Annotated in this window: 41 protein-coding genes (1 of these 41 cut by a window edge); 25 read left to right on the forward strand and 16 right to left on the reverse strand. The window is 47.8% G+C overall.

Translation table 11 applies throughout. The features are described 5' to 3' along the window. Positions 1 to 45: 45 nt before the first annotated feature. The gene (gene rpe, locus OU814_RS03795) at positions 46 to 741 is read right to left on the reverse strand and encodes a ribulose-phosphate 3-epimerase (protein ID WP_190653452.1); all 696 of its coding nucleotides are present in this window, start codon (positions 739 to 741) and stop codon (positions 46 to 48) included. Between the two features lie 127 nt (positions 742 to 868). Between rpe and OU814_RS03800 the strand changes: the two genes are divergently transcribed. Continuing rightward, on the forward strand, positions 869 to 2,470 hold the full coding sequence (locus tag OU814_RS03800; protein WP_268180582.1) for a S8 family serine peptidase: 1,602 nt from the start codon (positions 869 to 871) through the stop codon (positions 2,468 to 2,470). 131 nt (positions 2,471 to 2,601) lie between these two features. Then, positions 2,602 to 3,858 (forward strand): serpin family protein, encoded by a 1,257-nt coding sequence (locus tag OU814_RS03805; RefSeq protein WP_268180584.1) that lies wholly within the window; start codon positions 2,602 to 2,604, stop codon positions 3,856 to 3,858. 58 nt (positions 3,859 to 3,916) lie between these two features. On the opposite strand, the gene OU814_RS03810 is transcribed toward OU814_RS03805, so the two are convergent. Beyond that, the gene (locus tag OU814_RS03810; RefSeq protein ID WP_268180586.1) at positions 3,917 to 7,429 is read right to left on the reverse strand and encodes an NB-ARC domain-containing protein; all 3,513 of its coding nucleotides are present in this window, start codon (positions 7,427 to 7,429) and stop codon (positions 3,917 to 3,919) included. A gap of 273 nt (positions 7,430 to 7,702) precedes the next feature. Here OU814_RS03810 and OU814_RS03815 point away from each other — a divergent pair, with 273 nt between their 5' ends. The 9 genes from OU814_RS03815 to OU814_RS03855 all read left to right on the forward strand — a co-directional run bounded on the left by OU814_RS03815 (position 7,703) and on the right by OU814_RS03855 (position 18,198). Continuing rightward, positions 7,703 to 8,230 (forward strand): helix-turn-helix transcriptional regulator, encoded by a 528-nt coding sequence (locus OU814_RS03815; RefSeq protein WP_190653450.1) that lies wholly within the window; start codon positions 7,703 to 7,705, stop codon positions 8,228 to 8,230. A gap of 220 nt (positions 8,231 to 8,450) precedes the next feature. Then, positions 8,451 to 9,623: a DegT/DnrJ/EryC1/StrS family aminotransferase gene (locus tag OU814_RS03820; RefSeq protein ID WP_017290403.1), complete on the forward strand. Its 1,173-nt coding sequence runs from the start codon at positions 8,451 to 8,453 to the stop codon at positions 9,621 to 9,623. 46 nt (positions 9,624 to 9,669) lie between these two features. Continuing rightward, a complete protein-coding gene (crtB, locus tag OU814_RS03825; protein WP_017290402.1) occupies positions 9,670 to 10,545 on the forward strand; it encodes a cyanoexosortase B in 876 nt (291 codons plus the stop codon). Position 10,546: 1 nt separating this feature from the next. After that, complete coding sequence (locus tag OU814_RS03830; RefSeq protein ID WP_017290401.1) at positions 10,547 to 11,224, forward strand: cyanoexosortase B system-associated protein; 678 nt, start codon at positions 10,547 to 10,549, stop codon at positions 11,222 to 11,224. Positions 11,225 to 11,336: 112 nt separating this feature from the next. Next, a complete protein-coding gene (locus OU814_RS03835) occupies positions 11,337 to 12,557 on the forward strand; it encodes a polysaccharide biosynthesis/export family protein (RefSeq protein ID WP_268180590.1) in 1,221 nt (406 codons plus the stop codon). 34 nt (positions 12,558 to 12,591) lie between these two features. Then, a complete protein-coding gene (locus tag OU814_RS03840) occupies positions 12,592 to 14,769 on the forward strand; it encodes a GumC family protein (protein ID WP_268180592.1) in 2,178 nt (725 codons plus the stop codon). 135 nt (positions 14,770 to 14,904) lie between these two features. Beyond that, entirely contained in the window at positions 14,905 to 16,476 is a 1,572-nt protein-coding gene (locus OU814_RS03845; RefSeq protein WP_190653448.1) for a B12-binding domain-containing radical SAM protein, read from the forward strand. A gap of 4 nt (positions 16,477 to 16,480) precedes the next feature. Then, positions 16,481 to 17,131: a glutathione S-transferase family protein gene (locus OU814_RS03850; protein ID WP_268180594.1), complete on the forward strand. Its 651-nt coding sequence runs from the start codon at positions 16,481 to 16,483 to the stop codon at positions 17,129 to 17,131. Between the two features lie 683 nt (positions 17,132 to 17,814). After that, positions 17,815 to 18,198, forward strand: coding sequence for a hypothetical protein (locus OU814_RS03855; protein ID WP_144056269.1), 384 nt, complete (start codon positions 17,815 to 17,817; stop codon positions 18,196 to 18,198). 82 nt (positions 18,199 to 18,280) lie between these two features. On the opposite strand, the gene OU814_RS03860 is transcribed toward OU814_RS03855, so the two are convergent. Next, entirely contained in the window at positions 18,281 to 18,445 is a 165-nt protein-coding gene (locus OU814_RS03860) for a hypothetical protein (RefSeq protein ID WP_268180596.1), read from the reverse strand. A 126-nt stretch (positions 18,446 to 18,571) separates the two neighbouring features. Next, a complete protein-coding gene (recN, locus tag OU814_RS03865; RefSeq protein ID WP_268180598.1) occupies positions 18,572 to 20,395 on the reverse strand; it encodes a DNA repair protein RecN in 1,824 nt (607 codons plus the stop codon). Positions 20,396 to 20,682: 287 nt separating this feature from the next. On the opposite strand from recN, the gene OU814_RS03870 reads away from it, so the two are divergent. Both OU814_RS03870 and OU814_RS03875 read left to right on the forward strand, forming a co-directional pair. Beyond that, the gene (locus OU814_RS03870) at positions 20,683 to 22,647 is read left to right on the forward strand and encodes an ABC1 kinase family protein (protein WP_268180637.1); all 1,965 of its coding nucleotides are present in this window, start codon (positions 20,683 to 20,685) and stop codon (positions 22,645 to 22,647) included. Between the two features lie 246 nt (positions 22,648 to 22,893). Next, positions 22,894 to 24,780: an ABC-F family ATP-binding cassette domain-containing protein gene (locus tag OU814_RS03875; protein WP_268180639.1), complete on the forward strand. Its 1,887-nt coding sequence runs from the start codon at positions 22,894 to 22,896 to the stop codon at positions 24,778 to 24,780. Positions 24,781 to 24,832: 52 nt separating this feature from the next. Here OU814_RS03875 and OU814_RS03880 read toward each other — a convergent pair whose 3' ends face one another. From OU814_RS03880 to OU814_RS03905, 6 genes are all read right to left on the reverse strand, one after another. Then, positions 24,833 to 26,308, reverse strand: a complete 1,476-nt coding sequence (locus tag OU814_RS03880; protein WP_268180641.1) for a serine/threonine protein kinase — start codon at positions 26,306 to 26,308, stop codon at positions 24,833 to 24,835. Between the two features lie 55 nt (positions 26,309 to 26,363). Beyond that, positions 26,364 to 27,392 carry a serine/threonine protein kinase gene (locus tag OU814_RS03885; protein ID WP_268180643.1) on the reverse strand — a complete coding sequence of 343 codons (1,029 nt, stop codon included), beginning with the start codon at positions 27,390 to 27,392 and terminating at the stop codon, positions 26,364 to 26,366. A 50-nt stretch (positions 27,393 to 27,442) separates the two neighbouring features. Further along, positions 27,443 to 27,925, reverse strand: coding sequence for a toll/interleukin-1 receptor domain-containing protein (locus OU814_RS03890; RefSeq protein WP_268180645.1), 483 nt, complete (start codon positions 27,923 to 27,925; stop codon positions 27,443 to 27,445). Between the two features lie 61 nt (positions 27,926 to 27,986). Next, the gene (locus OU814_RS03895; protein WP_268180647.1) at positions 27,987 to 28,193 is read right to left on the reverse strand and encodes a hypothetical protein; all 207 of its coding nucleotides are present in this window, start codon (positions 28,191 to 28,193) and stop codon (positions 27,987 to 27,989) included. Between the two features lie 128 nt (positions 28,194 to 28,321). Next, a complete protein-coding gene (locus OU814_RS03900; RefSeq protein WP_017290391.1) occupies positions 28,322 to 29,944 on the reverse strand; it encodes a C39 family peptidase in 1,623 nt (540 codons plus the stop codon). Positions 29,945 to 30,115: 171 nt separating this feature from the next. Next, positions 30,116 to 30,553 (reverse strand): peroxiredoxin, encoded by a 438-nt coding sequence (locus tag OU814_RS03905; RefSeq protein ID WP_268180650.1) that lies wholly within the window; start codon positions 30,551 to 30,553, stop codon positions 30,116 to 30,118. 128 nt (positions 30,554 to 30,681) lie between these two features. Between OU814_RS03905 and psb32 the strand changes: the two genes are divergently transcribed. From psb32 to map, 3 genes are all read left to right on the forward strand, one after another. Continuing rightward, positions 30,682 to 31,365: a photosystem II repair protein Psb32 gene (psb32, locus tag OU814_RS03910; protein ID WP_026148916.1), complete on the forward strand. Its 684-nt coding sequence runs from the start codon at positions 30,682 to 30,684 to the stop codon at positions 31,363 to 31,365. Positions 31,366 to 31,581: 216 nt separating this feature from the next. Next, complete coding sequence (locus tag OU814_RS03915) at positions 31,582 to 31,983, forward strand: acyl-CoA thioesterase (RefSeq protein ID WP_268180653.1); 402 nt, start codon at positions 31,582 to 31,584, stop codon at positions 31,981 to 31,983. Positions 31,984 to 32,037: 54 nt separating this feature from the next. Next, positions 32,038 to 32,799 (forward strand): type I methionyl aminopeptidase, encoded by a 762-nt coding sequence (gene map, locus OU814_RS03920; protein WP_017290386.1) that lies wholly within the window; start codon positions 32,038 to 32,040, stop codon positions 32,797 to 32,799. A 37-nt stretch (positions 32,800 to 32,836) separates the two neighbouring features. Here map and OU814_RS03925 read toward each other — a convergent pair whose 3' ends face one another. After that, on the reverse strand, positions 32,837 to 33,208 hold the full coding sequence (locus OU814_RS03925) for a hypothetical protein (RefSeq protein WP_268180656.1): 372 nt from the start codon (positions 33,206 to 33,208) through the stop codon (positions 32,837 to 32,839). Between the two features lie 108 nt (positions 33,209 to 33,316). Here OU814_RS03925 and OU814_RS03930 point away from each other — a divergent pair, with 108 nt between their 5' ends. Next, positions 33,317 to 34,444, forward strand: a complete 1,128-nt coding sequence (locus OU814_RS03930) for an AI-2E family transporter (protein WP_190653440.1) — start codon at positions 33,317 to 33,319, stop codon at positions 34,442 to 34,444. A 51-nt stretch (positions 34,445 to 34,495) separates the two neighbouring features. Here the strand turns inward: OU814_RS03930 and OU814_RS03935 are convergent, their stop codons facing one another. Beyond that, on the reverse strand, positions 34,496 to 36,232 hold the full coding sequence (locus OU814_RS03935; RefSeq protein WP_268180658.1) for an EAL domain-containing response regulator: 1,737 nt from the start codon (positions 36,230 to 36,232) through the stop codon (positions 34,496 to 34,498). 937 nt (positions 36,233 to 37,169) lie between these two features. On the opposite strand from OU814_RS03935, the gene OU814_RS03940 reads away from it, so the two are divergent. From OU814_RS03940 to OU814_RS03965, 6 genes are all read left to right on the forward strand, one after another. Then, positions 37,170 to 38,543, forward strand: a complete 1,374-nt coding sequence (locus OU814_RS03940; RefSeq protein WP_199329726.1) for an AAA-like domain-containing protein — start codon at positions 37,170 to 37,172, stop codon at positions 38,541 to 38,543. Beyond that, a complete protein-coding gene (locus OU814_RS03945) occupies positions 38,540 to 42,088 on the forward strand; it encodes an AAA-like domain-containing protein (RefSeq protein ID WP_017290381.1) in 3,549 nt (1,182 codons plus the stop codon). Before OU814_RS03940 ends, OU814_RS03945 begins: the two co-directional genes overlap by 4 nt. 181 nt (positions 42,089 to 42,269) lie before the next feature. After that, a complete protein-coding gene (codB, locus tag OU814_RS03950; RefSeq protein ID WP_268180661.1) occupies positions 42,270 to 43,550 on the forward strand; it encodes a cytosine permease in 1,281 nt (426 codons plus the stop codon). 98 nt (positions 43,551 to 43,648) lie between these two features. Beyond that, positions 43,649 to 44,833 (forward strand): sensor histidine kinase, encoded by a 1,185-nt coding sequence (locus OU814_RS03955; RefSeq protein ID WP_017290379.1) that lies wholly within the window; start codon positions 43,649 to 43,651, stop codon positions 44,831 to 44,833. A gap of 63 nt (positions 44,834 to 44,896) precedes the next feature. Further along, positions 44,897 to 46,924: a response regulator gene (locus OU814_RS03960; RefSeq protein WP_017290378.1), complete on the forward strand. Its 2,028-nt coding sequence runs from the start codon at positions 44,897 to 44,899 to the stop codon at positions 46,922 to 46,924. 37 nt (positions 46,925 to 46,961) lie between these two features. After that, positions 46,962 to 48,320 (forward strand): anthranilate synthase component I, encoded by a 1,359-nt coding sequence (locus tag OU814_RS03965; RefSeq protein WP_017290377.1) that lies wholly within the window; start codon positions 46,962 to 46,964, stop codon positions 48,318 to 48,320. A gap of 54 nt (positions 48,321 to 48,374) precedes the next feature. Here the strand turns inward: OU814_RS03965 and OU814_RS03970 are convergent, their stop codons facing one another. The 3 genes from OU814_RS03970 to OU814_RS03980 all read right to left on the reverse strand — a co-directional run bounded on the left by OU814_RS03970 (position 48,375) and on the right by OU814_RS03980 (position 54,470). Further along, entirely contained in the window at positions 48,375 to 52,052 is a 3,678-nt protein-coding gene (locus OU814_RS03970) for an ATP-binding protein (protein WP_268180665.1), read from the reverse strand. A gap of 330 nt (positions 52,053 to 52,382) precedes the next feature. Beyond that, positions 52,383 to 53,366 carry a response regulator gene (locus OU814_RS03975; RefSeq protein ID WP_036046576.1) on the reverse strand — a complete coding sequence of 328 codons (984 nt, stop codon included), beginning with the start codon at positions 53,364 to 53,366 and terminating at the stop codon, positions 52,383 to 52,385. 258 nt (positions 53,367 to 53,624) lie between these two features. Then, the gene (locus tag OU814_RS03980) at positions 53,625 to 54,470 is read right to left on the reverse strand and encodes a CheR family methyltransferase (protein WP_268180667.1); all 846 of its coding nucleotides are present in this window, start codon (positions 54,468 to 54,470) and stop codon (positions 53,625 to 53,627) included. Between the two features lie 464 nt (positions 54,471 to 54,934). On the opposite strand from OU814_RS03980, the gene OU814_RS03985 reads away from it, so the two are divergent. After that, a complete protein-coding gene (locus OU814_RS03985) occupies positions 54,935 to 55,366 on the forward strand; it encodes a response regulator (protein ID WP_071596241.1) in 432 nt (143 codons plus the stop codon). A gap of 44 nt (positions 55,367 to 55,410) precedes the next feature. On the opposite strand, the gene malQ is transcribed toward OU814_RS03985, so the two are convergent. Then, positions 55,411 to 56,886, reverse strand: coding sequence for a 4-alpha-glucanotransferase (gene malQ / locus OU814_RS03990; RefSeq protein WP_268180670.1), 1,476 nt, complete (start codon positions 56,884 to 56,886; stop codon positions 55,411 to 55,413). Between the two features lie 153 nt (positions 56,887 to 57,039). Here malQ and treS point away from each other — a divergent pair, with 153 nt between their 5' ends. Beyond that, positions 57,040 to 57,671 carry the start of a maltose alpha-D-glucosyltransferase gene (gene treS / locus OU814_RS03995; RefSeq protein WP_268180672.1) on the forward strand. It continues 2,587 nt past the right edge of the window, so 632 of the gene's 3,219 nt are visible here — the first part of the coding sequence; the start codon lies at positions 57,040 to 57,042; its stop codon lies beyond the right edge, outside the window.

The following is a 57,671-nucleotide window of genomic DNA, read 5'->3' on the forward strand; positions in this document are numbered from 1 at the left end:
CGATCGCGTAATGCGCGATCGGCTTTTTCTGATCTCTTCAGACAACTAGACTTTTGCAAGTTCAGGCGAGGGGCGCTTGCTGTTGCGGATGCCTTCGATCGCGGCTGCATAATCGGGGGCGTTAAATACGGCTGAACCAGCAACGATCGCATTTGCGCCTGCTTCGATCACTTGCCAGGTGTTGTTGCCTTTCAGACCGCCATCGACTTCGATCCAGGGATCGAGTCCGCGCTCATCACACATCTGACGCAATTTGCGAATTTTCGGCAATACGCCAGGAATAAAGCTCTGACCGCCAAATCCTGGGTTGACACTCATGATCAACACGAGGTCACACAGTTCCAACACATAGTCAATTAGCTCCAAGGGGCTACCCGGGTTCAGAACAACACCCGCTTTTTTGCCATATTCCTTGATCTGTCCGAGCGTGCGGTGCAAGTGAGGCGAAGCGTTGTGCTCGGCGTGAACATAAATGTGATCCGCACCTGCTTTTGCAAAATCGCCGACGTACTTTTCAGGCTCTACAATCATCAAGTGAACATCGAGCGGCTTTTGAGTCACGGGGCGAATTGCTTCCACGATCAAGGGACCGATCGTGATGTTCGGGACAAAACGTCCGTCCATGACATCAACGTGAATCCAATCGGCTCCGGCTGCGTCAACGGCGCGAATCTCATCGCCCAACCGACTAAAATCAGCAGAGAGAATCGATGGTGCAACTACGATCGGTTTATTGGACATGACGGTTGGTTCCCCTTGAAAAGCTTGAGAATGTGTGATCAGTTTAACAAATTGTGAAGGTTTTCTCTCAGAATTTGGTCAGGGTTTGCACAAATTTTTAGGAATAAATACTTATTAGGGTTGAAAGATGAAGTGGATGGTTGGATTCGGCGGAGTTTTGATCGCGATCGCGGCACAGGCAACCCCTGTTTCAGAAAGCTCGATCGGGAAAGAAGGAATTGACGCACTCCGATTGCAGCAAGCTCCTTATGGCTTGACGGGAAAGAAAATCGCGATCGGACAAGTCGAAATCGGTCGTCCGCCGCAATTCGGCATCGATAAAGCAGGGGCGAATAACCAAGTAATTGATTTATCTCGCACTTTTTTCCGCAATCAACCCGCGAAGACGAACACCAATTTAGATACACATGCCGCCCAAGTTGCGAGTGTCATGGTTGGAAATAGCAAGGCTGTTTTAGGAGTAGCTCCCAATGCGCGACTCTTTTCTTCTGCTGCTGCCACTCCACAGCGCAGCGGACAATCAGAGGAATGTCTGTCTGCTCAACATATTGCTTTACAGAATGGGGGGGATGTCCGTGCCGTTAATTTCAGTTTTGGAGAAGCACTCCAGCAAGACCCACGCCCGAATGCGCGATTAGACGGCAATGCGCTCTTAACTCAATGTATTGATTGGCTCTCACAGACCCATAATTCGCTGTTTATTGTGGCAGGAAATCAGGGCAAAGGGGGAATTCCGATTCCGACGGATAACTTTAATGGCATGACTGTTTCATTCACCCGCCGAGTCGGAGAAGAATATACCAAGATCGATTTTTCCAATATTGGCGATACGCATCCTCGACTCTTGAAGCGCAATGATGGAATTGAAACGAGTTTGGGAGGTCGGCGATCGCTGTCTCTCACGGCTCCCGGTAGTAAAATCAATGTCGCAAATCTCAAAGGTGAACAGACGAGCGCAATCGGGTCAAGTTTTGCGGCTCCTCATGTGACGGGAACGGTGGCATTGTTGCAGGAATTTAGCGATCGACAACTCCGACAAAGTTGCAAAGGCGGGTGTAAATTGCCTTGGACATTAGATGCCCGACGGCATGAAGTCATGAAAGCCGTGTTGATGAATTCGGCAGACAAAATTAAAGACAAAGGGGACGGTCGCGCTTTAGGAATGACGCGGACGATCGTTGAAAAAAATAATCAAACCTGGATTGATTCTGATGCGTATAAAAATCCGAAAATTCCTCTGAATATCCAGATGGGTGCAGGACAACTGAATGCGTTTCGCGCCTATCAGCAGTTTAGTGCAGGGCAATGGACACCGAATAAGCCTGTACCTGCGATTGGCTGGAATTACGGCAAGATTGAAGCCGGAAAAGCTGCACAAGATTACATGATCGATCGACCGTTACTTCAAGGCAGCTATGTTGCAGCAACGCTCGCTTGGGATCGATTAGTGGAATTGAACGATAAGAACCGCAATAAAGTTTATGACTTAGGGGAAACGTTTCGCGATCGAGGATTGAATAACTTAGACATCTACTTAATGCGCGCAGAAGACAACGATATTCAGAAAAGTATCTGGTCATCAGTCAGCAGCATTGATAGTGTCGAGCACATTTTTTTCCCCGTTCCGAGTAATGGGCGGTACAAGATTCGCGTTGTTTTCCGTCAAAAAGCCAATGAACCTATTCAATCTTATGCGTTGGCATGGTGGACTGTTCCGTCGCAAAAATAGTAACGGTACCTCTACGCAATTCATTGAGCAGCTAATGTATCAATTAATAACGTGGCGATTTGTACACGATTGAGGTCAAACTATTCGGGATTCAGTCGCTTGAGTTCCGAATTTTCGTGGAGTGATTAACTATGAGAATATCTCAATGGATTGGCTATTCATGCGCTGTAATTCTTGCAATGACTGCGCTATCTTGTTCGACATCAGCAAATTCGCAGAATCCAAAGCAAGCCCTACCAAAACAGCAAGTTCCACCGTCGCTTGAAGCTCCTTCTGTGAATCCAAAATTAGTTGCAGCGAATACGAAGTTTGGATTCAAGTTATTTTCTGAAATTCTTAAAAAAGACAGTCAAAAGAATGTCTTTGTCTCACCTTCTAGCGTTGCGATCGCGCTTTCGATGACCTACAACGGTGCAAACGGCAACACGAAGCAAGCGATGGCAAATGCGCTGCAATTCCAGGGAATGACGCTGGAAGAACTCAATAATTCGCAGCGGAATTTGATGGCAAATTTGACCCAAGTTGATCCGAAAGTGAAATTGTCGATCGCAAATTCGCTCTGGGCAAAAGAAGGCGTTGCATTTAATCTCAACTTCTTACAGCAAAATGAGAAATTCTATGACGCTAAAGTCAAAACTTTAGATTTTAAACGACCCACTGCATCTGATGAAATTAACGGTTGGGTCAAAGAAAATACGAATGGAAAAATTGAGAAAATTGTCGATCGCATTACTCCTGAGCATGTGATGTTTTTGATCAATGCCATTTATTTCAAAGGGGCATGGTCGAATGAATTTGATCAGAAAAATACAGAAAATCGTCCATTTTCCCTAACAAATGGCACGAAGAAACAAGTTCCGCTGATGAAGCGGCAAGGAGAATATCGCTACTCAGAAACCGACCAATTTCAAGCGATTAGTTTGCCGTATGGCAATGGGCGAATGAGCATGTATGTGTTTTTGCCAAAGTCAAATCTGACTGCATTTCAAAAGAGTTTGACGGCTGAGAATTGGCAAACCTGGATGAAGCAATTTTCCAGCCGTGAAGGTCAGATTCAACTGCCTCGATTCAAGATGGATTATGAGGTGGATCTAAAAACGGCGTTGTCCGCTTTAGGAATGGGCGTTGCGTTTCAAGATGCTGCAGATTTCTCGAATTTAAGTAAAGCCACAACGAAAATCGATGAGGTTAAACATAAGACGTTCGTTGAGGTCAATGAAGAAGGAACGGAAGCGGCGGCAGTCACCTCAGTAGGAGTTGTTGCGACTTCGGCTCAAATTCAAGAAGAGCCGTTCAAAATGATTGTCGATCGACCATTCTTCTGCGCGATTCGAGACAATCAAACGGGTGAAATTTTGTTCATGGGTTCGATCGTGAATCCAGAATAATGTTGTATGCTCAGCACTCCAAACTCTTTAGTATTTTAGAGTTCTGAGCATACGATCGCTACTCAACTGCACCCAGAGCTTTCAACGTTGTCTTTTGTGCATTCGTTACCCCGCTCACCTGAGTAATCTTCATGCCATCGTAAGGCTGTGGTTTTTGCAGGACTTTAATACAGTCTCCCGATTCTACATTCCATAAACGCACCGTTTGATCTTCGCTGCCACTGGCAAGAATCGAACCGTCATTATTGAATTTAACTGACCAAATACGATCGCGATGTCCTCTCAAAATTCGACATTCGCCCGTTTTGAGATGCCAAACTTTCACAAGCTGATCAATTCCACCACTCGCAACCCGATCGCCGTTTGGAGAAAATGCCACTGAAGCAATCCGCTCATCGGCTGGCAAGACCATCACACATTCTCCAGATTTGATGTCCCAAATTCTCACAGTTCCATCTTCACTGCCACTGACTAACTGTTTGCCGTCGGCTCGAAACGCGATCGACATTACTCGATTCGTATGTCCTTGCAAGGTTTTGATGCATTGCCCAGTCTGAGGATTCCAGAGATGAATATTGTGATTTTCTTCTCCGCTGGCAAGGAACTGTCCATCTGAACTGTAATCGATCGCCCAAATTCGACTCTGAGCCGCAAGAATCTGTAAACACTCACCTGTTCTAGGATTCCATACTCGAATGGTTTGATCAAAGCTGCCACTCGCAACCGTTTCTCCATCCGGGCTAAAGGCAACTGACCAAACCCAGTTCGTGTGCCCGCGTAAAACTTTTAGGCATTGATTCGTCGATCGATTCCACACCCGAACCGTGTGATCAAAACTGCCGCTCGCAAGTAGTCGATCGTCAGGACTAAAAGCAATTGTCCAGACCCAATTCTCGTGACCGTAAAAACTATTGAGACAAGTTCCAGTCGAACTATCCCACAAATTAACCGTGTGATCAGTGCTAGTACTCGCCAATAGAGAATCATCAAAGCTAAATGCAACGGATAAAACGAAGTTCGTATAGCCTTGCAGCGTCTTGCAACATTCTCCAGTTTGCGTATGCCAAAGTCGAACAGACTGATCTGCGCTCCCACTCGCAATCATGTTGCCACAAGGGCTAAATGTTGCAGAGCGAACTACGCCTCGATGCTGTTGTAATGTTTTGAGGCACTTTCCAGTCGCCGCATCCCAGAGCTTAATCGTCTCATCAAAGCTACTGCTGAGAATTGCCTGACCATCCGGGCTAAAAGTAACGCATCTCACTTGTTCTAAATGCCCTGAAAGTGTCTTTATACAGTGAGTGGTTTCAATATCCCAAAGCTTGATTGTGGCATCTTCACTCCCAGTAACAAGCATCAAGCCATCAGGACTAAACGCAACACTGCGGACAGTATTCGTATGTCCTTCAAATGTTTTCAAACAGGCTCCAGTTTCCACATCCCAAAGCTTCATGGTGCGATCGTCACTAGCGCTGGCTAGGAATTTTCCATCCGGGCTAAAAGTAACTTTGCAAATCCAGTGCTGGTGACCTTCGAGTGTTCGGATCGGCTGACCCATGTGCAAATCCCAAAGGCGAATCGTGCGGTCGGCACTACTACTCGCAATCATGCGATCGTCAGGAGAAATCGCGATCGAAATTGCCCAGTCTTGATGATCGCTGAACGTCCGCAAGCATTCACCCGTTTTTGCATGCCAAACTTTCACCGTATTGTCGCCACTTGCTGAAACGAGCCATTGACTATCTGACGTGAAAGCAACTTCACACACCCAATGCTGGTGTCCTTCACACGTGAGTAATTTCTGCCAATCCGAAACCCGCCAAAGATGAATCGCTCCAGCCGTATCACTTGCCGCCAAAATCTCGCCATCTGGACTAAAAGCAACCGACCAAACATTCCCCAACACTTCTGAGAACACAGACTTTCTCAAATCAGCTTGAGTAAAATTGACGCGATGTAAATCTACACCTTGTAGATAGGCTTGCCAAACTGCTAGCTCTGAAAAGTCATAGCCTGTTAGATCCGTTTTCAAACAGCACAGCATATTGAGAATATTTCCGGCTGCATATCCCGGCGCGCAGCCTACTTGCTCTCGGAGCTTACCGAGCATTCGTTTGAGCTTTGCTTCGACATCCGTTTGACAGTGAAATGGAGCCAATAATCGATCGAGTAAAGGCTGTAGGATCATGCGAATTTGACGATCGCGAATATGATCTTCCACATTCGCCTTCATCAACGCATGAGACATCAACAGTTGAACATTCTCGGTACAAAGCTCTTGAAAAATGCGATCGCTCAATCGCTCAATCACATATTCCATCACCACAGGCTGCAAGGTAAATTTCGAGCCTTGCTTTTCGACGATCGGGCGACGCGCTAAAGAAGCTAAAGCCTCAATTAAGTAACGCTTCGGAATCGCTGGAACAATATCCTCTGCTAGCTCAGATAAAGCAGTTCCATCGCGATTGATCGCAATCCAATACATAATGTGCTGCTCAAGCTGCGATAAGCGATCGAACTGTTCATCTAGCAAATCTGAAATTCCACCAAATACAGACGTTCCTTCAGTCAGAAATTCTGCCACACTGCCATCAAAGAGATCTTGAATGGTCGATGCCGCGATTTTTAGCGCGAGTGGATTACCACCATAGAGATTGTTCAATCGCGCAAAAATTGCAAAATCGACTCTCAACTGTTTCGGTTTCAGCAGTTCTTCTGCTTCTGACGTATCCAATCCGTCTAGGCGAAACGATCGCACAAACTGACCTTCTAATGCTGCGACTTCTTTCGGCTTTTCGCGACTCGTCAAAACGAGACAGCTTTGATGTACCGTTTCCCCAATCCGACGAAATAACTCTCCGTAAGATTCATACCCACTAGGGTAATGTCCAGTTCGATCTCCTCCCTCTAAAATAGATTCAACATTATCGAGGATCAACAGACAGCGCGACGATCGCAAATAGTACATCAGCCGTCCTAATTTCCCATCGACGGTATCGGGGATCTCAGTTTCCTGTTGGCGTGATAGAAATGGAATCCAGTCTGACAAGATGACATCTAAAGGGGGCGCATCTTGCAGCGATCGCCAAATTACCGCCTCAAACTTCCCTTGTACCTGCTGGGCTAACTTGACCGAGAGAGCCGTTTTGCCGATTCCGCCCATACCGAGAATCGTCACAAATCGACATTGCTCTGCTGTCAACATGTGATCGAGTGCGCTAAGTTCTTGTGTCCGCCCACAAAAGCTAGACACATCCACTGCCTCACCCCAATCGACGAGCGATGATTCGATCACGGTTGGGATCGCTGGAATTTTTGCCTCTACCCATTGCCGGAGCACGACCCGAAAATTACTTTTCGTGACACGTTGTCCTAAGCGATCGGACAAGATTTGCCACAATTGTGAGCCAACGAGCTTCACATAATCCGGATCATAATCTTCAGTGGTTGCAATCTGTTCATAGGTCAGCCCTTCCCAGGCAGATCGAAACACTATCTCTTGTAAATGCGTCAAGCGATCCTGCTCGAACACCTGATCCAACACGCTGAGTGCATTCTCGATCGTAATCACGGTAGTTCACCCTTTCTGATTATTCTCGCTATGAGCGATATTGACAGCTTCAAGCGAAGTCAGGGAAATTACGGACACCTTAATTTTCCGCTAAGTTGCCGTGTCACGAAATAACGTTTTATAACCCTAAACTCCTAACTTTTTCTCACAGTCAAACGCGTTTAAATTGCGTACCTTCAGATTAGGCAAGGGTGAGTCGGGTGCATAAAACCAAAACATCAACCGTATTCAGCCTTATCAACAGTTCATTTGCCCCTGAAGATGATGAACATTATGGCTAACACTACCCCCAATGATTTCTTATTGTCTGTGCTTGAAGGCTTAGTTGATGGCATTTTAATTCTGAATCCGCAAGGTGAAGTCATATTCGCAAATACACCTGCAACGGAACTCTGTTATCAGCTCAATCCGACTGAGCAGTATCCCACTGAGGTCTGGCGTTCCTGCGAAGCGTTGATCGATAGCCGCCAGTGGTATGGCGATCGCCCTTTAGTCATCGAGTCCGAACTCAAAACCGAGGACAATCACACCTACCGTATCCAGGTTCAATGGCTCGAACTTGAGCAAGCCTGTCTCCTCGTGCGGCTCGAAGACCAACAGCGATCGCTGCAAAGTTTGGCTGTCACCGAGGCAAAGAAATTCGGTTTAACACCGCGCGAAGCCGAAGTCTGGTTTCTAAAACGCTGTAATCTTTCGCGCAAAGAAATCGCATCACGTCTCTTTATTACGATCGATACTGTGAAAAAACATTTAGGTAATATCCAATCCAAACGCCAAGCCCATCAAGAAGGCTGGTGTTAGCGAACTTACTGAAACCGCCATTTTTAAAATTGGGTACTCTGAGCCAGTTGACGTTTGTGACCGTCCGGTTTGAAGCCTAAGAGCTTCAAAGTGGGGAGTAGGGAGTGGGGAGATCGAAAACGTTACTCCCCCACTCCCCACTCCCTACTCCATCACAAACCATTCTCCAACTTCCCTGAGTTTCCACTCGGCTTGCTCATCTTTCGTGGCGGCTTCAAGTATGCAGAGCGTCTCTCCTTCCATTCCTTTTGTCGATCTCGCACCTCTCCATCAACCGATTCAATCCCAGATTGAACAGGCAATTCAGGGCGTACTTCAACGTGGCGATTATGTCATGGGACAGTCTGTCCTGGAATTCGAGCAAGCATTTTCTAAAGCCTGTAGCGTGAGTCATGGTGTCGGTGTCGCTTGTGGCACAGATGCGATCGCGCTCGGTCTGCAAGCCTGTGGAATTGCTCAAGGCGATGAAGTGCTTTTGCCTGCCAATACTTTCGTTGCCACACTCATTGGGGTATTGCGTTGCGGAGCAACCCCCGTTTTAGTCGATTGCGATCCGAAAACGGCGCTGATCGATCTCGCTGCCGCAGAACGAGCGATTACGCCTCGAACTCGAGCAATTGTGCCTGTGCATCTCTATGGACAAATGGTTTCGCCTAGCCTTTTGCGAGATTTAGCACATACTTATGAACTGATTATTTTTGAGGACGCAGCCCAAGCTCATTTGGCAGAACGCGAAGGCGTGCGGGCCGGAGCGATTGGGTTAGCAGCAGCTTTTAGCTTCTATCCGAGCAAGAATTTAGGCGCATTGGGTGATGGCGGCATGGTCGTGACTAAAGATGAAGCGATCGCGCACAAAGTCCGCACCTTAAGAAACTATGGCGCGCCGCGCAAGTACTTTCACACCGAATTTGGCACGAATAGCCGACTTGACTCAATTCAAGCGGCAATTTTGAATGTGAAACTTCCTCATTTGAAAAGCTGGAATCGCGATCGCGCTCAAATCGCAGAACAATATAACGCACTTTTGAAACCCTTACTTTCACGCGGTTTGATGCCAATTTCTAACCTGAGTGGGAAAGGGCATGTCTATCATTTATACGTGATGCGAGTCATGCAAGACCAAGCAGAATCGATCGATCGAGAAACTCTGCAAAATCGCCTCGAAGCACAAGGAATTCAGACTGGAATTCACTATCCTCTCCCTTGCCATTTGCAGCCTGCATTCAAGCATCTGGGCTATCGAGAAGGAGCGTTTCCAGTTGCCGAAAATCTATGCAAAGAAATTCTTTCACTCCCGATGTACCCAGGTATGAGTGAAGCTCAGGTAATTCAAGTTGTCGGTGCGATCGAAGAAAGTCTCGCTACTCCTGCTGCTGTAAAAATGTCAGCTTGAACCTGATATTGACACCCCGATCCTGCTCTATTAGCTGCTCAAAATCATGCAAATCCGGCGTTCATCTTTCCTCGATCGATACTGGAGCGAATTCGTTCTCCTCGGACTTCTCGCCGTTTTATATGTCCCGCTTCTGATCCATTGGTACAACGGCTGGATTAAGAAATCGATCAGCATCGAACACGAATACTTCAGCCACGGCTTAATCGGACTCCCATTTGCTGCCTATATTGCTTGGTATAACCGCAAACGCTGGGTACGGCTCTCCGATGAAGTCGGGTCAGCTCGCTTTGTCAGTCTCGGCTTCATGATGTTGGCAGGCGTACTTTATCTTTCAGGATTGCCTGATCCGGTCAATCTTTCATTTCCGATTTTACTGACCGGAATTTGCTTGTGGCTCAAAGGTCTTCCAGGTCTGAAACTGCAATCGTTCGCCCTACTGCTCGTTTTTCTCGCAACGCCAAACGAGATTCCTTACTTACTTGCCCCGTACACCCTACCGCTGCAAAGTTTCATTGCTGGAACTGCAGGTTTTATCCTGAATCAGTTGGGAATGGATGTGACGGTTCAAAACATTTACATCTTCGTCAATCAGCGCTTAGTTGAAGTCGCACCCTATTGCGCTGGACTCAAAATGTTATTCACCAGTTTTTATGTCAGCTTGATGCTGTTGTACTGGACAAACAATTTACGATCGCGCAATTTCTGCATCACCTTCATCAGCCTCGCGCTGCTGACCAGCGTCATTGCAAACATTATCCGCAATACTATCCTCACCTTTTTCCACGGAACCGGACAAGATGCCGCTTTCAAATGGCTACATGACGGTTGGGGTGGAGATGTCTACTCAGCTGCAATGTTGGGCTTACTAGTACTGCTTATTAGTCCGCTCGAAAACCTGTTCAATCGCCCTGAATCCTAAAATGCTCACCTCACTCTCTAAATCGCTACGAGTCAATTTATCGAAAGTCGTGCTCTTGCTGATTGTGAGTGGATTAGTGCTTTTAGGCGCACTCCCCGGATATCTCTCGGGCGGCAAATGGCGTTGGACAGCTCCACCCGAGGTAAAAGTCTTATCGGAATTGCGATCGCTCAAAAAAGAGGGACTGAACATTTCAGGCTGGCAAACGATCGAGAAAAAAAACGTCCAAATCGGTGATCACAAATGGATGTACCAAGAACTCCAAGACGCATCACAAACGAAAGCCTCAGTTCTGTTTTATCCGCAAGCTCGATCGATTGACCAGCCCCAAGTTGAATGGACAGACCTAGAAGGCTCTCAAGGGTGGAAAACTGATTCCTATCGTCAGATTCAGATCGATTCCATCACAGTCGAATTTCATCGCGCCTGGACGCAAAATCAAACTTATGCCGTGATGCGGTGGTATGCCTGGGCGAACGGCGGACATCCTGCACCGATGCAGTGGTTTATCAGCGATCGACTGGCTCAATGGCAAAATCAGCGAGCCGCTTGGGTAGCCGTGAGCGTGATTTTACCAATTGAACCCTTAGAAGACATCGAACCGCATCGCAGCAGACTCGAACCCCTGGTGCAAACCGTACAATCCACCTTGACGAATCAAGTTCTGCGTTCAAATTAGCCAATCTGGGCATACTAAGCGCGGAAATCTCGGATGCCATCTGAGGTTAGCTCAATACAATGTAGCGATCGTAGTGAGCCAAATTCCCCGCTCTGACTGGATAGCTTGCCCCATGCGTTTAGTTGAACTCCATTTCTTTAAGTCCGCTCCGCGTGGATGGATTACGTCTCTTCTCATGGCAGGAGTGTACACGCTCACGCCAACACTCTCAATCTGGCTCAACACCCAACGGGCATCGGCTCAAGCTTCTGCACCTTTACCGACCGCACAAGCTCGCCCCACTCCTCTAGAACTGATCGAACAAGCGCGGCAGAAATTGCGCGATACTCCTGCAACACCGACCGCGCCTGCTACATCAACCGCACCCACTGTTCCACCGATCAAATCCTTCAATCTCTATCGCTTAGGAGCAGGAGATACGATCGCAGTGCAAGTGCAACGATTTGCCGATTTGAATTTTCAAGCGGCGATCGACCAAGAAGGCAATATTACGGCTCCACTCCTCGGTAAAATCTCGCTGCAAGGTTTAACGATCTCCGAAGCGCAAGAAAAAATTCGCCAAGCTGTGAATCGAATCGTCATCGATCCAGTTGTATTCGTCTCCCTAATCGGACAGCGCCCCGTTCTCGTCACCGTGACAGGCGAAATTGCTAAACCCGGACTCTACACGTTGCAACTCCCTAGAACTTCAGCCGCGCTTCTGCTTGCCGGAGGTGCAACGGGACGAGCGGATCTTAGAGAAGTACAAGTCAAACGAGTTTTAGCAGATGGATCAGTCTTAGAAGAAAAACTAGATTTAGTCACACCGCTGCAAGATGGAACGCCATTGCCCGATCTGAAATTGCAAGATGGGGATGTCATGGTAATTCCGAAGCTTTCTGAGCAAGATCAAAATTACGATCGACTCTTAATGGGTCGATCAACGTTAGTCAAACCTCAAATTACCGTGCGCTTTCTCAGCTATGCCAGCAATGGGCTAGGAACACTGACGTTACCCAATGGTAGTACATTTCTCGATGCGCTCACTTCAGTCAGACCCGGTCCTGATAATGCAAATCTGCGCCGGGTTGCTTTGATTCGATTTGACCCGATTCAGAAGAAAGCCGTCACTCGCAACATTGATGCACGGAGCATTTTGCAGGGCAACATGGGAGAAAACATTGCCCTCGAAGACAATGACGTCATTGTGGTAGGACGGAATCTGATTGGCAGAATCACCTACGCACTCAACACCTTTACACAGCCATTCCGAGATGTTTTGGGCTTCTTATTGTTCTTCAGAGAACTGCAAAACGGAGCGGAGAACTTGTTTGGTCCAACTGGACGAGAGTAAATCATCTACCCCTATTTTCTAGTGAAGGCTTCTTATGGTTCCACCGATCGTGAAACGTTATCTACTCGCGGTTAATCGCTACAAATGGGTGATTCCGGCAGGGTGTGTCGTGGGTTTAGGAGCCAGTGGAGTGGTTGCAGTTCAGCCTGAACCGCCCATTGGCTATCTAGGAGAAGCGCAACTCGTCGGCAATGCACCTCCGATTACGTTTTCCACGATCGGCGCACAGGTTCGCCAACCGGTCGAAAGTTTTACAAAAGAATCTTTACTCACAGATGCAGTTCTAGAAGCAGTCGCTAAAGAAATTGGGATTGAGCCAAAAAGCCTTGTCAAAGGGTTAACCATCAAAATCACAGGGGGAGGTGATCCCAAAGATGCAGCTGCGGCAAAAGCGGAAGTCAATCTAACTTTTGCAGATAGCAATCCACAACGCGCTGGAGACATTCTGAGCTTATTGTCTCGAAAATTGATTGAACAAAGTCGATTGAATAATTCAGCGAGATTGCGAGCGATTATTGCTGAGATTGAACAACGCCTACCTAAAGTAAAGCAGGAACTTTTCCAAGCTGAACGAACCTTAGAACAATACGATCGCATCGAAGGTCCGCAGCTTTTTGCGGCGCAGGATGGCAATATTGTGAAATCAATCAGTGGTAGCCAACAGCAGCAACAGCAGCTTCGATTACAGCTAGAAGGGATTAATGCTCAAATTGCCAGTCTTGAGCAAAAGCTAGGACTCAGTGCCGATCAAGCCTATGTGTCTTCCGCTTTGAGTGCTGATCCAATCATTGCAAGTCTCCGAGCACAACTTCAACAAATCGAATCACAAATGGCGGTCTTACTTAAAGATCTCCGTCCTGAACATCCGCAGGTCGAAACATTGAGGAAACAACAGCAAGCGTATGAGGAAGAGATTCGGAAACGAGCGGTTGAAGTTATCGGGGGCAACGGAAATGCTGCTCCCTTTATCGCCAATGTGCGGCAAGATAGCAGCCTCGATCCGGCACGGCAGCAGCTCGCAAACACCTTGGTGAATCTGAAAACGCAGCAAGAATCCATTCAGCAGCAGATTGTTTCTAGTGTGCGATCGGAGCAAGAACTGCGACAACAGTTTTCGAGCATTCCCAATAAGCAACTGGCGCGAACTCGGCTTGAAGATCAAGTCAAACTGAGAAAGAATCTCCACGATCAAATGCAGCAAAAGCTGGTTGATGCGAAAGCGGCTGAAGTCGAAATTGTTAGTAGTTTAGGCATGAGTAAGCCGCCCAGTGTCGCTCCAACCGGGGTCAAAGCTCCAAAAAGTATTCCCATGACGCTAGCAGTCGGGGCAATCGTGGGCTTAGTCGCAGGAGCAGGACTGATCTTCTTACTCGATACTCTCGAAGGCACAATTTACACGGCAGAAGATTTAAGAGAAGCAATTCGTCAGCGAGATGTCACAATTCTTGGAGTTTTGCCACAGGTGAAGTCTTTTATTCCAAATGCTTCGCCAATCTTGATCAAGCCCGATTCACCTTATGCGGAATATTATGAGCGATTCCGGAGTAATCTTCGCTTGACCGAGACGAAGAACTTGCGAGTGCTGATGATGATTAGTATTGTGGACGGCGAAGGTAAGACTGTGACCGCTTACAATTTGGCGATCGCATCGGCTCGTGCTGGAAAACGCACCTTATTGATTGAAACTGATCTGCGTTCTCCCTCATCGGCTCAGGGGGTGAATCTCACGGCTGATCCAGATAGTCAGATCGAACCCTTGCGATATTTTGGACAAATTAGCGACTGTATTCGGCTTGCCCCCGATGTCGAAAACCTTTACATTGTCGCGAGTCCAGGTCCACAAGCGTCTGCGGCTTCCTTGCTGGAGTCGAGCGAACTCCGCCGCTTACTCGAAGATGCGAGAGCGCGCTTTGATCTTGTCGTTCTGGATTCTCCTTGTCTGAGTAAGTGTAACGATGCATTTATTTTGGAGCCTTATACAGATGGCATGATTTTAGTGACTCGTCCGGGGGTCACTCAGCAGAGCTTGCTAGAAGAAGCGATCGATCAACTCACCGAAAATGCAAATCTGCGACTACTCGGTGCAGTCACCAATGGCATTGATGTACAATTGCCTCGCGCTGCAGAAGATGCGCTGATGAACGATGCGCAAGAGTGGTTATTCACGACCAATTCTCAATCTGAAAATCAGGTCATCAGCAATCGAAATTAATTTTTGTCAGAAAACTTAACCGAATTACGGGATCTTAATTACGAAATACGAAGTCTCGAAAGCCAGCTAGAAGATCACGTTAAGCTTGCGAAAGCTTGCCGTTGAGTTCATAGTATAGGTTTATCGGGATTAACTATGCGTGTTTTGTTGCTCTATCCAGTCTTTCCACAAAGTTTTTGGTCGTTTGAAAAAGCGTTACAGCTTGTCGGACGCAAAGCAATGTTACCGCCGCTTGGATTGATTACGGTGGCTGCAATTTTACCGCAAGAATGGGAGTTTAAATTAGTCGATCGCAATCTCCGCGAAGCAACGGAAGCGGAATGGGATTGGGCAGATCTCGTGATCATGTCTGCCATGATTGTTCAGAAAGGCGATCTTTTAGATCAAATCCGAGAAGCAAAACGTCGCGGGAAGAAGGTCGCTGTCGGCGGCCCTTATGCAACGGCGTTACCGAATGAAGTCGCCGAGGCAGATTACTTAATTTTGGATGAGGGTGAGATCACCTTGCCGATGTTTATCGAAGCTGTGCAGAAAGGCGAGACACACGGGATTTATCGTGCAGGTGGAGATCGACCCGATGTTAGCACTACACCGATTCCCAGATTTGATCTACTAGATTTTGATGCTTACGATAATATGTCGGTGCAGTTCTCACGAGGCTGTCCGTTCCAGTGTGAATTCTGTGACATCATTGTGCTTTATGGGCGCAAACCTCGAACCAAAAGTCCTGAACAACTGCTAGCAGAACTCGATCGCTTATACGAATTGGGCTGGCGACGATCGATTTTTATGGTCGATGATAATTTCATTGGCAACAAGCGCAATGTTAAATTGCTTTTAAAGGCATTGAAAGAATGGATGATCGAACATCAACATCCTTTTAGTTTGAGTACTGAAGCTTCAGTTGATTTAGCACAAGATCCAGAACTGATGGAGATGATGGTCGAGTGTAACTTTAACAGTGTGTTTTTGGGGATTGAAACCCCGGATGAGTCTAGCTTAACCTTAACGAATAAGCATCAAAATACACGCGATTCTCTGTCTGATGCAGTCGATGCGATCGCTCGGAAAGGATTGCGGGTGATGGCAGGTTTCATTATTGGTTTTGATGGTGAAACATCGGGTGCGGGAGATCGCATTGTGCGATTTGTAGAACAAACCACAATTCCGATCGCAATTTTCTCAATGTTGCAAGCTTTACCTGATACGGCTTTGTGGCATCGCTTGAAGAAGGAAGGGCGCTTGGTTGAAGATGTCGCGAACATTAATCAGACAACACTGATGAACTTTGTTCCGACTCGTCCGCTCGAAGAAGTCACGCGCGAATACATTGATGGATTTTGGCGATTGTACGATCCGGTGAACTATCTCGATCGAGCGTATCGGCATTTCATGAAATTAGGCGCGCCGAGACATCGATCGAAGCTGAGAAAAGTAACCTGGAAAGTAGTTCAAGCTTTTCTTACGATTTGCTGGCGACAAGGGGTCGTTCGAGAAACCCGCTGGATATTCTGGCATCATCTGTTTAGCATTTTGAGAAACAATCCCAAAGTAGTCGAACATTACCTAGCAGTTTGTGCTTTGAATGAGCATTTCTATGAGTATCGGCAAGAGGTCAGAACTAAAATCGAAGCTCAGCTTGCTGACTATCTAGCTCGACAAAGATTAGAATCCTCGATCGAATCCGTCAACGCCCCAGTTGTCTAAAGTTATGGCTTTTCTTACTTTAATCATTGGCAATAAAAACTATTCATCTTGGTCATTGCGTCCGTGGCTTGCTTTGAAACAGTTTGGCTTTTCCTTTGATGAAGTTCGGATTCCACTTTATACACCGGAAGCTTCTGAGCAAATTCGCCAGTACTGCCCAAATGGAAATGGAAAAGTTCCCATTTTGATTCACGAATCTCGAACGGTTTGGGATTCAATGGCGATTTTCGAGTATCTGAGCGAGATGTTTCCTGAGCGATCGTGGTGGGCAGGCGATCGCTCTGCTCGTGCAATGGCGCGATCGATTTGTGCAGAGATGCATGCTGGATTTCTGCCGCTCCGAACTCAAATGTCGATGAATTGCCGAGAGCATTTTCCGAACTATGAGATTCAGGCGGAAGTTCAGAAAGATATCGATCGCATTACAACCATTTGGAAGTATTGCCGGGAAACATATGGAGCAGGAGGAGCGTTTTTGTTTGGCAGGTTTACGATCGCGGATGCGGTTTATGCGCCTGTTGTGTTGAGATTTCGGACGTATGATGTGAAGCTTGATGCGGTTTGTCAGGCTTATGCAGATGCGATTTTGGCACTTCCAGCAATGCAGGAATGGTTAGAAGCAGCAAATGCCGAGACGGAAACGATTCAGTTTTAGCGCGTGCTACCTTGTGTGCAGGTGATTCGCTTCCTAAGTCCCCCAACTTTGGGGGATTTTGAGTTTTAGACCTTGATAATCGATCAGCATTTCTGTTGAAGTTTAAGTGCTGCCCTACGATCGACGTGCTGATTTTGTCCGTTTTGTTTTCTTCAGGTGCTCTATTGAAGACGGAACGGCTTAACCTGTTTGCAAACTTGCAACTTGCTCTCACGGCGAATTCGCAAACGCGATCGTAGCTGTCTCGGTTATCGCATTCTCAGCGAATCCATCTGACGACTTGCACGCTGTTCTAGCTCCTGACGGCGTTGTGCTCAATTCAGTGCCGTAACTTTCAGGATTCGGTTGGAAATGAGGAGAAGGAAACGGCTGCAAGATATCGATCTCCCTGATCGCTGCTTAAAAAGATTTCGGATATCGCAACTGACTGCACTGCATAAAAGTCAGAAGTCCACCGTGTAGGTTGTTGGGTAGCAACATCAGACGAGACAGGATCTATTCAAGGCTCAATCCTTTGTTAGCTGAAACCTTTTTTAGGTAGGTTTTCTCGTCCTAGGTCACTACCCAGTTATCAACAATATCTAGTTCCAAAAGGAGAAATATTCATGGCTATCTGCAACACGCAATTCAGAGTTGATCCGCTGCACAACGCTACTCATCGCCGTGTACTAGCCGCGCTTACTATGGCACTAGCTGTCTCGTTCGGCGCTACCGTGCCGTTCGGCGCTACGTCGCCAGCTACCGCAGCCGGGGTCAAATGCCAAGCCACTGTGAAAGTAACAAATAAGAAGGGAGCCTCAATCAAAGTGCTTCGATTGCTGTACAAAGTCGGTGGCAACACAGTCTACACGGAAGGACTGCTTAACAAAGTCTTGACACCGAACGAAACTGAGACTTGGTCAAGCCAAACACTGAACAATGCAGCGACTGGCGTTGTCGTCACCTCCACTGCGATCGAGTACAGGGACGACACGGGTAGAGGTTACGGGTCTCCGCGCACCTCGGAATGGTTTCCGCACAGTTTCACTTGTGCCCCAAATCATAACTATGTCCACGCGATTCAGTAGAAGTAATTCAGATTGAGTGAGCGCGATCGAGGTTTTCTCGATTGAGTGAGCGCGATCGAGGTTTTCTCGATCGCTTTTTTGCCTACTCAGATTCAGCTTGCTTCTTTTCCTGTCGTTTGCGCTTTGCCCATTCCGCTTTGTATTTGCGGCGTTTTTCAGACTGCTCGAAATTGGTGCGTTTTTTCCATTCCTGCTGTCGATTTTCATGCACACGCGGTCTGCCGCGCTTGGGCTTCTCCTCACTCATTACGACCTCCGATGGTTATATCTCGACACAATCGCGCCAGTCTTGCCACAGTAGTAATCGCGCTTCTGTCTAAGATTGACCAAATAGAAGCCAGTCTCGCCATGATCGATCTGAAACAATATCAATCTACGATCGACGTGCCGATTTTGCCCGTTTTGCCTTCGCCTTCGGTTGCTCTGCTGGGGGCAAACCAGCTTGACCTGCTTGCAAACTTGCAGCTTGCTCTAGTAACGAATCTGCAAACGCGATCGCGGCTGCTTCAGTGGTTGCATTCTCAGTCGAACCCACTTGACCACTGGCAAGCTGAGCTAGTTCCTGACGGCGTTGTTCTCGATCAAGGGGAGTTACTTTTACGATCGTTCGCAAATCTGCGCCCTTACCATTCTGTGACTTGTGCAGTTCAACCACTTGCTTCGCAACATTGAAATGCTGGTCAGCCATTGCTGCGACAATTGGCTGGTGCGTCACACAGAGAACTTGGTGATGGCGACCGAGATGATAGAGCTTTTCAGCGATCGCTTGCGCCACCCGTCCCGATACACCCACATCAATCTCGTCAAAGACTAACGTTTCCGCAGAATCGACTTGAGAGAAACAGGCTTGAAGTGCTAGTAAAAAGCGGCTCATTTCTCCACCGGAAGCAATTTCTGTTAGAGGCTGCAACGGTTCGCCAGGATTCGGACTGAAGAGATAAGTAATACGATCGCTTCCGGCAGAAGTCGGAGCAATAGGCGTAATTCCAACTTGAAACTGCACCTTTTCCATCGCTAACGGCTTCAATTCGGCAACTAATCGCGCTTCTAATCCTTGTGCGGTCGATTTGCGCAATTGAGTCAGATGCTCAGATGCTTCGATCAATGCAGCTTTGCGAGTTTCAGTGAGTTCAGCGAGTTCTTCGATCGATTGTCCTGCCCCAGTTAGTTCTTCCAGCTCGGATTGGAGGGATTGCTGTAGTGCGATCGCGTCGGTTAAAGTTGGTCCATATTTACGACAAATTTGCTTGAGTTCGAGGACGCGATCTTCTACTTCTTGCAGCCGTTGTGGATCGGTTTCGAGATCATCGCCGTAAGCATTCATTTGCTGTCCCGCTTCTTCAACGAGAGCAAGCGCCGAAGTGACAATCTCCAAAATCGGCTGAATTTGCTCGTCATATCGAGCCATATCTGTCAGCAAATTTTCTGCTTTTCCGAGCAAATCTGCACAAGCATCTTCGCCATTTTCATTCTGATAAAGCGCTTGATAAACCTGATAGCTTTGCTGCTGCAATTCGACACTATGGCTCAAACGCTTCCGTTCTTGCTCTAATTGATCCAATTCATCAGGATCAATTAGATTCGCTGCATTCAACTCCCGCAACTGATACTCAAACAGATCAAGCTGTTGGAGACGCTGCTGTTCTGAATGGCGACGTTTCTCTAATGCTTGAGCCGCTTGCTGATAGGTTGTAAATGCCTGACTGACAACTTCACGCGCCTTGAGCAGAGCAACGCCCCCATAACTATCGAGCCAATCTCGCTGAAGGCTAGGCTGACCTAATTGCACCGTTTGCCCTTGCGCGGTAATTTCGACTAAGCGATCGCGCAATCCCTCCATCTGTTGCTTGTTGACCAATACCCCGTTAATTCTCGATCGATTCCGCTGACTACTGCCCAGAGCCACAATCTCGCGACTACAGACTGCAATATCCTCATCGAGTAAATCAATCTGTTCCTGCTCAAACCAGGATTTGAGGAGATCATTGACGCGGAACGTTGCCTCGATCGAGGCTCTTTCCTCTCCCGTTCGGACAGCCCGACCTGTGACCTTGCCACCTAGTGCGGCATCGATCGCGTCTAAAATAATCGATTTCCCTGCGCCCGTTTCGCCAGTCAAAACGTGCAGTCCTGACCCAAAGGTAAGGTCAAGATGGTCAATCAGTGCAAAGTTTTCGATCCGCAGAGACAATAGCATGAAGGCTCACAAAAGATGATCCACACCCTTTAATGTTAGCGGGGACGGCTAGGAGTACAAGAGAGATTTGATCTCGATAATAGTAAATCCGTTCTGATGAAGCGTCAAGAGAATGAGGCAGAAAATTCAAGGTCTCGCCCTTTTTCGGGATTTCTCTGCTGTTTTGATACGGTAATCTGGCGATCAAACTTCTCCCAATCCTTGGAACAAGATGATTTACTGAGAATATTAACTCTCGCAAAGCTTCTTGTTACAATAGTTTACATTGCCGTATCCGGTGCCGATCGATGAATGGAACTCCCACACGCCCCGCAATCTCTACTGAAGCTCAGATCCCGGATGCTCTGCCGTTTATTCGGACAGAGAACGGCATGATTACGTCAGAACTCGCGCTGATCCCAAATCAGGCGGATATGACAACTTTGCGATATGACCCAGATTTAATCGCAGCCTATTACCGAACTCGCACGCTCAAGGTTTGGCAACGGACGGCTGGAATTTTCTTGCCCTTTTTATTTTTTGCGACTCGGTTATGGTGGGATCGCGTCACGGGCCAAAGTGTGGCACATCAGGAACAACAGGCAGTACATCTGCGAGAGATGTTGACCAAACTGGGTCCTGCCTTTATCAAAATCGGTCAAGCGCTTTCGACACGACCCGATCTGGTGCCCCCGATTTATTTAGAAGAATTAACAAAGCTTCAGGATCAGTTGCCGCCATTTCCGAATGAAGTCGCCTTTCAATTTATTCAAGAAGAATTAGGCAAAACTCCTGATCAGATTTATGCAGAACTTAGCCCGATGCCGATCGCGGCTGCGTCTTTGGGTCAGGTTTACAAAGGCAAGCTGAAAACGGGAGAAACGGTTGCAGTCAAGGTTCAGCGTCCCGGTTTGGCGCAAAGTATTGCCTTGGATATGTTTATCCTGCGCCGCTTGTCAGCATGGGCGATGAAGAATATTAAGCGCATACGGAGTAATTTAGTCGCGATCGCTGATGAGCTAGCGACCCGCATCTTCGAGGAGATGGACTACACCCAAGAAGGTCACAACGCTGAACGGTTTGAAGAACTTTACGGACATCTGCCTGAAATCTATGTGCCTAAGATCTATTGGGAGTACACCGGGCGGCGCGTACTCACGATGGAGTGGATCACAGGGACAAAATTGACTCAGCTAGAAGCGATTCGTGAACAAGGAATCGATGCAACGCACCTCATCGATGTTGGGGTGCAATGTTCACTCAGACAGCTTCTAGAGCACGGATTCTTTCACGCTGATCCTCATCCAGGGAATTTGCTAGCGATGCCGGATGGACGCTTAGCTTATCTGGATTTCGGCATGATGAGCCAGGTAGAACCCTATCAGCGATATGGATTAATTGAAGCGATCGTGCATTTAGTCAATCGCGATTTTGAAGGGTTAGCCAACGATTACGTGAATCTAGGCTTTCTATCGCCGACGATGGATCTCACGCCGATCATTCCAGCATTTGCAGAAGTGTTTAACGAAGCATTAGGTGCTTCCGTTGCTGAAATTAATATCAAGAGTATTACGGATAAGTTATCGGCATTGATGTACGAATATCCGTTTCAAGTGCCTGCCTTCTTTGCCTTGATTATTCGATCGCTGGTCACTCTAGAAGGGATTGCCATCAACGTTGATCCCGACTTCAAGGTACTGAGTAAGGCTTATCCTTACGTTTCTAAACGATTGCTTACCGATCCGGCTCCAGAATTACGAGCATCTTTGCGCGATTTGTTGTTCAAAGATGGCAGCTTCCGCTGGAATCGCTTAGAGAATTTGCTGAGAAATGCCAAAGATAATTCTGATTACAACCTGGATCAGGCATTGGATCAAGCGACGGAATTTTTGTTTAGCGATCGTGGTGAATTTATCCGCGTCAATTTAGTCAATGAAATCGTCAAGAGTTTAGATTCGCTGTCTCAAGCGGCTTGGCAGAATTTGACGTATGGTTTCCGGGAGCGAGTTGGCTTAGCCGTAGAACGTCCTGCTTTAGCGCCTGAGAATCAAGCCACTTTAGACCACCTCAAAAAAGTCTGGGAAATTTTGAGACAGAGCCGTGGTTTTGATCAAACTAAGATGCTGGCTTTGATTCCGCGCTTGTTAACAAAACCGGAAACTCAGAAAATGGGGCAGCAAATTGTCGGAGATTTCACGCAGCGCATGGCAGCTCGATTGATTCGAGAAGTTTTGCTCAAAGATGAAAGAGCCGCTGTTCGAGCCATGAATTAAATCCAGATCCGTTTCTGCGCCTTGCGAATGGAATTCGCGGCAATGTAAACAAAGCCCGTCGTTGCAGACTAAGAGCACTCAAAATCTCTTGAACTTGCGGAGGCGGGTTTTGTCTGTGTAGCTGCTGTTTCAACCGCTAAGCGAAAGATGCTCACCCCGTCGCCTTTGCAGAATTCATGCTGAGCGCAGCAGAGTTTTTGGCTTCCGGAGGTTAGAATCAAACTTCAGTCCTAGATCAAACCCCCTATGCCCGTACTCGCGCTCAGATCCGTTAAAAAAGACTTCGGCATCAAAGAAATTGTTCGAGATGCGAATTTCACCCTAGAAGCTGGTGAAAAGGTCGGTTTGATCGGAACCAATGGATCAGGCAAATCGACTTTGCTGAAGATGGTCGCTGGAATGGAATCGATCGATAGTGGTCAATTGACCACCAGTTCTGGCAGTCGGATGATTTATTTACCGCAGCAGCCCGACCTCGACCCAGAACGCACCGTCTTAGAACAAGTATTTGCCGACAGCGGTGAGCAGATGGCATTGGTGAAAGAATATGAGCATCTCTCTGAACAATTAGCGCATGGCAATCAAGATGCAGTGATGGCGCGATTGTCTCAGGTCACTCAAAAAATGGATGCCATCAATGCTTGGGAACTCGAGACAAAAGCAAAGATCGTTCTGTCTAAGCTAGGCATTCAAGATTTAGAAGCCAAGATTGAAAAGCTCTCAGGTGGATACCGTAAGCGAGTCGCCTTAGCAACTGCATTGCTCGCAGAACCTGATGTGTTATTGATGGACGAGCCGACGAACCATTTAGATGCGTTGTCGATCGAGTGGTTACAAAGCTATCTCAGTCGCTATCGTGGTGCATTGTTGCTTGTGACTCACGATCGCTATTTTCTCGATCAAGTGACGAATCGAATTATCGAACTCGATCGCGGTGATCTCTTCAGCTATAGCGGCAATTACTCGTACTATTTAGAGAAAAAAGCAGCCCAAGAAGCATCTGAAGCGAGTTCACAACGCAAGCACCAAGGGGTATTGCGCCGAGAATTAGAATGGCTCAAACGGGGAGCAAAAGCGCGCAGTACCAAGCAGAAAGCTCGAATCGATCGCGTCCATGAGATGCAAGAAACTGAGTTTAAGCAAGTTCAAACTAAAGTGCAGATTTCAACCGCAGGGCGACGAATCGGCAAAAAAGTTGTTGAACTCGAAAAAGTAACCAAGGGATTCGGCGATCGCACTTTGATCAAAGAGTTCACCTACAATTTCAACCCAGAAGATCGCGTTGGCATTATTGGCGGAAATGGCGCGGGGAAATCGACTTTACTGAATTTGATTACAGGCAGACTCGAACCCGATTCAGGTACGATCGAGACGGGCAGCACGATTCATTTCGGCTACTTCGATCAACATTCGGATGATCTGCTCGTTAATGAAAATCAGCGGGTGATCGAATATCTCAAAGACGTAGCCGAGTTAGTCAAAACGGCAGACGGTGAAGTGATTACTGCGTCTCAAATGTTGGAGCGGTTTCTTTTCTCGCCCAATCAACAATATGCGCCGATTAATAAGCTCTCCGGTGGAGAAAGACGGCGTTTATTTTTACTGCGCGTTTTAATGAGTGCGCCGAATGTTTTGATTCTGGACGAGCCGACGAATGATTTAGATGTGCAGACGTTAGGCGTTTTAGAAGAATACTTAGAAGATTTCAACGGCTGTGTAATTGTGGTTTCGCACGATCGCTATTTTCTCGATCGCACTGTAGATAAGATTTTTGCGCTCGAATCCGGTGGAACCGTTCGAGAATATCCCGGCAATTACTCTGTGTACTTGGATTTCAAGAAAGACGAAGAAGTACCCATTGAGAAACCACAAGTCGAGAAAAAATCTGAGCCAAAGCCTGCTTCAAACAAGCCTCGGAAGCTCTCTTTCAAAGAGAAGCGCGAACTCGAAGCTTTAGAGGCGCAAATTCCGCAGATGGAAGAGGAAAAATCCACGATCGAGCAAAAGCTCTATCACAATCCACCCTCCGGATTTAGTGAAGTCCAGAAACTTTCTGAGCGATTAGCTGAACTTGAAGAGCAGATTGAAACATCAACCATTCGCTGGATGGAACTTTCAGAGATCGAAGATTAGCAAGGAGTAAAGCTCGATCGCGTCTACCCCTTCAAGCTTTGGAGATGACAATCTAAAACGGGAACTTGGCACCGGAGAGATTTAGCCACCAACCAAGACCAACACCTAATGCCAAGCCTAAGATCGAGATGGTTCCGATGATTAATATTCTGGATTTGCGATCGCAATTGTCTAAAAAACCTTCTGAAGCTCTTACGCCCATCAGTATCAGAAAGAATTGCACAAATGCTAGTAATCCTAGTCCTAGTCTACTCCAGATACCGAGAATTATAGAATAGTCTGAGATTGCGCCTCCCAATAAAGCGCCGATTAAACAGAAACTAATCCAAGCCCAAGCCCTACCAGCCCAAGCCCCAACCACAGCCACAGCCCAGGGCCCAACCACAGCCACAGCCCAAGCCCAAGCACTAGTCCCAGCCCAAACCTCAATCCCAGCCACAGCCACAGCCACGGCCCCAGCCCCAACCCCAGCGCCAGCGCCAGCCCAAGCCCTAGCCCCAGCCCAAGCTACAGCCCCAGCCCCAGCCATGGTCACAGCCACAGCCATAGCCCCATCCCCAGCTGAAACTGATAAAGTACTCCATCCCAGTAGAATACCGATTGGCAAATATCCCAGTGCAACATAGCCTAGTCCAATCCATGGGAAAGAGGGTTGCCGTATCTGGGCAGGTTGTTTCGGCTGCGCGTTGCCTGACGGAACGACTGAAGTGAGTTTTGGCATCTGTGGAGGTTGAAGTAGATTTAGCCATGCCTGCATTGAAGTCGGGCGATCTTGTGGTTCTAGTGCCATACCCTTCAGGATCGCTTGATTCAGCCAAGTGCTCAGATCCGCACGATGCTGCTTTGGCTCTTTTAGCGCATCGCCGTAGAGTTTTCGACTCATAGCTGATTCTGGCTTGCTCCCAGTCACTGCAAAATAAAGCGTCGCAGCCAGACTATAGATGTCTAACGTCGGCTGAGGTGCGCCACCCCGTCCTTGTTCATAGGGCGCATAATCATTCAGGGTCGTTGTTACTGTCTGAGTACTAGGCTGCAATGTCTTCGCAGAACCAAAGTCAATCAGCACTGGATCGCCAGCTTGCCTCAGCATAATGTTGCCAGGATGAACATCACAGTGAATTAAACCCGCCTGATGGACAAATTGCAGCGCCGTTGCTAATTGCCGAAAACATTGCACTGCCTCACCTTCAGGAAGCTGTTCTCGTCTGCGAATCAACTGGTTCAGCGTTTCCCCCTGTACATATGTCATCACCAAACAAGGCATTCCCTGTTCCTGAAAAAACTCAATCACCTGCACCACATTAGGATGGGAAATCTTAGCAAGTGCCTGCCCTTCGGATTTGAAGCGACTAATAAACTTTTCGTACTCCTGATCCCGCTGAAAGATCCGATTCGGAGTTTTAATCACTACCTGCCGCCGCAAAGAGGAATCTTCAGCAAGATAGGTCAGCCCAAATCCACCTCCGCCCAGTTGCCGGATAATCCGATACCTTCCAGATTGCAATAACTGTCCTTCTGCCCAAGTCATCGTCTCACATTACCCAAATGGCTCAAACTGCTTAAATCCCTGTCCACATTGTCACTCACCGAGTCGATTTAGCCGAGGGTTGCACCGTAGGTTTTTCTGGAGGAGTCGGTGGGGGATCAGGCTTATTCAACGCTAGCCACGCTGGAATGCCCATCCCTAAAGCAACGATCACTGCCAATGCCGCCCAAATCGCCTGCCACTTCTCCCAATTAGTCGCCTCTTTTACAGGGGATTCTCTCTGCTTCTCTACTCCCAACAGTTTCAACCAATCGGATATCGACTGCGACCTCCGCTCCGGTAAAAGCTCCATCCCTTTCAAAATCGCCTTCGTCGTCCTCCCTGAAATCTCTGGATTCATCACTTGAGGTGAGATCAACGCCTCCCCTCGAACCTTACGCGCTTCAGCACTCACAGGCACTTCCCCCGTCAGCAATTCATAGAGCGTCGCTGCCAACGAATACACATCGGTATAGTCACCAACTGCCTGTCCACGCGAGTAAAGCTCGATCGGTGAAAAACCATCCATTCGCTCAAGTTCTCGTGTGCGCGATTGTTCCGTCTCACAAGCCACTGCCAACCCAAAATCCGCCAGTACCGCTTCCGCCTTGCTACCCCGAATCCGCAAAAAGATATTCGCAGGGCGTACATCCCGATGGATCAGCTTTTGCCCATGTGCCACCGTCAGCGCTTCACCAATTTGCTGCACATACTCTAAAGCCGTAGATTCCAAGAGTATCCGTTGCGCGCGATCGCCCAAGCTATTGCCATCCACATATTCCATCGGCAAACAAATCACCGTCCCTTCTTTGAAGGGCATCTCCACAGTGACAATATGCGGCGTGCTACTGCACTTTGCTAACTTCACCGCTTCTTGCCAAAACATCGTCTCCAAGCGATCTCGCTCTGTTGACGTTAACCCTGCCATCACGTGCGGATTCAAAATCTTGATGACCCATCGTTCCCCATTCGATCGCTGAGCCAGATAGGCAATACAAAATCGCCCACGTCCTAATTCGCGTTCAATTGTATATTCACCCTTCTGCAACTTTTGCCCAAGAGATAAGTATTGAAGCACGTTGGTCATCTCCGGAGAAGGGTCAGCGATCGCCAAATCGCTCCTCGATCGCTGACCTATTACTTTTTTGCTTGCAGCAACTCAACTGCGCGGCGAATCCCCTGCACCACATTTAGAAATGCTTCATCTTGGTTGCTCCAAGTTGTGATGGGTTTTGCATCTTTGGGTAAAGCAGCAAGCTTACTGAAAGGCGTATCCTTCCAATCCACAGGCTTTAAGAAAATCGGAATCACTCTCGCAGTGCCTTCCTCATGTCGCTGCATTGCTCGCTGCATTTCAATGTCATAGCAATATTCAGAAGCCATAAACCGAGGCGAAATCAGCAGCAAAATTACCCCAGCCGTTTCTAGCTTTGCTTTGATGTCAGCATCCCATTCAGTCCCAGCTTCGATCGCTCGATCATTCCAAGCCGAGATCCTGCCCTGTCGTTTCAAGTTCGAGAGATGGACATCGAGTTCTTCTCGCAGGTCTTCATCTTTGTGCGAGTAAGAAACAAAAACAGCGATCGGGGGCGGAGATTGGGCATCTGAAGAAGCAGTCATGGGCAGAGGGGCAGCAGGAAATCAATTTCTTTGATAACACAGAAGTCGATCGCTGACTACTTCAGGATTTCTGCTTGAGTTGAATATCTTGAAGATCATCAGGGTCAAGATACTGTCCCACAAAACCACAATCGAGACAGACACACGCCTTTACTGAATATCCCAAAAACATCGTGCGACCCATGGGCACAAAGGTATGTCGATGGACTCCTAAGCTTCCATTTACCAGCTTTTTACTTTGACAACTGAGACAGTGACGCTGATCCATTGTTCACCAATGCTCCTAAACAATATGACTCTTCATACTCTCCAGTTTTAGCCGCGCATCTCCATATATCCGTTCTCTTTTGAAATGAAAATGCGCGACCTTGCAAAGTAGTCCTCTAAACAATCCTCCTATCTCCGTCGAATAAAATGCGCCCAAACTTCTCCATCAGGGCCACACACTCGATTCGTGTAGCCATAGGGATAAAGTAACTTACGCCCCTCAGTATTCGAGTAACCTGTCAAAGCATCACCCCAAGGATCATTCACAATGAATCCATCGGGTGTGTACCCAATGACAGTCACAATATGACCGTAGGACGTGAACATTCCACATAAGACAACGGGGCGACCATTGATCAATTCTTCCCTAATGTCTCGGAATGTCCATCTCGTACTAAAGATCCCGTCATATCCATAGGCATTAATCAAATTCGTCAGCGTATTGTGATTGATCTGGGAACCTTGTCCGTCTTTGTTAAAGCACCATTGCAAAAGCTCATCTTCTAGCTGGCTCCCCCAGCGCGCACGAGTTCCCAGATAGTACATGCACATCGCGATCGAGGTGACATTACAAGTAGACCAGTAGAAACGCGGATTGTCTCGCTGTGAAAAGTACGGCACATTTAACTCTACTGTTCCAGGGATCGGGTTAAACGATCGATTACCGCGACTCATTCGCACAAAGTCTGGAAACAGATAGCCTGTATTGCCAAATCCTGGAAGCTCCTCATTCAGCGAAACTTTGATGTGCCCACCCTCGATCATGTAGCTCGAGACACTGTAGAACTGATTCGCATTGAAGGTCGCTCTCTCATCGGGTTGAAGTTGTGACGACTCGACAGGACGTTTCTTGATGATCGTATCGCGCAACGCAGTCACCGTCAGAGAACTCGAATCATAAGGAATTTCCTTTCCGTTGCGTTTGATCTGAGCATATTGCCAGAAGATAAACCCTCGATTGCCAAACCCTGGAATCGGATCTTTCAACGTCACTCTGAAATGTCCCTGCGTAAACGCATAGCCTATGATTTGGAACACTTGACCTTCTAGCACCTGGGTTCTCTGATTCGCAGCTAACGCCGACGAATCAGCCGCAGAAGTTTTTAAGAAGGTTGTTTGACGAATTAAAAGCTGCGCAGCCAAGGGAATATCTGGGACATCATCGAGCGAAAATCTGAAAATCTGCGATCCCTTGCTCAGTTGGACATGATCTTCATAGAAATAACCGAAATTGCCGATCGGTGCGATCGCACTTGCGAGATCTAACTTCAAATGTCCATCAATAAATCCATAGCGATTGACCGTGTAAGTCTGTCCCGCTTTGACTAAAATTTTCTGCTGATTGTTCAACCGGGACGAATCATCGGTCGAGACTTTGAAAAACGTATCTCGAAGCACTTTCACAGTCAAAGCTTGTCCAACCGTCAGCGGATCGCGACTAACGGTAATGTAAAACACTCGATTTTCAACCAGTTTATTACTACCATCGAAACCTTTTAGCCTCAACCAGCGTGCGCCTGGTGTTGAAAATCCCCTCGGCATCGAAACTTGCCAAGTTCCATTATTCAGCGTCACGCCTAAATTGAATTTATCCTCTGCCATGACGGTGATACGCCGGATGCGCCGGGCATCATAACTGCCTTTAAGCACAACAGGTTTATTCACTAAAACTTCTTGTGGTCCGGCATAAGTTGGAGGTGCACTGCCGCCCCCGGATGTAAGCGATTCTGTCGCGATCGTGCTGTCAGTCATGTGGATATCCCTGAATTAGTTCCGACCAGTTCGCCTCTTAATATACTCATGCTTTTTGAAAGCGAAAAAAATCTGACCATCGATAAATCTTTCGATCGTCAGATTCTTCTTAAAATTGGTGGAATGAGGGAATAGGAGCATGGGGAGCAAGCACTTCACTCCCCACTCTCCTTAAGCCCCTATCGCCTGCAAAATATCCGTCGCATGCGTATCCGTCTGAATCGTCGTAAACACCTGAGCAATCTTGCCATCTGACCCAATCACGTAAGTCACGCGCTTCGAGTAGCCGCCGCCATCGACATCATACGCCTTGGTAATTGCCCCATCGGTATCTGCCAATAAAGGGAACGGCAAGCTGAATTTCTCTGTAAAGCGCTGGTGAGAGACTTCATCGTCCATGCTCACTCCAAACACGGGAATCCCCTTGCTGGTGTACTGTGCGTAATTATCGCGGAAACTGCACGCTTCTTTGGTGCAGCCTGGGGTATCGTCTTTCGGATAGAAATACATCACAACCGTTTGACCCGCATAATTTGAGAGTTTCACGGTATTGCCGTTCGTATCTTTGACAGTGAAATCGGGGGCGGTATCGCCTACATTTAACGGCATGAGTCTGACTCCTGAACAAAATTAATTTGCTTCACAAATTGTAATCTCTTTAGTTCTGCGATTTAATTTGAATTGAAGATCGCTCTCAGAAGCGATGTATTTTGAGAGAAAACCAAAAAATCGCAATTATGAAAAAGCTCCTCCATTCTTTTTTGAGAGGGTTGCTGCTAGCAATGGTTTTATTCACCTCGCTATCTGCGGCTCCTGCCTACGCTACCAGTTTGTATGAAGTGCCGCCAGTCTCTGAAGAGACACGAGTGGTCGATTTAGGTGACATCATTAGCCGTTTTAATGAAGGAAAGCTGACGGATACCCTGAATGATCTGGCAGATAAAACAGGTCAGGAAGTGCATTTTGTGACGATTCGCCGCCTCGATTATGACGAGACGATCGAGAGTTTTACGACCAAGCTGTTCCAACAGTGGTTTCCTACGCCTGAAGCGGGTGCAACTCAGACGATCGTGGTTTTAGACAGTTTGACGAATAATTCTGCGATCGCAACCGGCGAAGAGGTAAAAGCCTTGATGTCGGATGAAGTTGCGAAAAGCGTGGCTCAGGAAACAATGCAGGCTCCTCTGCAAAAGGGCGATCGCTATAATCAGGCATTTTTGGATGTGAGCGATCGTTTAGTGGCAGTGTTATCTGGTGAGCCTGATCCAGGTCCTCCAGAAATCGTAGATAACGTGAAGACAGAAGGCACGTTTGCATCGCGCGAAGAAACAGCGCAAAGTAATGCGGTTCCCTGGGTGATTGGATTGTTGATTGCAGCAACGATTATTCCGATGGCGACCTATTACTGGTATGTGCGGTAGGAGAGTGGGGAGTAGGGAGTGGGGAGATTAGGAAAAACAAGGGACATAATTGTGGTTCTTATTTCCCTAGCAGTTCATACCCATTCCCAACGTTCATTACAGACGCTCAAGGGTCTTCTAGGCGAGCAAAACAGACTACCGTTTGATTTTGGATGGAATGCAGACCGTATAGAAATTCCCGTCTGAGTTGATTTTCTCTTTTACAATGCAGCCTTTATGGGATTTACTTACGATCGAACCATTCATTTCTCCGAAACTGATGCAGCCGGAGTCGTCTACTTTGCCAATGTGTTGACGCTTTGCCATGAGGCTTACGAGGCATCATTAGCCGCAAGTGGGATTTCAGTGCGATCGTTCTTTTCTGGGCAAGACATTGCCGTGCCGATTGTTCATGCTGAAGTCGATTTTTTTAGTCCGATGTTTTGTGGGGATCTCATTACGATCTCATTAACGCCTCACCCGCTAAAACCGAGTGAATTTGAGATCCGATATCAGTTAACGCACGATTCAAAGTCGCTTGGGAAGGCTTTGACGCGGCACGTTTGTATTGAGACCAAGACGAGAACCCGAATCGAACTTTCGGAACAATTGCAGTGTTGGGTCGATCGCTTTCGGTAAGAGCCTCCGAAAAACGTCTACAATCGGAAACGCTTAGCCACACTCTTCACAGACATGGAACAAGAAGTTATTACCCTCCTTTCGAGTCGCGAAATTGAGAAAATGCGTCGGGCTGGGAAGCTTGCAGCGCAGTTATTGCAGCATTTAGAGCCGTTTGTTAAGCCTGGGGTGAGTACCCTCGAACTCAATGACGAGGCAGAACGATGGACACAGGCACATGGCGCAAAAAGTGCGCCTCTGGGATATAACGGGTTTCCAAAATCGATTTGTACGAGTGTGAACGAAGTCGTTTGTCATGGGATTCCCAATGCCAAGCAGATTCTGAAGGATGGCGACATTATTAATATCGATGTCACGCTGATTGTGGATGGGTATCACGGAGACACGTCGAAAATGTATTTCGTGGGTGAACCTTCTCCTTTGGCGCGTCGGTTGGTTGAAGTCACCGACAAGTGCCGCCAGTTAGGCATGGATGAAGTGAAACCTGGGGCAAGAATTGGCGACATTGGAGCGGCGATTCAAGAGTATGCAGAATCGCAAGGATTCTCAGTTGTGCAAGATTTTGTCGGGCACGGTATTAGCCATATTTTCCATACCGCACCGCAGATTCCTCACTATGGGAAGCGGGGAACTGGGAAAAAGTTAAGACCGGGAATGGTGTTTACGATCGAGCCGATGATCAATGAGGGCACTTGGGAAGTTGAGGTGATGTCCGACAAGTGGACAGCTTTGACGAAGGATCGCAAATTGTCAGCACAGTGTGAACATACGATCGCCGTTACTAGCACAGGCTACGAAATTTTGACGCAGGCTTAGGTGATCCTTCCCGCGAGAATGGAAAGGGTTGGGAATGTCACAGTAAGCGACCAACCTTTCCAAGCAGAGGTAGAGCAATCACCTTACGCTGCCATAACCGTACCATGAGCAACATATTCAAGCCGAAATAGCCTGAAGTCATAAAACTAGCAGTCAGCAGCAACGGTAGGGGAATCGAGTCTGCATTGATGGCACTGGCTCCGAGCAAACCATAGAGCAGCAGCCAGCCCATCGCCATTTTGATTACAAATCGACTCAAGGCGCGTTCTTGCCGACTTCCGGCGTGACGATAAAGCGTCCAAACTGCTGGAAAAAATCCAAAAATCGGAACAAGGTAGAAAAATAGCCGCACGTGCCGAATTGCATCCGGTTCAATCTCGTCAAGTTGGAGATCATCAAATTCTTTCATCGGTTAAATCACAGGGAAGGAAGATGTACCACGAATCAAAACGCGATAATAATAACTAGAGACTGCCCAAAATCGTCTCGTGATTTAACTGTTGTTCATTGATGCATCATGCTTCATCGCAATAAGCTGTGGATTTGGTGGGATGCGTTGTCCCCCGTGTCAAAAGCGATCGCATTCGCGTCGTTTGCTCCCTTACTCGTTCTCAATGCCTGGGCAATTTCCTCGATTTTTGGATATTTCCATTCGCTGTTAGCGATCATTGTGGGTGCGTCTTTGCTGACGTTTTTACTGAACTATCCCGTCAGTTATATGCAGCAGCATGGAACCACACGAGGACGAGCGGCAATTATCGTCTTTCTGTTTACAATTTCGGTCTTACTCGCGATCGGCGTCACGCTTGTTCCGCTCGCCCTACAACAAGCGCAACAGTTAGTGACCCGGTTGCCTGACTGGATCGACTCCGGTCAGCGACAATTGATTCTGCTCAATGATCAGATCGAAAAAGCTGGATTTCCAATTAGCTTGGACGTTTTAGCCGATCAAATTACTGCACCCCTAAAAAATCAACTCCAACGATTGGCGGGTGACATTTTAGGACTGGCAGTGATTACGGTTACGAGCCTTCTAGATTTACTGCTGACGTTAGTCCTGACGTTTTATTTACTTCAACACAGCGATCGACTTTGGCAAAGTTTGGTGGAATGGCTGCCGCATCAGATTCGCGATCCGTTTAGCGATACCTTACGGCTGAGTTTTCAGAATTTCTTTTTTAGCCAGTTAATTTCTTCGACGTCGATGGGCTTTGTGTTGACAGTCATCTTTCTGACGTTGCGCGTTCCATTCGGATTGCTGTTTGGATTGTCCATTGGAACAATGGCACTGATTCCATTTGGTGGATCGGTGGGAATTGCGATCGTGTCACTCCTAGTCGCGCTGCGCGATATTGGCTTAGGCGTTGAAGTGTTGATTGCATCTTTAATTGTGCAGCAGATTATTGAAAATCTGATTATGCCAAGAATTTTGGGTAGCTTTACAGGCTTAAATCCAGTCTGGGTGTTTATTTCGATCCTGATGGGCGCACGCGTCGGAGGACTGCTAGGAGTGGTTGTCGCTGTCCCCATTGCAGTCGTGATTAAAAGCATTTTGGTCTCTTTGCGATCGCCGCATTCGGCAATTATTATGTCGAGTGATATCCAACTCGCAGAAATTCCTGCAGGTCAGACCTCTGAGCCTTGAAGTCGAACCGACTTGAGGTCAGAACAAAGGCACAGATCGAGGATTTGTGCCTCAAGCGCTCGCAAAATGAAGACGGCGATCGGACAGGAGCAACGCCTCCATTTCAATCGCTGAAATGGGTGGGCTGTACAGAAAGCCTTGAATCGCATCACAGCCCCGTTTACGGAAAAATGCGAGCTGTTCCTTGTCTTCAATGCCTTCAGCGACGATATGCAGCTTTAAGCCTTTTGCCATGCTGATAATGGCATCGGAAATTGCGATCGCGCCTGCGCTGACGCGAATCTGTTTGACGAAACTGCGATCGATCTTTAAAGCATCAATCGGCAGTTGATACAGATGATTCAACGACGAATATCCTGTACCAAAATCATCGATCGAAATCTCAATTCCGAGCTTTTTCAACGCTTTTAACGTCAAGATTGTTGCTTCGACATCGTGCATCACGCAGCTCTCGGTCAACTCCAACGTTAATAGCTTCGGATCAAGTCCCGTCTCTGCCAAAATTGCTTCAACTCTCTGCGGTAAATTCGGCTGCTGAAACTGCCGCATCGACAGATTCACAGAGACACGCAACGGCTGCATACACAGAATTTGCCAACGTTTCGCATGCTGACATGCTGTTGTCAAAATCCACTCGCCCAACGGCACAATTAACCCCAACTCTTCCGCGATCGGAATAAATTTGGCGGGAGAGACAACCCCTCGCACCGGATGGTGCCACCGCACTAGTGATTCCATGCCGACAACTCGCCCCGTTTGCAGATCGACTTGCGGCTGATAATGAACCTGGAACTCCGCCCGTTCGATCGCTTTGGTCAAATCCATCTCGATTAAGCGCCGCTCGACCTCTAACGCATCCAACTCGGTATCATAGAGGCGATAGCGATTCAGCCCAGGCTGCTGACACCAATGCTGCGCGGTTTCAGCCTGCGTCAGTAAATCTTGCGGTGTCCCCTGCGGCTGATCCGTCCAAGTCATGCCGACATTGGCGTGAAATCGAATCTCATGTCCATCAATCATGCAGGGCAGCGTCACGCGATCGAGCAACAGTTGAGCAAACTCACCTAGCTCCTCTTGTGCCACATCTTTCAGGACAATCCCAAACTGGTCTCCATTCAGTCGAGCTAAAAATCCATTTGCCTGTACGACTTTACTCAGCCGATTTGCGACCATCTGCAACACAATATCGCCCGCAATATGCCCGAACCCCGAATTAATCAAGTGAAATCGCTGCAAATTTAAGCAAAGAATTGCAATTCCCCGTGAAGACGGAAACTGCGCAAATGAAGCCATTAAATGATGCAAGTGCTGATATAACAATCCACGGGTCGGTAGATGCGTCAGTGGATCTAACATCGCTCCCCGCCGAATTGCCGCTGTCGCCTGCTGTTGCTGCTCTGTGTAGCGTTCGATGAGAACAGCCTGTTTCTTTAATCGGGACGAAATTGCTCCCAGCAATTCACTGACCGAGCAAGGCTTGATGAGATAATCATCTGCGCCTGAATTCATACCTTGCCGCACATCACTTTTATCACTCTTGGCGGTGAGAAAAATCACGGGCATCGTCGCAGTTTGGACATTTGAGCGAAGCTCTTCAAGCACGCCGTAGCCATCTAACTCCGGCATACAGACATCACAAAGCACTAAATCGGGATGGTAAGCACGAGCTTTTTGTACCCCGATTCGACCGTTTTCTGCTTCGATCGCTCGAAATCCTTCAAACTCTAAAATCTCTAACAGATTGTTCCGAATCAACTCATCATCTTCAATTATCAGAATGGTCTTCATGGGTCAGAGCAGCCTGGCGAATCATCAAGGGGAAGGAAAGTCCATCGCGGCAACTTTCTTAAAAAGGAATTAAAAGAAATTAAGTAGGCAATCATACAATTAGGTAGTTACTCAACTGCTCCGCAAGAACTGAATGAAGTGCAATACCTACTGAGCCTAAAGCCCTGAATCTAATCTATCTTGTAATCTGAATCAAGAGAGTGTAATTGATACCATTGCTCCACCCGATACACGGCAGTCCTGTTTGATACTGTACTCACGCTTTTTGCACCCCATAACATAGAACTCATTTACACCAAAATTCAGGAAAGTTGTCACTCTATTTGTGTCTTGCTCTAGCAGAATTAAAGCGTAAATTTGACTTTTGCTCAGAAATATTTCTGATTCTGCACCTCTAGTTCATCGCTGGGTTGCTGATGAAACCGCTGAAGTAGAGTTCACTAGACACTACTGGATTAGTTTGCCCCCGAAAGCCAGAATTGACTACTAAAGATCACAACTTAAGCAACCAATTTAATCTTCAGATGATCCTGTATGGTCATAGAACTCAGCCAAGTCCTCAGAAATTGCCAATCGAGCCTTTAATCCCTTTTGAAACACACAATTTGTGATTTTTTCTGAGACAGCGATTGATTGCGAGAATATCTTGAAGTCTAGAGATTTAAATGCGAAATTCTACGGATTCGTTACGAATTTCAACTGAGACCGGATTTACCGTAGAATCACGCTGTAATATGTTGCAATCTCTCACTCTCGAGACAAAAGTCGCATCAGTTTCACAAATTAGCTGCGAGTTTAAGCCATCAACTCCTCCGAAGTCTTACGGATAAAATGCTGCAATTAAAATCAGTTAGCGTATAATGCTGAGTTTAATCAATCGCAAATTGATCTCAAAGCGTCAAGTTGACTCAACAGTTACGCTAATGGTGCTCACTTGATGGTTTCTGTATCTATGTCACAGTTGTTCTCCATGTCACACTCTCAGCCCCCTCGACCTCCCGTGAAGCGAAAGCGCGGAATTATCCTTAGCACCCGAGGCTGGCAGCGCCTTCAAGCTGCTGAGCAGAGATCCGTCACTCAAGATAATTTTGGCAAGTCTTATACCCTGCAAGACCTGAGCGAACGCACTGCGCTGAGTCCGAATACGCTAGCACGGGTTCGCAGCCGCAAAGTGGCAGTCGATCAACAGACTTTAGAAAACTATTTTCGGGCGTTTGACTTGTTGCTCACGCCGGATGACTACACGGATTCGGAAACTGCAACGCTCAGTAACCGCCAGCATATTCTACTGAGTGGACAGCTTCCCGTCGATTCACCATTTTACGTCTATCGTCCGCCGATCGAGAATATTTGCTACGAGTCTTTGCTCAAACCTGGAGCACTGGTTCGGATTCGCGCCCCGCGGCAGATGGGGAAGACTTCTCTAACGGCAAGAACGCTGACTCAATTGAGAGAGCAACAGCAGTTTCTCACCACGATTACGAGTTTACAGTTGGCAGATGCGTCGGTTTTCCAGGACTTGAAGCGGTTTTTGCAGTGGTTTTGTGCGATCGTTACGCAGAATTTGGGACTGCCGAATCAGCTCGATCGCTACTGGGATGATCTGTTTGGGAACAGCTACAACTGCACGAACTATTTTGAAAGTTACGTGCTAGCAGAAATTAATGCCCCGATCGTGCTGGCTCTCGATGAAGTAGATGCGGTGTTTGACCATCCAGAAATTGCCACCGATTTCTTTGGGATGTTACGGGCTTGGTATGAAAAATCGCGCTACGGCGATGCGAAAAGCGAGCTTTGGCAGAAACTGCGATTAGTACTGGTGCATTCGACCGAAGTTTATGTGCCGCTCAACTTGAATCAATCTCCATTCAATGCCGGTTTAGCGATCGAACTTCCAACCTTAACGCTTGAAAATGTGATTGATTTAGCTCAACGCTATGGAATCGAGCAGGCAGAAGAAACCGCCGCAGCGCTCTTAAACCTGACTGGGGGCAATCCTTATCTGGTACAAGTAGGACTGCATCATCTCAGTACTCAGGTTGTCAGCCTTAACGAACTGCTCGAATCTGCTGCGACGAGCGATGGCGTTTATGCCAATCATCTGCGCAATTTACTGTGGGATTTACAAAAGTATCCAGAGTTAATGTCAGCCTTTAAGCGCATCGTTTTGGCAGATAGTGCGGTTGAATTGGAGCCGATTCTGGCATTTAAATTGCAGAGTAAGGGATTGGTCAAGATCAAAGACCCGATGATTCAGCCCAGTTGCCAACTGTATCGGACGTACTTTCAGCAAGCACTCACGACAACGTGACTCTTCAACTTCTCAATTTGCGCTATCAAGTCGGGGGCAGTTTGCCTCCAGATTCAGCCTGTTATGTGCAACGGCAAGCCGACCAAGACTTATATGAAGCGCTCTTAGCAGGAGAGTTCTGCTATGTGTTCAATTCTCGACAGATGGGCAAATCGAGTCTGCGGGTGCGATCGATGCAGCGACTACGAGAAGCAGGGATCGCGTGCTGTACAGTTGATATGACCGGAATCGGAGTGCAGCAGGTGAGTGCTGAACAGTGGTACGCCTCGATCGCAGCTTCGATTGTCAGCAGTTTTAATTTGCAGATTCAGTTTGGTCAGTGGTGGCGCGATCGAGCACATCTCACATTTGTCAATCGGCTGGAACTCTTGTTTGAAGAGGTGTTACTGAAGCAAGTACAGCAGAACATTGTGATTTTTATTGATGAGATCGACAGTGTGCTGGCACTGAAGTTTCCGGCAGATGATTTTTTTGCCTTGATTCGGGCGTGCTATGACCAGCGATCGGAAAAGCCCGCTTTTAATCGCTTAAGTTTTGCGCTCTTAGGAGTGACGACCCCCGCAGATTTGATCAGTAATAAACAACGTACACCGTTTAATATTGGGCGCGCGATCGAGTTAAGTGGGTTTCAATTTGCAGAAGCAACGCCATTGCTGGATGGACTGAGCCGGGTTGCAAAAAATCCAGAATCCGTGTTGCGACATATTCTGAACTGGACGGGGGGACAGCCTTTTCTGACTCAAAAGCTGTGCGATTTAGTCGTCCGAGAGGTCACAGACCATGATCCATTTGCGATCGAAGTGGCTCAGCCGATCCACATTTCAGAACTCACGTTAGAGCATTTGTTTCATCTGCGCGTGATCGAGAATTGGGAAGCGCAGGATCGCCCTGAGCATTTAAGAACGATTCGCGATCGCCTCTTGAGCAACGAAGATCAAACCGGGCGATTGCTTGAGCTATATCAGCAAATCTTACAGTCTCCAAAAATCCCCCACACGGAAGACTATCCCCTGTTTCAGCAGCGGCATCAAGGCATTGCGATCGATCATCGTTCTGAGCAAATTGCCCTCACGCTGTCTGGATTAGTAGAAAAAGTAGATGGATATTTACGCATCAAAAATCCAATTTACGAGGCAGTCTTTAATTCAAACTGGATCGACCGTCAGTTCGCCAAACTGCGTCCTTATTCAGAAGCTTTGAATCAGTGGAAGCAATCCATGTATCTTGATACATCGCGGTTGTTGCATGGACAAGCCTTGATTGATGCCAAAGAATGGTCAACCGGAAAGCGTTTAAGTGATGAAGATTATCGGTTTCTGACCGCGAGCCAAGCCTTTCAGGAAGAACGGTTGCGGCGCAGTCTCGAAGTCGATCGCGCTCAAGAGATCGCTGCCCGTCTACAGCTCGAACACCGTAACACACGACTCCAGCGACGACTGCTCGCACTCCTGAGCGCTGGACTTTTGACTTCAGTGATGCTCGGAACGGTTGCTTTTTTGCAATATCGCAGAGCCTCGCGCAACGAAGTGAATACCCTGACCAGTAACGCCGAACTGCTCTATATGATGGGCAAAGGGTTAGATGCAATGGTCGTCGCATTGCGGGCGCGTGAGAAAGTCAACGCTCTGAACTTACAGGATCAAACTACCCTCAGAGAAGTTGATCGCGTGTTGCGACAAGCCGTTTATACAGCCGCAGAGTCGAACCGATTTTCTGCTCATACGGGCAGCGTTCGCTGTGTCGCTTTTAGTCCCGATGGAGATTTTTTTGCGACCTGTTCTGAGGATCAAACGATCCGACTTTGGCATACCGATGGTGCGCCAGTGGCAACCTTAAAAGGACATAGAGGCGGCATTATAGCGGCGACGTTTAGCCCTGATGGCAAGCTGATTGCAACGGGGAGCGCAGACAATGCAGTGCGATTATGGAGCCATGATGGGTGGCAAGTCGATCGATTGCTCGGGCATCATGGCAGTGTGCAAAGCGTCGCTTTTAGTCCAGATAGTTCAGTGTTAGCGACAGCAAGTGCCGATCATACGGTTAAACTCTGGACACGATCTGGAGCCTTGATTCGCACGCTGATGGGGCATCAGAGTGGCGTGAATGCGGTTGCGTTCAGCCAAGATGGAGAAAGGCTTGTCACGGCGAGTAATGACCAAACGATTAAACTTTGGACAAGAGACGGGGTATTACTGAAAACTCTGACTGGACATCGCGATCCAGTGCTGAGCATTGCGTTTAGTCCAGAGGGTGAAGAATTCGCCTCTGTTAGCCTCGACGATACGATGCGAATCTGGACACGAGACGGAAAATTGATTCGCACCATTCAGACGCAGAGTGATGGGTTGACGAGTTTGGCTTGGAGTCCAGATGGGCAAACGATCGCGACGGTCGGATTTGATAAAGCTCTGAAATTGTGGCGGCGCGATGGCATTTTGCTCAGAACATTACGGGGACATGAGCAGACGATTTGGAGTGTGGCATTCCGCCCGAATGGAGATTCGATCCTGACAGGGAGTGCCGATAAAACGGCTCGGCTTTGGCGAATTGCCAATGGATTGCTGACTCGGTTAGAGGGGCATACCAGCGATGTGAATCAAGTTGAATTTAGCCCCGATGGGCAGCAACTTGTGACGGCGAGTAAGGATCGATCGATTAAACTTTGGTCACCGGGGGGCAGTTTGATCCGAGAGTTGGTGCGGAATTTTGCCTGGAAATATGATGCGAAATTTAGTCCGAATGGAGAAGAGGTGCTATCGGCTGGTTTAAGCGGCTCCTTGCAGCGTTGGCGCTTGGATCGCACAGTGAGCGCGCCGCTTTTAACACCGTCGGCAGAGGGGATTCAGAGTATTGCTTATAGTCCAAAAGGGGATTTGATCGCGGCAGGGGGACAGGATAAGCACCTGCGAATTTGGCAGAAGAATGGCAAGTTGGTGCGATCGTTGAAGGCTCACGAAGCTCCGATTCAAAAGGTGGCATTTAGTCGCGATCAGCAGATGGTTGCCACAGCGGGTGCTGAGGGAACGGTCAAGTTGTGGCAAGTCAAGAGTGGAAGATTGCGATCGACCTTAGTCGGGCATGAGGGGGATATTAGCGCGATCGCGTTTTCGGATTCGCTGATTGCGACAGGAAGTAGCGATCGCACCATTAAGCTTTGGCGATTTGATGGAACGTTGATTCGGACTTTAGAAGGGCATCAGGATAATGTGCTCGGTCTTGCTTTCAATCCCGATGGCAAGATTATTGCTTCTGCCAGTCTGGATAAAACCGTGCGGCTTTGGAAGGTAGAGGGTGCTCTAATTGCAACATTAAGCGCTCATACGGAGGGAGTTCGGAGTGTTGCGTTTCATCCGGATGGTGGCTTGTTAGCGTCTGCAAGTAACGATAATACGGTGATTTTGTGGAATCTCAATCAAGTGTTACAGACTGATCCTGAGATTGCGGCTTGTCGCTGGGTACAAGAGTATTTGGCAACGAACTCTGCACTTTCGGAAAGTGATCGATCGCTGTGTTGGACGATCGAGCCGAACAAATCTAGGTTCTAGCATCCTCTAGTTCATTCCATTGAGGTCATGGGAATCAGCAGCACCAGACTTGAGATCAATCGCATCCTACAGCTTACTGTTCCAATCCTCCACTCCCCAATTTGCTAAGCGTAGTCCAGAATACTATCCAAAACATAAAACAATTGAACAATAGCAGCATCAATTACTAGGCAATTTTCCTATGAGTCTTCTTGGTGAATCACAGGTTGCCGATCGCACTCAGGCAAGCCAGGACTATCCGCTTGCTGCTGTTCCCATGAGCGATCGTAAACCTCTCTGGTCGCTAGCACCCTTGTTAATGGGATTCGCCCTCACTTCAACGACTTTGCTGGCGGGAGGAACATTAGGATCTTCTCTGCGCTTTGCAGACATGATCTGGGTCATGCTGGTTGGGAATGCAGTACTGGGTGCGTATTGTGCTGCATTGGCATATATTGCATCAAAAAGTGGTCTGAGTACCGTCTTAATGGCGAGATTTAGCTTTGGAGCAATTGGGTCACGGTGGGTCGATTTCATCCTCGGCTTTACTCAAATTGGTTGGTATGCAGTGACGAATGCATTTATTGCACAGGCATTACTCAAACTCCTGAACTTACCTCCGACTTGGGAATGGCTAGGGATTATCTTTTTTACCTATGCCTTCTGTATCACAGCGTATATGGGCTATACGGCAATGGATTGGCTGAGCCGCTTAGCAGTGCCAGCGATGTTGATGCTGATTGCGCTCAGTTTGACCCTGGGATTCCGGGATGCAGGTGATTTATTTGCGCTAGCTCCCACAAAGTCGCTCGGGATGAATGAAGCGATCGCAATTGTGATCGCCACGTTTATTTCAGGTGGAACCCAAGCAACAAACTGGAGTCGATTCGCAGATTCAACGAAGAATGCAGTTTGGAGTACATGGGCTGCATTTTTCTTTATCAATGGACTCCTCATCTTTACAGGCGCATTCTGCACCTTAGTCTATGGCACAAACGACTTAATTGAAGCGATGGCAAAACAAGGGCTACTGCTTGGGGGCTTAGTCTTGCTGATTCTGAATGTTTGGACAACGCAAGACAACACGATTTATGCCTTCTCGATTGCTGGAAGTAACTTTTTTCGCACCTCAAAGCGCACGGCGTTTGTTCTCGGTGGCTCAACTCTTGCTTTAGCCCTAGCATTAGGGGGCATCTATGGAAAAATAATTCCATTTCTGCTCTTTCTGGGAACCGTCATTCCTCCAGTGGGCGGCATTATCATGGCAGACTACTGGTTGTGTCGAGGCAGCAGATTTCCATCGCTCGATACTCAACTGCCAGCTTTTAACTGGGCAGGCATCATTGCTTACATCGTTGCATCTGCGATCGCATACTTCTCAGGTTTAGCCGGAGTGGGCGTTGCACCGATCAATGGTGTGATTTCAGCAGCAATTCTTTATGTGATTCTGAGCCGTATTCTTCCGAACTCGATGCATGTATAACCTGAGTGAATTCCAAAGTCGAAAACTTTTTCAGAAAACGCAATAAATTATTGATAAAGTTTGCTGTAGACTTTGGACTTCACGTAGGACTAGACGAGATGGCGGCTCATGGTCTTGAATTGGAAGCTCGTGTGCAAGCTTTCAAGCAACAGATTCAAGAATTTCAGCACTATTTAGATACAGTTTCCAACGCAAATCAGCCGTTGATTGAGCGATCGCTGACCAAGATTTTGACGCAGTTGGATACATTGGTTGAGCCGAATCCTGTCGCGCTAGACATCTCGCGAACCATTGAGGAACAATGGTCAACCCTGAGTACTTGTCTGCCTTTTGGCATCTTTAGCACGGATGCGCAAGGACGATGTACCTACATCAATCCCCGTTGCCAAGAAATGATCGGCTACATGCTAGAAGAAAAGCTAGGAGAAGGCTGGTGCGATTTTCTGCATCCTGAAGATTGCGATCGCGTTCTCTTGGCTTGGACAGAGGCAATTTCCAAGGGCATTCCCTACACAAATCAGTTTAGAGTGATCACGCCACAAAAAGAGACGTGTTGGCTCTCGGTTCGCACCACGCCCACTTTTTCAGATGCCGGAACCGTACAGGGGCATCTTGGAACGATCGAAGATATTACTGCACAGAAATTAGCAGAAGAACAAATCAAACTCTCTCTACGAGAGAAAGAAGCGCTACTCAAAGAAATTCATCATCGGGTCAAAAATAATCTTCAAATTATCTCCAGCTTGATTTACTTGCAGGCACAGCGCATCGAAGATCCAGAAGTACGACAAATCTTTGAAGATAGCCAAAGTCGAATTAGCTCAATGGCGTTAGTGCATGATAGTTTGTATCGGTCTCAAGATTTTGCGCGAGTTAATCTTTCTGAATATGTGCAAACCCTGACATCGAGCCTATTTAATGCTTACCGGACGCAGCCTGAAGAAATTCATCTCATCGTTCAAGTCGATCCTGATGTGATCGTCAGCTTAGAAAAAGCGATTCCTTGCGGTTTAATTCTGAATGAACTGATGACGAATGCCTTAAAGCATGGGTTTAATGGTGAGGAAACCGGAGAGGTGGCGGTCAAACTCGAAACCCATTCTTCTCAAGTTTTTCTAATGGTAGAAAATAGCGGAAATAATCTCCCTGAAAGTTTCCAATTGCAAAAAATTCGTTCAATGGGTCTGCGACTTGTGAATGCTCTTGTCAATCAAATTGATGGACAACTTAGCGTTGAAAATGCTCAGAAAACCCGATTTAAAGTAGAATTTAATGCGGCTTAAATATTTGCTGAAATAAATGCGCCACAGCCTACAATGATGGGAATTTAGTGAGCGAGTGGAACATTGAAAGCAGCAAGAATTCTCGTTGTGGAAGATGAAAGCGTAGTGGCTTGGCATGTGCAAGAAGCGTTGCAGAGCTTGGGTCATGAAGTCATTGCGATCGCTACAACTGCTCGCCAAGCGATCGATATTGCCAGATCCCATCACCCAGATCTGGTGTTAATGGACATCTGTTTACAAGGAAAAAATGATGGGGTATACGCTGCCGAAGAACTCTATCTGAAACTGAATGTTCCTGTTGTCTTTCTGACCGCACATTCTGATGAACAGACGCTCGGATATGCGATGAAGACTTCTCCTTTTGGATATCTCGTCAAGCCCTTCAAAGACGCAGATCTACATTTAGCGATTCAGGTTGCTTTACAGCGGTATCGCTTGGAAGCGGCAATCAAAGCAACTCAGCGCTGGTATGCTACAACTTTAGTCAGTATCGGAGATGCAACGATTGCAACCGATGTCGATGGATTTATTACCTTTATGAATCCTGCGGCGGAATTTTTTACAGGATGGACACAAGAACAAGCCCTGGGGGAATTTGCAGGTCGTGTTTTAAACTTAGTGCATGAAGAGACAGGTGAAGCGATCGACAATCCGATTTTGGCAGCGCTGTGTCGGGGTGATACGATCACCTTACCGAGTCGTGCTGCTCTACGATCGCGAGATGGAACGGAACGACCCGTTGGCGATAGTGCCTCCCCGATTCGGGATCGAGATGGAGCGATTATCGGTGGCGTTATGGTGTTTCAAGATATGAGCGATCGTCGCCAACGCGAATCGAAACTTGATGCCCAGCGGCAGATTTTAGAAGCAACCCAGAGTTTGCTGACACAGCAGTTAAAATCTCGCACGGAGCAACTGCATTTCTCGATCGCGGCAGATCGATTGCGACGGCATCTTCTGGAGCAGTGCCACACAGAGCGCAGCGATTTTCTGCAATGGATGCTGCAAGAAGTGGTTACCATTCTCAAAGCCGAGCGAGGTTGGATCGCGTTCTACGATTCTGCCGCAACTGTGGCAACGATCATTGGCGAATTTAATCTGCAAGAGACCGATGTGCGCTCACGGCTGCAAGAGACGATCGAGATTGCAGAATTTCCTGCGTTTTACTTGCAACTGTTCAGACAGCAGTGCTGGGTTTGCCCACCGCCTGAAGTGATTCCTCCAGTTTATGCCACGACGAATCCTTTGATCGTCTGCCCGATTCAAGGTAAGCCAACTGCGATCGGCGAGATTGGACTCGTTTTACCCGAAGGAACTTTGTGGACAGATTACAAAGCTGATTTGATCGGCGAGATTGTTACTCAAGTTGTCCAAGCGTATCAAACCGAACAGCAAACTCGAACCGCCCAAGCAAAAGTGCGGGAATTAGAGCATTTAAAAACGCTGCAAGATGACTTTATCGAGGCGCTTTCTCACGAGTTGCGCACTCCTTTGACGAATATGCGGATGGCGATCGAGTTGATGCAGCGCATGGTCGAACAAGGGCAAAATCTAGAAAATCCCAATCCTCAGCATCAGCGACTCGAACAGTACTTGAAAATTCTCCAGCAAGAATGGCATGAAAGTTATAATCTCGTGACCGATTTGCTGGTGTTTCAAACTGCATCTGCTACGAACAATACTCTGCCGATGAGTGAGATTCATTTGCAAAATTGGCTCGCGATCGTGCTCGATCGGTTTGCCAGCCAAACGGGAATTGCCGTGCAGCTTGTTCCCGCTTCAGAAATGCTTCCGAATATTTGGGTTCACTTACCGACGTTGGAGAAAATCTTGTCGCAGATGTTGGCGCACTTACATCATGCCAATCCTGCATTAGTGATCCAACTGCAGACTTCCGCAACTGAAACCGCACTGCATCTGTCGGCAAGCTGCCAAGCCGAGGAGGGTGTCTCTCAACGCCAGCAGAATGTTTCGAGTTTGCGGTTGGCGTTGCTGAGAAGATTCGCGATCGAGCTAAATGCCAAAATCGAGTTAGACCAGCAATCCGGAAGTACAACTTTGACCTTGAGCTTACCCATTCGAGCCGAATAAAGCCTTAAAATCCTCAGATTGGTTTAATTTGTGCCCTATGACTTTTTTGGCTCCTTGGATTTGGCGATCGCTGCCCCTGAACGAACGCACAGGCTCAGAAGTCTTTGCCGCTGGTTTTCTGAATCACGAAATTGCGACACTGCTCGAAAGTCCTTATCCTGCCTCCTCGGATTATCCGCAGCTAGGACGATTTTCGATTTGTGCAGGTGCGCCTCGCCAAGTTTGGACTCCGAGCATTGGTGAAATTCTGCCGTTTCTCAGCGATCTGATTCAACAACAATCCAATTCAGCCGAACCTGAGCATTTGCCGTTTACTGGGGGTTGGCTCGGCTGGCTTGGGTACGACTTAGCTTGGGAAATTGAAAAGCTACCGCATTTAAAAGATGACAAATTGCCGTTTCCAGTCGCGTTTTGGTACGAGCCAGACTGCTTTGCTGTGCTAGATCATGAGCAACAAACCCTTTGGCTTGCAGCACGGAGTGAAGCTCAGTTAGATCAGCTTGAACAATCTACGCAACAATCTAATTCATCCAATCAGGGTGAGATGGCACAAACGGGGACTGCATTTCAGACTGAGTTTTGCATGAGTCAGACTGAGTACGAAGCGATCGTCCTCAAAGCAAAACAGCACATTCAAGCAGGCGATATCTTTCAGGCAAATTTGTCTTTGCGATTTGAGGCAAAAACAACAGCAGAGAGTTGGAGCATTTATCGCGCGCTGCAATCGATTAATCCCTCCCCGTTTTCAAGCTATTGGAAAACGCCTTGGGGCGATGTAATCAGTTGTTCTCCGGAGCGATTAGTAAAGTTGAGCGATCGCATTGCAGAAACTCGCCCGATCGCTGGAACTCGTCCACGAGGGCTGAGCATTGAACAAGATCATCAATTTGAGCAAGACCTGTTAGACAACACGAAAGAACGTGCCGAACATATTATGCTCGTTGACCTGGAGCGTAATGATTTAGGTCGCGTGTGTGAGTGGGGTACGGTAGAGGTAGATGAGCTGCTTGTGATTGAGCGATACAGCCATGTGATGCACTTAGTTAGTAATGTCGTGGGCACAGTGCGATCGCAGTTTACACCGATTGATGTGATCCGCGCTTTGTTTCCAGGTGGAACGATTACGGGATGCCCGAAAGTGCGCTGTATGGAGATCGTAGAAGCATTAGAACCTGTGCGGCGTAGTTTGTTTTATGGATCTTGTGGGTTTCTCGATCGACGTGGAAATTTGGATTTGAATATTTTAATTCGCACGTTGTTGTATGCAAAGTCAGGAGAAGTCGCAACAGTTTGGGGACAAGTTGGGGCGGGAATTGTTGCCGATAGTGATCCGGAGAAAGAATGGTTTGAATCGTTGCAGAAGGCACGGGCACAGTTAGCAGCTTTGGGTCATTGACCTGGGCGATACGGAATTGCGTGGCAATGAATAGGTGCTGTGTGTGGTGAGGGGCTACACCTCTGATTGAGTCAATTGCTCATCAGTCATTGACGCGAGAAGTGGCAAGTGAATGATAAAGGTTGCTCCCTGTTCCTCTCCAGCGCTTTCTGCCTGGATCGTTCCCCCGTGCAGGTTAACGATGTGATGCGCGATCGCTAACCCGACCCCTAAGCCTTTTGTTGCATCGGAAGGTCTTGCTTGACGAAAGCGATCGAAGACATGGGGCAGAAAGTCAGCCGCAATTCCAATCCCAGTATCCCTGACTCGAATTTCAGCTTGGTCAAGCAGGGTTGATAGTTCGACGGTCACACTGCCACCCTCGGGGGTAAATTTAATCGCATTTGTCAGCAGATTACAGAAAACTTGCTGGAGACGATCAAGATCGCCCATCACTTGCACATCGTAATCGGGTTGAGATTGCCAAACTAAATCGATGGTTTTAGCTTCAGCCGTTTGAACAACGGTAGCAATCACAGTTTCTAAGATCGATGTCAGTTCGACAGGCTGAGGATTGAGGCGCAGTTTGCCAACCGTAATCCGGGAAATATCGAGCAAGTCTTGTACTAAAGCAGCTTGTACAGTCGCATTGCGCTCAATCGTATCTAAGGCTTTGGTCAAAATCGCTGGACTGGGTGGAGTCGATCGTAAGAGCCGCGTCCAGCCTAGAATCGAGACCAGTGGCGTGTTGAGTTCGTGGGAAACGGTCGAGAGCAGTTCATCCCGACTTTGGATTGTGCTTCTTGCCTCACGCAGCGCTGTAGTGCGGAGTTGGGCGATTTGCAGATGAGCATTGACACGAGAGATAAGTTCTTGTGCTGAGAAGGGTTTGATCAGATAGTCGTCGGCTCCGGCTTCGAGTCCTTCTACGATCGCTTCTTCGCCTGCACGCGCCGAGAGCAGAAGGATCGGAATTTCTCTAGTTTGGGGATTTGCGCGTAACGTTTGCAGCAACCCAAAGCCGTCTAATCCGGGCATCATTACATCCGTTAGAACCAGATCAGGCAGTTGCTTTTGAATCGCTGCCAGAGCAGAAGCGCCGTCGGCAACTGCTTCTACTTGAACCGATTCGCTCAAAATGCGCGTCAGGTAATCCCTCATGTCTGCGTTGTCATCGACTAAAAGAACCCGTGCATTCGAGGAATCTGGAAGCGGTTGAGGATGCGCGCTGCTCCGCAGATACCGCAAGGGTCGCCAAAGTTCAGCTTCTTGCACATAAGGCGTTGCCCCGATTGTGATCGAGGGGAGAAATTGCGAGGCTTTGATACGATCGGGCGGCAAATGCTCGGAACCGAACGGAAGAGAAATCGTAAAACAACTGCCTTGTCCGAGCGTACTGCTGGCGTGAATCGTTCCGCCTTGGAGTTGGACGAGTTCATACACCAGGGCTAGACCGATTCCGGAGCCTTCTTGCGATCGCGCCTGTACCCCTCGGACTTGATGAAATCGCTCAAACACATGCGGCAGTTCTTCCGCTGCAATGCCACTTCCCGTATCTTCAATCTCCAGAATGACGTGATGATTAACCGGATGCAGTCTGACGATGATTTCGCCTGCTAGGGTAAACTTGAACGCATTCGAGATCAGATTGAGCACGATTTTTTCCCACATCTCGCGATCGACATACACCGCTTCCGGCAGCGGTAGACAATCGACGGTCAATCGGAGTCCGGCTTGCTCGATCGCGGATCGGAACACACTCGCAAGATCTGCCGTAAACTGAGACAGATCAGTTGGCTCATAACTCGCTTCCATTCGACCCGCTTCGATGCGAGAGAAATCGAGCAAGGTATTCACCAGTTTTAAGAGACGAAGACTATTGCGCTGAGCGAGTTCTAGGCGTTCTCGGTGAAGCGTTGGCAGAGCGCGATCGCTCAATACATCCTGCACCGGATTCAATAACAACGTCAGCGGAGTGCGAAATTCGTGGCTGATGTTGCTAAAGAAAAGTGTTTTGGCGCGATCAAGTTCTGCCAGAGATTCGGCGCGTTGGCGTTCTTGTTCACGCTCAGATTGTTCTCGCACTCGCTGAAGTTCCGACTCCCGTAACGCTGCTTCAGCGCGGGCGCGTTCGATGGCTACCCAAGTCCGTTCGGCAACTTCTTCGACTAGAGCGATTTCAGCCAACATCCAGCGCCGGGGGCGTGAGGAGATCGCAACCATTGACCAAAGCGGATGGTTTTCCCTACGCAATGTCGCCGCAACCATTGCACGCATTCCGAGATTATGGCTGTTGCGTTTCTCGGCTTCCAACAACCCTTGTCTCTCCCAGTCGTCTTCAATAACGAGGGTTCCTTCAAACGTGGCTTTAAGAGCTTCGGAGAAGTCGGACAAAACGAAGTGATCGGGCAACGGTGGCACGCTGTCGTTGCCAATTTGATAATTGACGTCGACGCGGTTATCTTCCAAATAGTATGATGTGATGTAACTGCGATCGAGTTGCAGATGCTCGATGAGCATTTGGATGGCACGGTTAGCGATGGCATCTGCATCGGGTTCCGCCCGCAGCGCGTCGCTAAATTTCAGCAGAAACGCCTGTTGCTCCTCGGTTCGTTTGCGATCAGTGATATCGTTGAACACTACAGCAACTTGACGGCTTCCTTCATCACCGATCCGCGAAGCATAGACGGTATACCAACGGTCAACGGATGCCGTGTGGTATTCGGTACGCCTCCCTTTGCCAGAAATCAAAACATCACTGTAAAAGTCAAGCAACTGCTGTTCAAAATTGGGAGCAATTTCCAACAGCGTCTTGCCGACTGCATCGGTTAAGCCAGTTTGTTGTTCCCAGGCTGGATTCGTTTCCACAATCCGAAAATCACAGGGATGACCCGACTCGTCAGAAATCATTTCCAGCAGGTTAAAGCCTTCGTTGATCGATGTGAACAGCGATCGATATTTCGCTTCCGACCCCCGCAGGGCAGTCTCTGCCCGCTTCTCGTCGGTGACATCGCTGAAGAGTGCCGCAAGCTGGTTTCCGCCGTTGTGGGTGGAAAAGACAAAGACATCAAACCAGCGATCGAGGTCTACGTGATAGTCGATGAACCGCTTCGACTGTCCGGTGCGGGCAACCTCCGCGTAGTCCTTCAGCCACATATCCTCTGCTTCCGGGAAGAGTTCCCGCATCGTTTGCCCCGGCTGCGGTCTGCGCCCACTCTGTCGCTCGAAGGCTGGATTGGTCTCGATGTAGCGGAAATCGATCGCCTCACCCACCGCGTTGTAAAGCATCTCGAAGATGCAAAAGCCTGCGTCGATCGAATCGAACAGCGATCGATATTTGGCTTCCGATTCGCGTAGGGCTACTTCAGCATGTTTGCGCTCGTCTTCGACGCGCTTGCGCTCGCTGATGTCATAAGAAACCACCAGCACCGCATAGATTTCGTCATTTTCAGCCCGAAGCGGTGTTCCCCGCGAGATGTAAGTGTGATTGTGAGCGTTATGTTCATGCTCGAACGGCTCACCAGCTAGAGCTTGACGGTATAGCGGCTCGTAACTTGCAGCGAGATCGGGCGGCAATGCCTCAAAAATCGTTTGCCCAACCAAATCTTCGGGTTTGAATCCGGCAGTTGCCAGAGCTTCTCCCTCTGCCAGCAAATAACGCAAGTCGCGATCGACAACAAACGCCGCCCCCCCTGGAAGATTTGCGATCAAAGCACGCGATAACGCTTCAGTCGTCAAAACAGGGTTCGCCATAGCAGGTTCAGAAGCGGTTTCAGAATTGGAGCATTGCATGGTGCTGGTCACTCCCGCACTTGAGGATCTGACTTCATTTGAGCGGGGCTGATGAGTAGGAGTCTGACGGTCAATGTTGCTCCTTGCCCTTCTTCCTCACTCGTTACCTCGATCGTACCGTAGTGTAATTCGACCAGATGACAACTCGGAACCAGTCAGGGGCGATCGCCATACTTGATTCTCTTCGATCGTGATGCAATTTCAAGGTGAGTTCAAAGCAGCCTTCTTTGGATTTCTTGCAAGATTCATCGCTCAGCAAAATGCAGGCAAATGTCAGAGTCCTACAGAATCTTACTCTGGACTCGATGCTTGTCTTGCAAGTTGAGCCACCATTTTCACCCACTCGCTCGGTTGAACCAATTTGTGTAAATGGGCTTCAAATCCAGCCGCGATCGCTTTTGCTTTATCCTCATCTAAATAAGCTGTAATGGCAGCTGCAGGAAGATGCCCCCCTTGCTCGGCTTCTCGTTCGCGAATTCGCCGAATTAAGCTATAACCATCCTCACCCGGCATCCGAAGGTCACTGATCAACACATCCGGGCGAAATCGTTCTAATTCTTCTAAAGCTGCTGCTGCACTTGCGACTGTCCTGACTCCGATGCCGTGTGTCTCCAATACCATCGTCACAAATTCCCGGACATCCATATCATCATCGACGACTAGCACCTGTAAGCCGTCGAGTGGTTGAGGGATCTGCGAAGCAACCGATGTTCTCGCAACCAACGAGGCAAGCGCTGCCTGAGATTGGCTCAAGTTGTACACACCAATTCTCAACCGTTCAATCCGCCCCTCGATATCACGAGCGATTGCCACCTGAAACTCAGTCAGAATGGGTTCGCTATCCCGAGGACACAAGCGCGTGTGCCAAGTTTGGATGCCCTCGCTTTGAGATAGCCGATTGAGATGAGTCCGAAAACGGGCGCGATCTTTCTCTGCTACAAACACCGCCAACGGCTTGCCAACAAGGTAGCTATAGGGCACATTCAGGAGTTGAGCGATCGCTTGATTTGCGTCCAGAATCAAGCCGTTAGCATTCGTGATCAATGAAGCGATCGGGAAAAACTGAAATAGATCTTGATAGTCCTGCTGCCGCTGAAACAGTTCTGCTTCAACTTCCTCGATTGCCTCCAAACTCGCTTGCATCTGCTCATAGATCACCTGTAAATCCTCAAGCGCTGCATCAACTTCCCTCCAACCTGCCGTATCTTCTCCTAGTTGCGCCGCAATTTGCTGTCGGATGACTTGAAAATGCTGCCTGATTTGCTCGTCACTCATCATGAATCTTAATAATCATGCTTGTCTGTTGCCAAACGACTGGTCGTCCTTACTGAAGAAGTTCCAAGCACAGAAAACGCCTTCTATTTTTGTCCGTTAACAACGGCAGAATTATCGCGACTGTAACTGTCATTGTCGTGGATACACATCAATCCTAAGTCCACTTTACAGAGTAGAAGTGCTGAATTAAGCTACAAATTCCTGTAAACCAAGCAATGTTGATCATGAGCCTTCGATCGACGAAATCAGCGATATGAACTATGGCAAACGGCACAAGAGTAAGGGGTTCTTTTGGTGAGCACCTGGCACTTTCGTAAATACTTTGCGTTGCCGATTCAGCGGCGTGAACAGCGATCGTTCAGCAGCAGTGATCAAGTTCTCTACATGACCGAGCAACAAAAATCCATTGTCCTCCAAACTCAGATAAAACCTGACCAATGCTTGAAGTTGAGCTGCTTCTGTGAAATAGATGAAAAAATTGCGGCAAACTAGTAGATCGATGTGAGGTAGAGGCGGGTCTTGAATCAGATTATGAACGTGAAAGTCGATCGAAGGGGACAAATCCTGTCGCCAGCAGTGAACATCGTCTCTGCGCTCAAAATACTGCTCTTGCAGGGCAGGCGGAACGAGTTCAATTTTATGAGCGAGATAACGACCTTGACGAGCTTGCAGAATCGCATCGGAATCAACATCCGTTCCATAGATCTGCACCCGTTGTTGAAACGCTTCTACGCCCAAAGCTTCGATGAAGAGCATTGCCAAGGCATAGGTTTCTTCTCCTGACGCGCATCCTACACTCCAGACCCGAATTGGGTCATTCGGTGCTTTATTTGCGAGCATTTGTAAGACGACCTGATCTGCAAGGTACTGCCACACTAAAGGATCGCGAAAGAAATAAGTGTAGTTGATGTAAACCGTATCGACGAGGCATTTGATCTCGTCTGGGTGCTGCTGCAAATAATCAAAATAGCTCTGATAATTCTCCAACTCAATTTGCTGTATTCGTATCCGGATTCGACGCATCAAAGTAGAACGTTTGTAGCCTGTGAGATCAACTTGATGAAATTGGTTGAGATAAATCAGCAAGTCTTCTAATTGGGTCATTGTTAGGGGTGGAGAGGCACCACTCACAGAATGAATAGTGAGCATGAATAAGAAACTACACTTGATTAAGTTTATGAACTAGAAAGCTTTCAGACGCAGAACTCGATATTTGAAAAGCTGGAAGATCACACGCGTGCTTTGAAAATCGGGGTCGTATTTTACTCTTCTAGACGGCAATGATTCAATTGCCGTCTGTTGTTCTTCAGCTTAGTCAACTTTCAATAAAACCACTAGGGAAATAGAAAATCTTAATCGTGTCATCAGCTTGACGATAGCAATCACTACCTTTCTATAGGAAACAATCAACCTACCAGAAGCAGCATCAGTTCTGGGTTTGAAGTCTTTTATTTGCGAAATTAGTGAGATCAAATTAGCAACCGAGCAGAGTTACCGATTTAGTCTGATGTCTCAACAAACAAAATGTGTTGTACTAATTCCATTAATCTCATCTAAGGATGGTGATCATGCCTTCACACCAAAGTCGCTCGATGGCAGCACCCCCACAACACCCGCTAAAGGGAATTCAAATTTTACTGGTCGAGGATGAGCTGGATATTGCCGATTTACTCCTGGTGATATTCCAGGGCGCAGGTGCAACGGTCAGATTGTGCATGGAAGCTGAATCTGTACTGGCGGTATTGGAAACCTATCAGCCTGACGTTTTAGTCGCCAACATTAAATTACCGTCGCATGATGGAATTTGGTTAATTCAACAGATCCGCAACCATCCACGTCCAGAGATTCGCTCTCTCCCAGCAGTGGGTGTGACCTCTTACCATCGAGATGTTCATGCTGATGCTGCTCTCGCGGCTGGATTTGATTGTTTTCTGTCCAAATTAGACTCACCGAATGAAATCGTGAATACTCTTTCCACACTCGCGACATCACCGCGTTAATCGGGCCTCAGAAGCCAGGAGCTAGGCTCAGCCACTTCTCAACATTAAATTCGACCATACAGCATCGTCAGCGATCGTAGCTTCTCCGCCAGTTCATCTGTTAGCAATTCAGAACTGCGATATCGCCAGCGCCAATTTCCAGCGTTTTGACTCGGATCGTTCATCCTGGCACTTCCATCTAACCCAAGCACATCTTGCAAAGCGACGATCGCCCAATTTGCGACAGAAGCTAATGCCATCCGATTCAATGTCCAGTGAATTTCTTCGATTGGGTAACCCACATAAGCCGCTAACCTATCTTTCTCCGACTGAGATATGGTATTCCACCATCCGATCGCCGTATCGTTATCGTGCGTTCCAGGATAGACCACGCTATTGTGAACATAATGATGCGGTAAGTGTGTATTACTCGCATCATCGCTGAATGCGAACATGAGAATTTTCATGCCGGGAAAATTGAAGCGATCGCGCAATTCCTCCACTTCAGGCGTAATGATCCCTAAGTCTTCCGCCAAGATGGGCAATTGTCCTAATCGCTGCCCCAAGGTTTCAAAAAAGTCGGCTCCGGGTGCTTCGATCCATTCGCCATTGATGGCAGTCTCTTCGCCTGCCGGAACTTGCCAGTAAGCTTGAAATCCCCGGAAGTGATCGACTCGCACAATATCGACATACTGTAACGTCGTTTGAAAGCGCTGAATCCACCATTCATACTGACTACTCTGGAGTTGATCCCAGTCGTAAACAGGATTGCCCCAAAGCTGCCCGGTCGCACTGAAATAATCGGGTGGCACACCTGCGATGAAAGTAGGTTCAAACGTTTCAGGATCGAGCTTAAAAATCTCTGGATGTGCCCACACATCGACGCTATTGAAGCAAACGTAAATCGAGATATCTCCAATGAGCTGAATGTTTTTCGAGTTGGTATACTCGCGCAGCTTCATCCATTGCTGAAAGAACTTGAATTGCAAAAATTGCTGAAATTGGATAGCTGGTTTTAAGGCATCTTGAGCATTTCGCATCGCTTGCAGGTCGCGTTGTGCGATCGAGCGATCCCATTGATTCCAATTCTTGCCATCATTCGCTTCTAACAATGCCATGAACAATGCAAAATCATCGAGCCACGCTGCTTGCTGCTGACAGAACTGATCAAATTCAGGAGTCGGAGCAAAGCGGTTGAATGCCAATTGCAGTAACTTTGTTTTATACGGGATCACGCGATCGAACTCGACTTTTTCAACGCTGCCTTCGAGCGGAACTAACTCATCTGACTTCAGCAATCCTTCTTCTGCAAGCTGTTCTAAGCTAATGAGCAACGGATTTCCAGCAAACACACTGAAGTTCATCGTGTAGGGTGAATGCTCATATCCAGTCGGCGCTAAAGGCAAAATTTGCCAAAGCGACTGACCACTTTTTGCCAGGAAATCCACAAATTCGTAGGCGGATTGTCCTAAATCTCCGATGCCAAACTTGCTGGGTAAACTGGTAGGCTGAAGTAAGATACCGCTCGATCGCTGAAACATAAAATCATCACTGGTTCATTGATCGAAACGCTATTCGACTTTGGCGGACTGGTCATGCTCCCACAGACAGAAATTAAAAACCTCTCTCAGGATGAAGACAGTGACCGACAAAACCGACTAGCTTTATACGATAAAGTTTAGGCAACTTTGACGATGATGCAGTTCTCCACACTCAATTACGATCCGCAATGGTACAAAGACGCAATCATCTACGAAGTTCCCGTCCGCGCTTTTTCAGATAGTAATAATGATGGCATTGGAGATTTTGTCGGCTTAACTGGAAAGCTAGATTATCTCCAGAGCTTAGGAGTAACTGCGCTTTGGATACTGCCCTTCTTTCCTTCGCCTCTGCGAGATGATGGGTATGACATTTCGGACTATACGAGCGTCAATCCCATTTATGGCACGATCGAGGATTTTCAAGCGTTTCTAGAAGCGGCTCATGCGCGTGGAATTCGGGTGATCATCGAACTAATTATCAACCACACGTCTGATCAACATCCCTGGTTTCAAAGGGCGCGACGTGCGCCTGTCGGTTCACCCGAACGAGATTTTTATGTATGGAGCGATACCCCAGATAAGTACCAGGAAGCTCGAATTATTTTTCAAGATTTCGAGACTTCTAACTGGACATGGGATTCCGTCGCAAACGCCTACTTTTGGCATCGCTTCTACTCTCACCAGCCTGATTTGAACTATGACAATCTGGCTGTTCAGCAAGCCGTTTTTGAGGTGCTCGATTTCTGGCTGGCGATGGGCGTAGATGGCTTGCGCATGGATGCTGT

The organism is Leptolyngbya sp. GGD (assembly GCF_026735145.1).
GTDB classification, from domain to species: Bacteria; Cyanobacteriota; Cyanobacteriia; order Leptolyngbyales; family Leptolyngbyaceae; genus Leptolyngbya; species Leptolyngbya boryana.

Excerpts from the sequence above, each read along its gene's own strand:
- rpe (WP_190653452.1), bottom strand. The coding sequence starts at position 741 with ATGTCCAATAAACCGATCGTAGTTGCACCATCGATTCTCTCTGCTGAT.
- OU814_RS03800 (WP_268180582.1), top strand. The coding sequence starts at position 869 with ATGAAGTGGATGGTTGGATTCGGCGGAGTTTTGATCGCGATCGCGGCA.
- OU814_RS03805 (WP_268180584.1), top strand. The coding sequence starts at position 2,602 with ATGAGAATATCTCAATGGATTGGCTATTCATGCGCTGTAATTCTTGCA.
- OU814_RS03815 (WP_190653450.1), top strand. The coding sequence starts at position 7,703 with ATGGCTAACACTACCCCCAATGATTTCTTATTGTCTGTGCTTGAAGGC.
- OU814_RS03820 (WP_017290403.1), top strand. The coding sequence starts at position 8,451 with ATGCAGAGCGTCTCTCCTTCCATTCCTTTTGTCGATCTCGCACCTCTC.
- crtB (WP_017290402.1), top strand. The coding sequence starts at position 9,670 with ATGCAAATCCGGCGTTCATCTTTCCTCGATCGATACTGGAGCGAATTC.
- OU814_RS03830 (WP_017290401.1), top strand. The coding sequence starts at position 10,547 with ATGCTCACCTCACTCTCTAAATCGCTACGAGTCAATTTATCGAAAGTC.
- OU814_RS03835 (WP_268180590.1), top strand. The coding sequence starts at position 11,337 with ATGCGTTTAGTTGAACTCCATTTCTTTAAGTCCGCTCCGCGTGGATGG.
- OU814_RS03840 (WP_268180592.1), top strand. The coding sequence starts at position 12,592 with ATGGTTCCACCGATCGTGAAACGTTATCTACTCGCGGTTAATCGCTAC.
- OU814_RS03845 (WP_190653448.1), top strand. The coding sequence starts at position 14,905 with ATGCGTGTTTTGTTGCTCTATCCAGTCTTTCCACAAAGTTTTTGGTCG.
- OU814_RS03850 (WP_268180594.1), top strand. The coding sequence starts at position 16,481 with ATGGCTTTTCTTACTTTAATCATTGGCAATAAAAACTATTCATCTTGG.
- OU814_RS03855 (WP_144056269.1), top strand. The coding sequence starts at position 17,815 with ATGGCACTAGCTGTCTCGTTCGGCGCTACCGTGCCGTTCGGCGCTACG.
- OU814_RS03860 (WP_268180596.1), bottom strand. The coding sequence starts at position 18,445 with ATGAGTGAGGAGAAGCCCAAGCGCGGCAGACCGCGTGTGCATGAAAAT.
- recN (WP_268180598.1), bottom strand. The coding sequence starts at position 20,395 with ATGCTATTGTCTCTGCGGATCGAAAACTTTGCACTGATTGACCATCTT.
- OU814_RS03870 (WP_268180637.1), top strand. The coding sequence starts at position 20,683 with ATGAATGGAACTCCCACACGCCCCGCAATCTCTACTGAAGCTCAGATC.
- OU814_RS03875 (WP_268180639.1), top strand. The coding sequence starts at position 22,894 with ATGCCCGTACTCGCGCTCAGATCCGTTAAAAAAGACTTCGGCATCAAA.
- OU814_RS03880 (WP_268180641.1), bottom strand. The coding sequence starts at position 26,308 with ATGACTTGGGCAGAAGGACAGTTATTGCAATCTGGAAGGTATCGGATT.
- OU814_RS03885 (WP_268180643.1), bottom strand. The coding sequence starts at position 27,392 with ATGACCAACGTGCTTCAATACTTATCTCTTGGGCAAAAGTTGCAGAAG.
- OU814_RS03890 (WP_268180645.1), bottom strand. The coding sequence starts at position 27,925 with ATGACTGCTTCTTCAGATGCCCAATCTCCGCCCCCGATCGCTGTTTTT.
- OU814_RS03895 (WP_268180647.1), bottom strand. The coding sequence starts at position 28,193 with ATGGATCAGCGTCACTGTCTCAGTTGTCAAAGTAAAAAGCTGGTAAAT.
- OU814_RS03900 (WP_017290391.1), bottom strand. The coding sequence starts at position 29,944 with ATGACTGACAGCACGATCGCGACAGAATCGCTTACATCCGGGGGCGGC.
- OU814_RS03905 (WP_268180650.1), bottom strand. The coding sequence starts at position 30,553 with ATGCCGTTAAATGTAGGCGATACCGCCCCCGATTTCACTGTCAAAGAT.
- psb32 (WP_026148916.1), top strand. The coding sequence starts at position 30,682 with ATGAAAAAGCTCCTCCATTCTTTTTTGAGAGGGTTGCTGCTAGCAATG.
- OU814_RS03915 (WP_268180653.1), top strand. The coding sequence starts at position 31,582 with ATGGGATTTACTTACGATCGAACCATTCATTTCTCCGAAACTGATGCA.
- map (WP_017290386.1), top strand. The coding sequence starts at position 32,038 with ATGGAACAAGAAGTTATTACCCTCCTTTCGAGTCGCGAAATTGAGAAA.
- OU814_RS03925 (WP_268180656.1), bottom strand. The coding sequence starts at position 33,208 with ATGAAAGAATTTGATGATCTCCAACTTGACGAGATTGAACCGGATGCA.
- OU814_RS03930 (WP_190653440.1), top strand. The coding sequence starts at position 33,317 with ATGCTTCATCGCAATAAGCTGTGGATTTGGTGGGATGCGTTGTCCCCC.
- OU814_RS03935 (WP_268180658.1), bottom strand. The coding sequence starts at position 36,232 with ATGAAGACCATTCTGATAATTGAAGATGATGAGTTGATTCGGAACAAT.
- OU814_RS03940 (WP_199329726.1), top strand. The coding sequence starts at position 37,170 with ATGGTTTCTGTATCTATGTCACAGTTGTTCTCCATGTCACACTCTCAG.
- codB (WP_268180661.1), top strand. The coding sequence starts at position 42,270 with ATGAGTCTTCTTGGTGAATCACAGGTTGCCGATCGCACTCAGGCAAGC.
- OU814_RS03955 (WP_017290379.1), top strand. The coding sequence starts at position 43,649 with ATGGCGGCTCATGGTCTTGAATTGGAAGCTCGTGTGCAAGCTTTCAAG.
- OU814_RS03965 (WP_017290377.1), top strand. The coding sequence starts at position 46,962 with ATGACTTTTTTGGCTCCTTGGATTTGGCGATCGCTGCCCCTGAACGAA.
- OU814_RS03970 (WP_268180665.1), bottom strand. The coding sequence starts at position 52,052 with ATGGCGAACCCTGTTTTGACGACTGAAGCGTTATCGCGTGCTTTGATC.
- OU814_RS03975 (WP_036046576.1), bottom strand. The coding sequence starts at position 53,366 with ATGAGTGACGAGCAAATCAGGCAGCATTTTCAAGTCATCCGACAGCAA.
- OU814_RS03980 (WP_268180667.1), bottom strand. The coding sequence starts at position 54,470 with ATGACCCAATTAGAAGACTTGCTGATTTATCTCAACCAATTTCATCAA.
- OU814_RS03985 (WP_071596241.1), top strand. The coding sequence starts at position 54,935 with ATGCCTTCACACCAAAGTCGCTCGATGGCAGCACCCCCACAACACCCG.
- malQ (WP_268180670.1), bottom strand. The coding sequence starts at position 56,886 with ATGTTTCAGCGATCGAGCGGTATCTTACTTCAGCCTACCAGTTTACCC.